The 44,367-nt window shown below is 53.6% G+C and carries 39 protein-coding genes and 2 pseudogenes; 24 read left to right on the top strand and 17 right to left on the bottom strand.

Annotated elements, in window-relative coordinates:
- Positions 1-519: 519 nt before the first annotated feature.
- Both PMI17_RS03415 and PMI17_RS03410 read right to left on the bottom strand, forming a co-directional pair.
- Entirely contained in the window at positions 520-1,209 is a 690-nt protein-coding gene (locus tag PMI17_RS03415; RefSeq protein ID WP_007886134.1) for an aspartate/glutamate racemase family protein, read from the bottom strand.
- A 15-nt stretch (positions 1,210-1,224) separates the two neighbouring features.
- Positions 1,225-3,282 (bottom strand): FUSC family protein, encoded by a 2,058-nt coding sequence (locus PMI17_RS03410; RefSeq protein WP_007886133.1) that lies wholly within the window; start codon positions 3,280-3,282, stop codon positions 1,225-1,227.
- 264 nt (positions 3,283-3,546) lie between these two features.
- Here PMI17_RS03410 and PMI17_RS03405 point away from each other — a divergent pair, with 264 nt between their 5' ends.
- Entirely contained in the window at positions 3,547-4,494 is a 948-nt protein-coding gene (locus tag PMI17_RS03405; protein WP_007886132.1) for a sulfonate ABC transporter substrate-binding protein, read from the top strand.
- 358 nt (positions 4,495-4,852) lie between these two features.
- Here the strand turns inward: PMI17_RS03405 and PMI17_RS03400 are convergent, their stop codons facing one another.
- The 6 genes and pseudogenes from PMI17_RS03400 to ssuD form a co-directional block, all read right to left on the bottom strand.
- On the bottom strand, positions 4,853-5,728 hold the full coding sequence (locus tag PMI17_RS03400) for a MetQ/NlpA family ABC transporter substrate-binding protein (protein WP_007886131.1): 876 nt from the start codon (positions 5,726-5,728) through the stop codon (positions 4,853-4,855).
- The gene (locus PMI17_RS03395; protein WP_007886130.1) at positions 5,725-6,423 is read right to left on the bottom strand and encodes a methionine ABC transporter permease; all 699 of its coding nucleotides are present in this window, start codon (positions 6,421-6,423) and stop codon (positions 5,725-5,727) included. Before PMI17_RS03395 ends, PMI17_RS03400 begins: the two co-directional genes overlap by 4 nt.
- A pseudogene (locus tag PMI17_RS03390) lies at positions 6,420-7,439 on the bottom strand (methionine ABC transporter ATP-binding protein). Before PMI17_RS03390 ends, PMI17_RS03395 begins: the two are co-directional and overlap by 4 nt.
- A pseudogene (locus tag PMI17_RS03385) lies at positions 7,436-8,830 on the bottom strand (LLM class flavin-dependent oxidoreductase). The pseudogenes PMI17_RS03390 and PMI17_RS03385 overlap by 4 nt, the downstream one beginning before the upstream one ends.
- Before the next feature lie 74 nt (positions 8,831-8,904).
- Complete coding sequence (locus PMI17_RS03380) at positions 8,905-10,311, bottom strand: FAD/NAD(P)-binding protein (protein WP_007886126.1); 1,407 nt, start codon at positions 10,309-10,311, stop codon at positions 8,905-8,907.
- 14 nt (positions 10,312-10,325) lie between these two features.
- Positions 10,326-11,498, bottom strand: coding sequence for an FMNH2-dependent alkanesulfonate monooxygenase (gene ssuD, locus PMI17_RS03375; RefSeq protein WP_007886124.1), 1,173 nt, complete (start codon positions 11,496-11,498; stop codon positions 10,326-10,328).
- A gap of 274 nt (positions 11,499-11,772) precedes the next feature.
- On the opposite strand from ssuD, the gene PMI17_RS03370 reads away from it, so the two are divergent.
- Positions 11,773-13,704, top strand: coding sequence for a sigma-54-dependent Fis family transcriptional regulator (locus tag PMI17_RS03370; protein WP_007886115.1), 1,932 nt, complete (start codon positions 11,773-11,775; stop codon positions 13,702-13,704).
- Positions 13,705-14,152: 448 nt separating this feature from the next.
- On the opposite strand, the gene PMI17_RS03365 is transcribed toward PMI17_RS03370, so the two are convergent.
- The 3 genes from PMI17_RS03365 to PMI17_RS03355 all read right to left on the bottom strand — a co-directional run bounded on the left by PMI17_RS03365 (position 14,153) and on the right by PMI17_RS03355 (position 18,891).
- Positions 14,153-15,124 (bottom strand): ParB family protein, encoded by a 972-nt coding sequence (locus tag PMI17_RS03365; protein ID WP_007886113.1) that lies wholly within the window; start codon positions 15,122-15,124, stop codon positions 14,153-14,155.
- Positions 15,125-15,131: 7 nt separating this feature from the next.
- The gene (locus PMI17_RS03360) at positions 15,132-16,331 is read right to left on the bottom strand and encodes an AAA family ATPase (protein ID WP_007886111.1); all 1,200 of its coding nucleotides are present in this window, start codon (positions 16,329-16,331) and stop codon (positions 15,132-15,134) included.
- Between the two features lie 1,630 nt (positions 16,332-17,961).
- The gene (locus PMI17_RS03355; RefSeq protein ID WP_007886110.1) at positions 17,962-18,891 is read right to left on the bottom strand and encodes a RepB family plasmid replication initiator protein; all 930 of its coding nucleotides are present in this window, start codon (positions 18,889-18,891) and stop codon (positions 17,962-17,964) included.
- Positions 18,892-19,371: 480 nt separating this feature from the next.
- Between PMI17_RS03355 and PMI17_RS03350 the strand changes: the two genes are divergently transcribed.
- The 4 genes from PMI17_RS03350 to PMI17_RS03335 all read left to right on the top strand — a co-directional run bounded on the left by PMI17_RS03350 (position 19,372) and on the right by PMI17_RS03335 (position 24,201).
- Entirely contained in the window at positions 19,372-20,748 is a 1,377-nt protein-coding gene (locus PMI17_RS03350) for an aldehyde dehydrogenase family protein (protein ID WP_007886109.1), read from the top strand.
- Between the two features lie 171 nt (positions 20,749-20,919).
- Positions 20,920-22,194 (top strand): nucleoside permease, encoded by a 1,275-nt coding sequence (locus PMI17_RS03345; RefSeq protein ID WP_007886108.1) that lies wholly within the window; start codon positions 20,920-20,922, stop codon positions 22,192-22,194.
- An 11-nt stretch (positions 22,195-22,205) separates the two neighbouring features.
- Positions 22,206-23,234 (top strand): ADP-ribosylglycohydrolase family protein, encoded by a 1,029-nt coding sequence (locus tag PMI17_RS03340; RefSeq protein ID WP_007886107.1) that lies wholly within the window; start codon positions 22,206-22,208, stop codon positions 23,232-23,234.
- Positions 23,221-24,201, top strand: a complete 981-nt coding sequence (locus PMI17_RS03335) for a PfkB family carbohydrate kinase (protein WP_007886106.1) — start codon at positions 23,221-23,223, stop codon at positions 24,199-24,201. The genes PMI17_RS03340 and PMI17_RS03335 overlap by 14 nt, the downstream gene beginning before the upstream one ends.
- On the opposite strand, the gene PMI17_RS03330 is transcribed toward PMI17_RS03335, so the two are convergent.
- Positions 24,188-24,928, bottom strand: a complete 741-nt coding sequence (locus PMI17_RS03330; RefSeq protein ID WP_007886105.1) for a GntR family transcriptional regulator — start codon at positions 24,926-24,928, stop codon at positions 24,188-24,190. The genes PMI17_RS03335 and PMI17_RS03330 overlap by 14 nt on opposite strands.
- A 202-nt stretch (positions 24,929-25,130) precedes the next feature.
- On the opposite strand from PMI17_RS03330, the gene PMI17_RS03325 reads away from it, so the two are divergent.
- Both PMI17_RS03325 and PMI17_RS03320 read left to right on the top strand, forming a co-directional pair.
- On the top strand, positions 25,131-25,520 hold the full coding sequence (locus PMI17_RS03325) for a type II toxin-antitoxin system RelE/ParE family toxin (RefSeq protein ID WP_007886103.1): 390 nt from the start codon (positions 25,131-25,133) through the stop codon (positions 25,518-25,520).
- Complete coding sequence (locus tag PMI17_RS03320) at positions 25,513-25,830, top strand: DNA-binding transcriptional regulator (protein WP_007886102.1); 318 nt, start codon at positions 25,513-25,515, stop codon at positions 25,828-25,830. Before PMI17_RS03325 ends, PMI17_RS03320 begins: the two co-directional genes overlap by 8 nt.
- 45 nt (positions 25,831-25,875) lie before the next feature.
- On the opposite strand, the gene PMI17_RS03315 is transcribed toward PMI17_RS03320, so the two are convergent.
- The gene (locus PMI17_RS03315) at positions 25,876-26,061 is read right to left on the bottom strand and encodes a tautomerase family protein (protein WP_007886101.1); all 186 of its coding nucleotides are present in this window, start codon (positions 26,059-26,061) and stop codon (positions 25,876-25,878) included.
- 200 nt (positions 26,062-26,261) lie between these two features.
- On the opposite strand from PMI17_RS03315, the gene PMI17_RS03310 reads away from it, so the two are divergent.
- Genes PMI17_RS03310 through PMI17_RS03295 form a run of 4 tightly spaced genes read left to right on the top strand, consistent with a single transcriptional unit; the run spans position 26,262 to position 30,905 of the window.
- Complete coding sequence (locus PMI17_RS03310) at positions 26,262-27,788, top strand: ABC transporter substrate-binding protein (RefSeq protein ID WP_007886096.1); 1,527 nt, start codon at positions 26,262-26,264, stop codon at positions 27,786-27,788.
- Positions 27,788-28,723: an ABC transporter permease gene (locus PMI17_RS03305; RefSeq protein ID WP_007886095.1), complete on the top strand. Its 936-nt coding sequence runs from the start codon at positions 27,788-27,790 to the stop codon at positions 28,721-28,723. Before PMI17_RS03310 ends, PMI17_RS03305 begins: the two co-directional genes overlap by 1 nt.
- Entirely contained in the window at positions 28,720-29,505 is a 786-nt protein-coding gene (locus PMI17_RS03300; protein ID WP_007886094.1) for an ABC transporter permease, read from the top strand. Before PMI17_RS03305 ends, PMI17_RS03300 begins: the two co-directional genes overlap by 4 nt.
- Positions 29,502-30,905, top strand: coding sequence for an ABC transporter ATP-binding protein (locus PMI17_RS03295; protein ID WP_007886092.1), 1,404 nt, complete (start codon positions 29,502-29,504; stop codon positions 30,903-30,905). Before PMI17_RS03300 ends, PMI17_RS03295 begins: the two co-directional genes overlap by 4 nt.
- Here PMI17_RS03295 and PMI17_RS03290 read toward each other — a convergent pair.
- Positions 30,902-31,423 (bottom strand): GNAT family N-acetyltransferase, encoded by a 522-nt coding sequence (locus tag PMI17_RS03290; RefSeq protein ID WP_007886090.1) that lies wholly within the window; start codon positions 31,421-31,423, stop codon positions 30,902-30,904. The genes PMI17_RS03295 and PMI17_RS03290 overlap by 4 nt on opposite strands.
- A 141-nt stretch (positions 31,424-31,564) precedes the next feature.
- Positions 31,565-32,113: a helix-turn-helix domain-containing protein gene (locus tag PMI17_RS03285; protein ID WP_007886084.1), complete on the bottom strand. Its 549-nt coding sequence runs from the start codon at positions 32,111-32,113 to the stop codon at positions 31,565-31,567.
- A 102-nt stretch (positions 32,114-32,215) separates the two neighbouring features.
- Here PMI17_RS03285 and PMI17_RS03280 point away from each other — a divergent pair, with 102 nt between their 5' ends.
- From PMI17_RS03280 to PMI17_RS03260, 5 genes are all read left to right on the top strand, one after another.
- Complete coding sequence (locus PMI17_RS03280) at positions 32,216-32,890, top strand: AzlC family ABC transporter permease (protein WP_007886082.1); 675 nt, start codon at positions 32,216-32,218, stop codon at positions 32,888-32,890.
- Entirely contained in the window at positions 32,880-33,200 is a 321-nt protein-coding gene (locus tag PMI17_RS03275; RefSeq protein ID WP_007886078.1) for an AzlD domain-containing protein, read from the top strand. Before PMI17_RS03280 ends, PMI17_RS03275 begins: the two co-directional genes overlap by 11 nt.
- Before the next feature lie 51 nt (positions 33,201-33,251).
- On the top strand, positions 33,252-33,722 hold the full coding sequence (locus PMI17_RS03270; protein WP_007886076.1) for a GNAT family N-acetyltransferase: 471 nt from the start codon (positions 33,252-33,254) through the stop codon (positions 33,720-33,722).
- Between the two features lie 43 nt (positions 33,723-33,765).
- A complete protein-coding gene (corA, locus tag PMI17_RS03265) occupies positions 33,766-34,734 on the top strand; it encodes a magnesium/cobalt transporter CorA (RefSeq protein WP_007886074.1) in 969 nt (322 codons plus the stop codon).
- 99 nt (positions 34,735-34,833) lie between these two features.
- Positions 34,834-35,526 carry a DJ-1/PfpI family protein gene (locus tag PMI17_RS03260; RefSeq protein WP_007886072.1) on the top strand — a complete coding sequence of 231 codons (693 nt, stop codon included), beginning with the start codon at positions 34,834-34,836 and terminating at the stop codon, positions 35,524-35,526.
- A 60-nt stretch (positions 35,527-35,586) separates the two neighbouring features.
- Here PMI17_RS03260 and PMI17_RS03255 read toward each other — a convergent pair whose 3' ends face one another.
- Positions 35,587-36,321: an SDR family oxidoreductase gene (locus tag PMI17_RS03255; RefSeq protein ID WP_007886070.1), complete on the bottom strand. Its 735-nt coding sequence runs from the start codon at positions 36,319-36,321 to the stop codon at positions 35,587-35,589.
- Between the two features lie 160 nt (positions 36,322-36,481).
- On the opposite strand from PMI17_RS03255, the gene PMI17_RS03250 reads away from it, so the two are divergent.
- A complete protein-coding gene (locus PMI17_RS03250) occupies positions 36,482-37,414 on the top strand; it encodes an AraC family transcriptional regulator (RefSeq protein ID WP_007886069.1) in 933 nt (310 codons plus the stop codon).
- A gap of 340 nt (positions 37,415-37,754) precedes the next feature.
- On the opposite strand, the gene PMI17_RS03245 is transcribed toward PMI17_RS03250, so the two are convergent.
- Positions 37,755-38,459 carry an SDR family oxidoreductase gene (locus tag PMI17_RS03245; protein WP_007886065.1) on the bottom strand — a complete coding sequence of 235 codons (705 nt, stop codon included), beginning with the start codon at positions 38,457-38,459 and terminating at the stop codon, positions 37,755-37,757.
- A 105-nt stretch (positions 38,460-38,564) separates the two neighbouring features.
- Between PMI17_RS03245 and PMI17_RS03240 the strand changes: the two genes are divergently transcribed.
- From PMI17_RS03240 to PMI17_RS03215, 6 genes are all read left to right on the top strand, one after another.
- Positions 38,565-39,455: a LysR substrate-binding domain-containing protein gene (locus PMI17_RS03240; RefSeq protein ID WP_007886063.1), complete on the top strand. Its 891-nt coding sequence runs from the start codon at positions 38,565-38,567 to the stop codon at positions 39,453-39,455.
- 251 nt (positions 39,456-39,706) lie between these two features.
- Entirely contained in the window at positions 39,707-40,894 is a 1,188-nt protein-coding gene (locus PMI17_RS03235) for a M20 family metallopeptidase (protein WP_007886060.1), read from the top strand.
- A gap of 22 nt (positions 40,895-40,916) precedes the next feature.
- Positions 40,917-41,765 carry a transporter substrate-binding domain-containing protein gene (locus PMI17_RS03230; protein ID WP_180824146.1) on the top strand — a complete coding sequence of 283 codons (849 nt, stop codon included), beginning with the start codon at positions 40,917-40,919 and terminating at the stop codon, positions 41,763-41,765.
- Between the two features lie 12 nt (positions 41,766-41,777).
- On the top strand, positions 41,778-42,497 hold the full coding sequence (locus PMI17_RS03225; RefSeq protein WP_007886056.1) for an ABC transporter permease: 720 nt from the start codon (positions 41,778-41,780) through the stop codon (positions 42,495-42,497).
- 9 nt (positions 42,498-42,506) lie between these two features.
- A complete protein-coding gene (locus PMI17_RS03220; protein WP_007886048.1) occupies positions 42,507-43,193 on the top strand; it encodes an ABC transporter permease in 687 nt (228 codons plus the stop codon).
- Positions 43,190-43,966: an ABC transporter ATP-binding protein gene (locus PMI17_RS03215; RefSeq protein ID WP_007886047.1), complete on the top strand. Its 777-nt coding sequence runs from the start codon at positions 43,190-43,192 to the stop codon at positions 43,964-43,966. Before PMI17_RS03220 ends, PMI17_RS03215 begins: the two co-directional genes overlap by 4 nt.
- The last annotated feature ends 401 nt before the right edge of the window (positions 43,967-44,367 follow it).

Genomic DNA, 44,367 nt, shown 5'->3' with positions numbered 1-44,367 from the left:
GGATAGGTGGCGGCGGCAGCCGCCGTTGAAGCCAGTAACCCCATTGCCAAAAGCAGGCGCGTTTTCATGCCAAAACTCCGTGTTAAGAAGAATAGTTATTATTATCAATTACCTTAACACAACCTTAAGTGACGGAAATAAACGCCACTTCAATCAGTTGTAACGGAGTTTTGCATTTGGCTGGCCAGGTGAAATCTGACAGCGTTTGGTCTGAGGCGATTGGGTAGGCTGCGGCATTTCGCATCCGTGCACCGCTTTTGACAAATGGCGCTATCTGCCGCTGGTGGATGATGATTATTCCGTCACATATTCACTGGAAACAGCATTTTGAGGAGATTGATCGGTAGTTAACCAGGTCGCCATGAATCGCCTGCTGCCGATCAGTGAAGCGCCGCATCAACACACCGCACATTGCGTAGCGGCGCGATTAATCGCGCAATGAATGGCGCCGCTACAATGTGTGCGCTCGATAGGGGTTTTCATCTCTAACTGACAAGCATTACGCCATGAATGACGACCCTACGATAGCGCCAGCTTTACCGCATCTTCAGCATGAATCAACGTGGTATCAAACAGCGGCACGCTGGCATCTTCGGGCTTTACCAACAGGGTGATTTCAGTGCATCCGAGAATGATGGCTTCGGCACCTTGCACCACCAGCCCAGCGATAATCTCGCGATAACGCGCCCGCGATTCGTTGCGGATCACGCCAAGACACAGCTCCTGATAGATGATGTCGTGCACCACCTTGCGTTCTGCTGCTTCAGGCACCAACACCTCAATTCCCGACCGATGAAGCCGACCTTTGTAGAATTCCTGCTCCATGGTGAACGCTGTCGCCAGCAAACCCACCTTTTTCACACCAGCCTGCCGAATACGCTGCGCCGTGGCATCAGCGATATGCAACAGCGGAATACTCACCGCATCTGTAATCTGCTGCGCCACTTTGTGCATGGTGTTAGTACAGAGCACAATGAAATCCGCCCCACCCTTCTCAAGGCTAATGGCGGCAGCTGCCAGAATTTCACCCGCCTTTTGCCATTCACCCGCGGCCTGCAACTTTTCGATCTCATGGAAATCGACGCTATACATCAGGCTGCGTGCAGAGTGCAAACCGCCCAACTGCTGTTTCACCTGTTCATTGATAATGCGGTAATAGAGCGCGGTAGATTCCCAGCTCATCCCGCCAATTAATCCGATCACTTTCATCTGCTTAACTCCGTTTTAAACATCCTGCTCAGCACTGTACGGGATTTCCGGCCAGCGCGCTGAGGGAAACAGCGATAGGCGGATATTGAATAGGTGGAACATCGGCGCAAACAGCGAATTCTCCTGCATTGCCGCCGCCTCCAGCCGCAGTAGCAGCGTATTCAATTCCGCCAGTAATTCTGGTTGTGGCACGCTTTGTAACGACTTCAGCCGACGTTTAAGAAACTGGCTTAATTCATGAAACATCGCCGCACTCTCAATGTGATGCGCAAGTAATAGCTCGCGATGACGTGTGTAATAGTCATAGCAATTCGCGCCCAACCAGGCTTCAGCAATCAGATTGCCACCAGAGACCAGCTCCGGTACTGGATCGACACGTTTACGCGGCAGGATAATGTTGACCTTATCCAGCGTGCGCGAGACAAACTGCTGGCGCGCCGTCAGCGTGACGCTATTCAGACGTACCGTGGCGATAAAGTGCAGCAGATCGCGTATACCTTTGCGCACCGCGCGTTTAGCGGTCCACGACGGACGCTTGTTGCGGATTAGCGCCGTAATCACCACCGCGAAAGCAATGCCCACCAGCGTCGAGAGAATAGCGTTCACTATAAGCTGTAGATCGGGTTTGAAATTGTGGCTCATGCCAATTAAGCTTGGAATCTGCGTGGCGACAATCAAACCAATCAGGTTGGTCGACGGATTGGCGATTACCAAGCCCAGCGCCAGCAACCCCGGCGCAAGGCAGATCACCAGCGCTTCGAAGGTGACCGCCTGCGGAATCAACAAGGTGATGTAGAGAAGGCTGATGACCACCGAGATCAACACGCCTTTAAGGAACAACTTCATCGGCGCAATCGGACTGTCCATTCCGGCAAAGAAGGAACAGAGCACGGCCGCCATCATCGGCGCGGTGGCACCATCAACCCAGCCGCTACCAATCCAGAATACGCAGGTCACAAACGTGGCGATAAAGGCGGTAAACGACGACAGCAACAGCAATCCTTTATCAACGTGCTTATGCGCGCGCGCCATTTTTCCGGCTTTCACCGCTGGCGTCCACTCACTCACGCGCTCGCTGACGCTTTGATAGGCATCGACAATGCGCACGAAATTGAGCAAGCGTTCCAGCAAACCCATCAGCAGAATGCTCTCCTCGCTGTTGAGCCTACTTTGTTGCCAGGCCTGCTTCAGCTGTTGTTGCGCGTCTGTGAGCTTATCGCGCACCGGCAGCTGATCTTCGCCGTTCAGCCACAGCAAGAACTGCTGGAACACCTCGGCGATGTAGTCAGGAAAGCGGATTTGCTGCTGCGCCAGTAGATTCAGGCGCGATTCAATCGCCGTCAGCGTGGGAATAAAATATGACAGGTGCTGATACTGCACGCTGACTAAACGCACCAGCCGCCGCGCCGCATCGCCTTCATAGACGCAATGGGTAATTAACGTTTCGACATTCAGCGGATAATTAGCCATCTGCACCAGAATATCTTCGCGCTCGACTGACTTATCGGCCGGCATCACCGTGACCAGTTCGCTGCACAGCTTGCGCGCGTTCTGATACCACAGGTTGACGCTCTGCTCTAACAGATTGCGCATCGAAACCGGCCAAAGCAGCCGATGCACCAGGCTGCTGCAAATGATCGCCACGGTAATCTCCTCAATACGGGAAATCACCGTGTAGGTGATGGCCGAGGGCGACACCACATCCGGAAAGCCCATGATCGCCGCGCTATAGCCTGCCAGCATAAACACATAGCTTTTCGGCGTGCGGTCGTGCAGTGAAAGATAGAGGCAAACCGCCACCCACAGCGAGATACACAGGCTAAACAGCAGCGGATCCTGCACCGTAGCGGGATAGATCAACAGGGTAAACAGCCCGCCCAGCACGGTGCCGAAGAAGCGGAAAATCGATTTCGATACTGTCGACCCCGAATAGAGCTGCGAGGCAACGTACACTGTAGTCAGTGACCAGGCCGGTTTATCGAGATTGAGTTCCAGAGCGATATAAAAAGCCAGAAAGGCAGCAAGACAGGTTTTAGCAGAGAACAGCACTGCGCTTCGTGAAAACCACTTCATAGAACAGGTAAGACCTTATGCAGGCAGCGGAATTACTTATCCTGACAGAAGCTTATCGCAATGGCATTTTGATTTGTTATACAAATTATTACCGTGCTAATTATATGGGCATCTATGGAAATATCTGCGCCTTGTTGCGTGGAATACTGATTACAGTGAATGATCTGGATCACATAAAAATCAGTTATAAGCGATCGAAATTAGTTATTTATTGGTTATATAAGGCCTTTGCTAAGGTGGCAAAAAAACCACGAGAGAATCATCATGAAAGTAAAACGTCCTGTCCTGAGCGCATTAGCCCTCAGCGTTGGCCTGCTCTCCGCACACGCCTTTGCCGCTAACCCAGAAACCGTCACTATTGGCTATCAAAAAGCCAATATCTTTGCCTTGCTGAAATATCGCGGCACGCTGGATGAAACCTTTAAAAAAGAAGGCATCAACATTCGTTGGGTAGAATTCCCGGCAGGTCCGCAGATGCTGGAAGGATTAAACGTTGGCAGCATTGATTTGGCCGCTACCGGCGATGCCCCACCCGCTTTCGCTCAGGCAGCCAAAGCCGATTTGATCTATCTCGGCCATTCACCCGCCAACCCTAAAACCGAAGCCATTGTGGTGCCAAAAGATTCATCGATTAAAACCGTTGCCGATTTAAAAGGTAAACGTGTTGGCCTGAATAAAGGCTCCGACGTGAACTATCTGCTCGTGAAAGCATTAGAAGATGCTGGACTGAATTATAAGGATGTCACGCCAGTGTATCTGCCGCCGGCCGATGCCCGCGCGGCGTTTCAGAAAGGTGCGATTGATGCATGGGTAATCTGGGATCCGTACCTTGCAGAAGTTGAAGCGAACGCCGATGCGCGTGAAATCCGCAACGCTGAAGGGTTAGTCCCACATTACACCTTCTATCTTGCCAGCCGTCCGTTTGCCGAAGGTCATCCTGATACCGCGAAGCAAGTGGTGGATGAGCTCAGCAAACTCAGCGATTGGGCGAATAAGAATCAGGACGAAGCCGCTGCCATTCTGTCGAAATCAACCGGCCTGGATAAAGCCATCTGGCAAACCACCATCAAACGTCTGCCCTACGGCGCATCACGCATGACACCGCAGGTGTTTGATGAGCAGCAGGCATTAGCCGATACCTTTACGCGTGTAGGCTTGTTGCCGGTAAAAGTGGATGTACGCAGCGCAACCTGGTCGCTGGATAAGAAGTAAGTCATCACAAACTAGCTGGTCGCCGTGCAGTTATTTGACGAGGGTTTCGTAGGGTGCGCATTTATGCGCACCTACTTATATGACGTGCAGCCACTGCCTGGCGCCAGCGCGCTACACGTCACTGACCGAACGCACCGGTTCAGAAACCGGAAAGGTGTTTTCTAAAGGAAGAGAACTCATAACGCCTCACGTTGTTGTTTTGTAGTGCAGGTGAGGTTGTTATAAGCGTTTAATTTGTAGAGCCAAAACAACATTTATTGATATTAAATTACATATATATCAATAACATAATTAAAGTCAGGCAATAGAAATACCCGGACGCGCATGCCGAGTCCGGGTGGTAGCAATAAGGAAAAAATTAGTCAGCAGAAACCGGCACCAGCACCCCTTTTACCAGCGGATCGTCGGTGGTTTTGAGCCATTGTTGAACACGCGGATCGGAGAAGGCTTTTTTCAGTTTCTCGATATTTTCCTGCTCCAGATACGGCGTACCAATCACCAGCTGCGAAGCGAAGGTGCGCGGCGCAGGCGGGAAGAGAATACCTTTCTCGCGCGGTACCTTACCAGCATCGAACTGCGACACGTAGCCAATCGCCGCATCTACCGAGTTCAGCGCGCGCGGCATGGTCAACAAATCCAGCTCCTTAAAGACGAAGCCGTGTGGATTGCCGACGATATTCTTCAGCCTGGCGGTGCGCGGCTCCACGTTGGGATCGAGCGTGATTAAGCCCTGACGCGCCAGCAGCCATAATGCCTGGCCCTGATTAGCACCGTCATCCGGCACCACAACTGTCGCACCCTGCGGCAAATCGGCCACTGATTTGTAGCGATCGGAATAAATGCCAAACGCCCACTGGAACAGCGGTAATGCCGAAGTCAGCGCAAAGCCGTTGGCATCCACCACTTTCTTCAGCCACCACTGATGCTGGTACACCGTGGCGGCATACTGCCCTTCCGCCACTGCACGGTCGGCCTGCACCGGATCCTGCACGCCAACGGCTTCAAGTTTTAGGCCGTAATCCGGCGCAATGTGCTCGCCAACGTATTCAATCAACTTCTGTTCGCCCGCCATTGCCGGCTCAAAATGCACTTTCAGCGTGCTGCCAAATACCACCGCCTGCGGCTGCTGGCTGCGCCAGAACCAACCGCCTGCCGCCAGTACAACGACCACTATAATCAGTAGCAGCCACGGCCAGCGCCGCGTTTTACGCAGTTCAAAATCTTGTGTTGTCATAATGAGGTCCCCTGAGGATGGCGTAATGCGGTAACCAGGCGGTCGCCGAGAAACTGGATGGTTTGAATTAAGGCGATCAGCACCACGATGGTGGCGAGCATGATGTGGTTATCGAAGCGCTGATAGCCGTACACCACCGCCAGATAGCCAATACCGCCCGCGCCGATGGTACCGGCAATGGCGGAGTACTCAATCATGGAGATCAAATTGAGCGTCACCGCCGCGACAATCGCTGGTAGCGCTTCGCTGAGCTGTGCCGAACGGATGATTTGCCAGCGCGAACCGCCACATACCAGGCCGACCGCAGTCACTTCGCCAGGCAATTCGCGCAGCGCGTTATCCACCAGACGACCAAAGAACGGAATGCCTGCGGCAATCATCGGCACCACCGCTGCCGGAATGCCGATGGTGGTTCCGGTCAGCCAGAAGGTGAACGGGATGATGGCGGCCATTAACACCAGAAAGGGCAGCGAGCGCCCCATGTTGACGATCCAACTGAGTACGCGATGAATACCGCGATGTGGAAACAGACCGCGCGGCGAGGTGTTAAACAGCACCACGCCCACTACGCCGCCAAACGTCACCACGAACAGCATCACAATGGTGACCATCAGCGCCGTTTCACCGAGTGCGGGCAGCATCAATGCCGGGATTTCTGGCCACGGCGTATCCTGACTTATGACTGATACGCTCATACCGCTTCCCTCAGTGGTAACACGCTGCCCGATACGCTGGCGATTAAGCCCAGTTGCTCTAATTGCGCCAGCAAACGCGCTACAGGAACACGCTCATGCTGGAAGTGAATGCCCACCTGCAAGCGTCCGGCCTGCAGACCATTGACCTGCTCGACGTGCGCGCCGAGCAGATCAATACGCAAACCCAACTGCTGGCTGAGGCGTGAGATCCAGTCACTGGCAACTGCCACATCGGTACGATAGCTAAGCTGTAGTATCAGCTCGGCGTCGCCCGCTTGCGGCGTCAGCGGGAACAGTCGCTGCCCCAGCACAGAATCCGGCTGTGCCAGCAGCTCTTTCACCACGCCATACTACACAATCTGGCCATCGCGAATTTCGGCGACCGCATCGGCTGCTTGTCTTACCGCGTCCATTTCATGGGTAATCAGGACAATCGCCAGCTTGTAGTCATCGCGCAGTCTTTTTAGCAGATCGAGGATGGTGACAGTGGCTTCAGGATCGAGGCCGGACGTGGCTTCATCGGCCAGCAACACCGAGGGACGCAACGCCAGCGCACGCGCAATGCCAATACGTTGACGTTGGCCGCCGGAGAGCTGATCGGGATAGGCTTTAGCTTTGTGGCTGAGGCCAACGCTCTCCAGCAGTTCACTCACGCGCGCGGTGATGTCGCGTTCCACCACGCCGAGATAGTGCAGCGGCAGCTCGATGTTCTCCCACGCCGTTTTGCGTTGAAGCAGTGCGGAAGACTGGAACACCGTGCCGATTGAACGACGCGCCTGGCGCAACGCTTCGCCATCCAGCCGGGAGAGATCGCTGCCGTTAACGCGAATGCTGCCAGAACTCGGTTGCTCCAGCAGGCTGATGCATTTCGCCAGCGTCGATTTCCCCGCGCCGCTCGGCCCCACCACCGCAGTGATATTGGCCTGCGGTACTTGCAGGCTGATAGCTTTCAGCACCTCGGTCACACGGCCGTCCGGCGCGCGGTAGTGCTTGCTGAGCTGATCTATCTCGATCATGAAACCTCCTGCGGCGTGGAAGTTTTGACGCGGTAACCCGCGCCCGGATGCGGTGCCTGCAACTGTGGACCGGCAGCAAATAACTTCTCGCGCAATGTGCCCTGCGCGTACTCTTTTTTGTATACGCCGCGCTTCTGCAGTTCCGGGATCAGCAGCTCAACCACATCTTCAAAGGTTTCGTGCGTTATGGCGTAGGCGAAGTTGAAGCCATCGACGTCGGTATCCTCTATTCAGCCCTGCAACTCATCGGCGACGGTTTCTGCGCTGCCAACAATCAATGGGCCAAAGCCGCCGATGCCCACCCAATCCGCCAGCGCTTGCACCGTCCACTGACGATCGGGATCGGCAGTGGAGAAGGTTTCAACCGCTGATTGGATGGCGTTGGTGTGGATGTATTTCAGTACCTGATCCGGCTGATACTGACTGAAGTCGATACCTGTCCAACCCGATACCAGCGCCAGCGCGCCTTCGTAGCTGACCCAGCTGGTATACTCCTTCCACTTGGCCTGCGCCGCTAAGTCGGTTTCACCAACAATCACGGTTTGCAGATTGAAGATTTTAATACTGTAGGGATCGCGGCCAGCTTCCACCGCACGACGGCGAATATCGGCGACGGTTTTCTTCAGCAACACTTTCGACGGGGAAGCGACAAATACACATTCAGCGTGTTCTGCGGCAAACTGCTTACCACGGCTGGATGCACCAGCCTGGTACAACACGGGCGTACGCTGCGGTGACGGTTCGCACAGATGAATGCCTGGCACGTTGAAGAAGGTACCCTGATGATTGATAGGATGGATTTTACGCGGGTCGCTGAAGATACGGCGTTCGCGGTCACGTAACACCGCATCCTGCTCCCAGCTGCCTTCGAGCAGCTTGTACACCACCTGCAGATACTCATCGGCATAATCGTAGCGGCTATCGTGATCGATCTGCGCTTTGTGGCCAATATTGCGCGCACCGCTCTCCAGATAAGAGGTCACGATGTTCCAGCCAATGCGCCCTTTGGTCAGGTGATCGAGCGTGGATAAGCGGCGGGCAAATGGATAAGGATGTTCAAACGACAATGACGCCGTGAGACCAAAGCCGAGATGTTCGGTGACCAACGCCATCGGGGTGATGAGCGCCAGCGGATCATTAACCGGCACTTGCGTCGCCTGGCGAATGGCCGCATCGCCGTTGCCGTTCAGCACGTCGTAAACGCCGAGCACGTCTGCAATAAACAGACCGTCAAATTTGCCGCGCTCGAGCAGGCGCGCCAAATCCACCCAATATTCCAGATCTTTATACTGCCAGGAACGGTCACGCGGATGCGCCCACAGGCCCGGCGACTGGTGTCCGACACAGTTCATATCAAATGCGTTCAAGCGAATTTCACGTTGCGATGGCATAGCAATCTCCATAGCGAGGCCGTGATCGTGTTACGACCCGGCGTTCGTCAGTTAATTTTTAGGATGTTGAGAGATTAAAGCGCTGAAGGGGGACATCGCTCGACCTGAGCGATTTGCAGTTCTTCTAAAATGTTTTTCGCCACATCGGCGGCGTGATCGGCGACCTGCGGCAAGCCCATCAGTTCACCGAAGCGCGCACGGGCCGCCGGACCCACGACCCACAGACGCGCGTTTATCTCGCCTGCGCGGTTGAGTGCCTGCGACTGACTGTCGACATCAATACCGAAGCCCAGCCGATCGGGGCGAATCAAACCCTGCTGGCTGAGCGACTGCAGTAAAGGTTGGCTGGCGGTTAAGGCTTCATGGCCGGGGCCGGTGGTGACGATCAGATGATCGAGAAGGTGCGTTTGGCGATCGCCCTTGCGTGTGCGGAGTGTAATCTCCAGCTGCTTACCGCGCGCGGCAATAGCGGCCAGGCGCGCAGCCTGCACGTTAAGGCTGCCTTGCTGCTGACGCTGGCGGATTACTGCGGAGACCTGCGGCGCGATACGATAGCGATGCACATCCCACCACGAGCGCAAATGGCGGACAAAACGCTGCTGCTCGCGTAACGGCAGCGATTGCCAGATGTCCTGACCTTGCACACGCACCTGATCCAACACGCGCTGCCACGGTAGTTGTTGTTGCGCTGCACGCGCAACTTCCGCGCGGATATGACGGAGCCAGTGACGTGCGCTGGGCACATCCTGCGGAGCTAACGTCCATTCTGGCCAGTCACCGCTCAGGTTGTCACGCGAGAGCTGTCCACGGCGCGAGAAGGCGATAAGCGGACCACGATGCTGACGCGTTCCCAACGATGCCACCACGTCAGCCATACTTAAGCCGGTGCCAATAATCGCTACCGATGCCGCCGGAACGATGGCATCTAACACGCCATGCTGCCACGGATTGGCTATCAACGCCGGGTGCGCCGAAAAAGGCTGCAACACACGCGGCAGCGACGGCGGCGGATGGCTGATTGCTAATGCCAGCACATCACCTCGCAGGGTTTCACCGTTGCTGAGCAACAACTGCTGCCCTTCCCAGGCAATCGCGCTGGCCTGAATGTGGCGCAGCGTGATGTGCGGATGCGCTTGCGCTGCTGCCGCAAACTGCTCTGCCAGATAGCGACCAAACATCCCACGCTGCGGATAGACCGCGCCATCAGCGCAATGCGCTACTGAATCCAGTGAACATTCAGGCTGAGCGCGATACCAGCGATCAAAGGCGCCCTGCTCTTCACCACTCAACTGCATGCGTGAAGCAGGCACATTGATGCGGTGCGCAGGCTCCTGCGTGGAATAGGCAACGCCGCCGCCGAGATGATCGCGCGGTTCGACCACTGTAATCAGTAATTCGGATGACGAATGACGTGCGAGATGAATCGCCAACGCAGTACCGCTGAAGCCGCCACCCACAATGATTACCTGTGCCGTTGCCATCGCCTTCTCCTGCATTAGCTGGCGCTTGTCTGTTTTGACGGACGTTTGTCACCACCAATGGTTTCACCAAACGGGCCGGTATTAATAGTGCGTTCACGCTGCTGCTGACCGTTAGCCAGTGGCAACAGCGGCAGCAGCAGTTCGGCGACGCGATGGGCCTCTTCCAGATGCGGATAACCCGACAGAATGAAATTAGTAACGCCTAAAGCCTGATATTCACGAATGCGCTCCGCCACCTGCTCTGGGCTGCCAACCAGTGCAGTTCCGGCACCACCGCGTACCAGCCCCACGCCCGCCCACAGATTGGGGGAGATGTAGAGATTATCGCGCGAGCCGTTGTGCAAGGCACTCATACGCGCCTGACCGGCGGAATCCATACGCGCAAAGATTTTCTGCGCCTGCGCGATGGTCTCCTCATCAAGATGCGCAATCAGTTTATCAGCCGCCGCCTGAGCCTCTTCTTCAGTCTCACGCACAATCACGTGTAAGCGGATGCCATATTCCAATTTTCTTCCACGCTGTTCAGCACGTGCACGCACCACTTCCAGCTTCTCAGCAACCTGGGCTGGCGGTTCGCCCCAGGTAAGATAGGTATCGATTTGCTCAGCCGCCACATCAATTGCCGCTTCAGAGGAGCCGCCGAAATAGAGCGGTGGGCCATTTTCCTGTACCGGCGGGAACAGCACTTCCGCCCCTTCCACATGAATATGTTTCCCTTCGTAGTCCACTTTCTCACCGCGCATCAGGCGACTGTAGACATCAAGGAACTCTTTGGTGACCTCATAGCGTTCACTGTGGTTGAGGAAAATGCCGTCACCTTTGTTCTCAATCGGATCGCCTCCGGTCACCACGTTTATCAGCAGGCGGCCTTCGGATAGACGATCGAGCGTGGTTGCCATGCGCGCGGCGAGCGTTGGCGGCTGTAAGCCAGGACGCACCGCCACCAGATAGCGTAAGCGGCGGGTGATAGGCGCTAAGGCCGACGCAACCAGCCACGAATCCTCGCAGCTTTTGCCGGTAGGAATTAACACGCCGTAGAAGCCGAGATTGTCGGCGGCCAGCGCCACTTGCTGTAAGTAGGGTAAATCAACCGGGCGTCCACCTTCAGTGGTGCCAAGATACCGTCCATCGCCGTGTGTCGGTAAAAACCAGAAGACATTGATTTTATCGTTCGCGGAATCGGCCATTATGCTTTTCCTATATAACTTTATTAATAAATGATTATTTTGAAGTGTTTATTTAGTTATATAGCTCTTAGCAGGAAGCGTGCCAGGTCACTTTTTCGTACGAATCGCCGTATATCAGACTGTTAGCACTTAGACCCGATGTACTCACAGTCGCGTTTGCAACTCAGGCACAACAGCAATTGCTGCATATGCAACTGCTTATGCTTTTTTCATGGTGTTCTTAGTCTGCGTGAGCATTTAGCGTGGTGCTACGCTCGCTCAAGGATTCACTGCCATGTTAACGCCTTACGCCAACCTTAATGATTCTCCTCGCCTTGTCGATCCCGCTTCTCTGGCGTTCCAGTCGCTGCTGGATAAATTCGCCCCAACTGATGCCACGGTGCTGATTGTCGGCGAGACGGGAACCGGCAAAGAAGTGGTCGCGCGCTATCTTCACCATCATAGTCAGCGACGTCATGGCCCTTTTCTGGCCGTCAACTGTGGAGCACTGACCGAAAGCCTGGCTGAAGCCGAACTGTTTGGCCATGAGAAAGGCGCGTTTACCGGCGCGACTCAATCACATCCTGGCTGGTTCGAATCAGCGCAAGGCGGCACCTTGTTGCTGGATGAGATTGGAGAGCTGAGTCCATCGCTGCAAGTTAAATTGCTGCGCGTTTTACAGGAGCGTGAGATTACGCGAGTGGGTTCGCGCAAACCGATTAAGGTGGATGTGCGCGTGATTGCTGCCACGCATGTGGATCTGGCTCAGGCGATACGCGAGCGACGCTTCCGCGAAGATCTGTTTTATCGGTTAAATATTGCCGTGGTTCCTTTGCCGCCTTTGCGCCAGCGGCGTGACGATATTCCGCTGCTGGCACAACATTTCCTCGCCCTCTACGCACGAAGGCTGGGACGTCCCGCACGTCGACTCTCGCCTGATGCACTTGAAGCGCTTCTTGAGTACAGCTGGCCGGGCAATATCCGTGAACTGGAAAATACGCTACACAATGCCGTATTGCTTAGCCGCGAAGAAACGCTGACGCCAGTGCAACTGCGACTTGCTGGTTACAGTGAACGCGGCTTCAACGACACCGCAGATTCCACACTCGACAACTTTCTCAAGCAGCAGCTAAGTAATCAACCACAGCAGCTGTTTGACCGGGTCATCAACAGCCTGATTAATAATGCGCTGGAGATGACCGAACAGAATCAAACGCAGGCCGCTACGCTGCTGGGTATTAGTCGGCATACGTTACGTACGCATCTGGCAAATCAGGGTGTGATTAAAGGACGCCGCAAGGTCACGCTATCACCAACTGTGTCTGTTCCGCAGGGCACGCAAGAGCGTGAACTACGTATTGGTTATCAGAAGTTCGGTAATCTTGGCGTGTTGAAAGCACGCCAGAGCCTTGAACACGGCTTTGCTCAGCAGGGCATTAATGTGGTGTGGAGTGAATTCCCGGCAGGGCCGCAACTGCTGTACGCGCTGCAAAATAATGAGATTGATTTTGGCACCACTGGCGAAGTGCCGCCGATCTTCGCACAGGCCAACGGTAGTGCCGTAACCTATATCGCCTGGGAACCCCCGGCGCCAAGCAGCGTAGGCATTGTGGTGCCACAGGATAGTGATATTCGCAGCGTCAGCGATTTACGCGGCAAACGCATTTCGGTTAATAAGGGTTCCAACGTTCACTGGTTACTGCTGCAATTACTGGAGGAAGCGGGAATCGGTCTTGAGGAACTCAAAGTAGTTTACACTCCGCCAAAGTATCCCTTAACGGCCAGTGATTATCTGTCAGTTGATGCGTGGATGATGTGGGATCCGCTGCTTAGCGCGGCCGAAAGCAATCCAGAACTGCGCATTTTAGTGAATGGTGAAGGGCGCGTGCGTAATCATCAGTTCTACCTGGCGCGACGTGATTACGTTGAGCAGCATGATGATATTCTCAGGCAGCTGGTTGAAACTTTGCAACAGACGGGATTATTTATTGATAGTCATCGTCACGAAGCTTCCGCTTTATTGGCGCTTGAACTAGGGATGGAAATCGCATCGGTTGAACGTGCACTGACGCGCCGCAGTCATAAAACCCGCGCCATGGCATTTGAAGTGATTAAAGAGCAGCAGATCATTGCTGACCGATTTTATGCGTTGGGGCTGATTAATAAACCTGTTCGCGTGCGTGATGCAATCTGGCAGTTTTCATCAGCGTTATCACTGGTTGAGTAATTCTCACGGTTAAAGTTATCCACGCTTTCTGTGGATAAAGCATTGAATATCATCTGGCTAAACGTAACTCGGAAACGAGATTTTAGGCTAAATAAGCGTTATAAGCTGGCGATTTCACCCTGAAATTATTTATAAAAACCCTTTATATTCATATTCATAACATTGAAATTAATTGGGCGAATAGCTGAAATTTCACCCTTCTTGCCGATAATTATCTCTTCTTAAACTAGCTGCTGCTGCTTAAGCATACAGCTGGTCAAATAGCCTGCAGTTAGTTAATAAGTACTGGTTAATTAGTTTGGGTAGCCAACATTGATTGGCTTGGAATAGCGGCGATTTCAGCCTGAAATTTCGTTGGCGACAACCTATTTTTCATACAGTTAGCGATGAAATCGGACTGGCGAAGGAAAGAGAAGGGCAAAAAAACCGCCCGAGGGCGGCATTGCGATTATTGATTTAAATATTTGTTGAGCGTCTCGTTGATTACCCTGTCCAGCTCTTCCTGTAGCTCTTTCGACTGACGATTAAACTCATAGCTAAACATACGTCCACGCGTTTTCTTCCGCGCAAAGCGATCTTTGTCTGCAAAACTCCACAGCGGGGTTGCGATGGTTTTGTCTTTGGTCGGCGATTGAATCAGCGTCTGGCTGCCATTGCGCACCAGACGCAGAATGCCATTCTTCACTTCATCTTCTGCCAATCCATCGCGAGCGCATACGGTATCGACATCCATACCAATGGTATCGATCAACGCATCAACCGTTTGGCCGGTTTCCTGCAGTTTTTCGTAGGCCTGCAGCAGCGTTTTGTAATCTGGATAGGTCAGTTCAGAGTGGTTGGGGAATAACGTTACCAGCTCCAGCGGTACGCTGGCGGCCTGCAAAGCACGCGTCACTTTAGCCTGCGAAAGACCTTCGCTCTGCGCTATTTCCTTTTGCGACAAGCCACCGTCTTTCAGTGCCAGTAGACGCATGCCCACTTCGCGCAGATTATGCTCTCGCGCGGTTTGAATATCCTGAGCCAATCGGCGCGCTTCATCAGCGGTAATAGCGACTTCGGTGACCAACACATCAAGCCCGGTTTTGCAGTGCAGCGCCGCAGCACGACGACGGGAGCCGTCAAGGATTTCAATGCGGTCATCGCGCTTCACGCCAATTGCCGGGAAAAATTGCTGCAGTTTGATGGTGCGGATAATGTCGCGCAATGATTCCGGCGTCAGCCCTGACTGATCACGACCATTGGTTTCCATCTTGACGAAGGTTTTCTCTTCTATTTCCTTCGCCGTGATGTGTTCAAGCGTGAACAGCGCGCGCTTGCCGGTTGAAAGGATGAAGGTCTGAGAATGGCTATCCGCGCTCTCCTCAGTTTGCAAAGGTGTCTGGCTGAAGGTTCGGCCAATAGTGATTCTTTTTGCGCTCATAATAACCTCAGTTCAGGCGAATGAATTCAATACGATCAAATACGGCTTTGGCGAAATCTTCCGCCGCTGAACGCGCATTTTTTAAGGCCTCGGTGCTGCCCACATAGGTTGAGGGATTGGCTGAGATTACCGTGTCAAACGACTCACCACAGCGCTCAAAGCCATCCAGACGCGGTAACGCAGCATCCAGCATATCGCCGCCAAAAATCTCTTTTGCCAGGCTGTGGCACAGTTTGTGGTCGGCTTTATTAGAGAGCTTTGACATAAAACCGATATTGCCCTGTAAGCGGCAGGCTGCGCCTGACTCTTCAATGATGCCAATCAGCTCCGGCAAACGCGTCAGATACTTTAACGTGGAGTGGAAATCCACCTGCGCGGGGGGCACTGGCGTCATCAGCAGGTCTGAAGCGGCAATAGCGTTCTTCAGGAAGGCATCCAGATGTGGGCCGCTGTCGATAAAGATGAAGTCATAATCTTTCTTCAGCTTGGCCACCACATTTTCATACAGGACCGCGTGAATATTCTGCTCCGGCAAGTGGGCAGCACAAAGCTCTTCCCAGCGTGAGGCAATAAAGGCGTCATCAATCGAAGCCGGCAGCACATCGACGCCGGGAATAATCGACGAAACGATAAACTCATTGAGCAATTCTTCACGGCTGACGTTTTGCAGCATAGCCTGGGCGGCTGTCGCTTCCACTAATCCCACTGAACGCTGATGATTCAGGAACATGGTGGCTGAAGATTGCGGGTCAAGATCGATGACCAGAATACGCAAATCTTCAAACAGCAAATGAGGATGCGCACGCAAAGCATGGGCAAGCGAGACAGTGGATACCGTTTTCGACACGCCGCCTTTCAGGTTACCCACAAACATTGTGAACGCTTCGGCGTGACGATCGCGATATTTGGGTACGCCGCGATGATGATAGATGTCGATGATGTTTTGAATCGACATCGCATACTTGGTAGAGCTTCCCGCCGCGCGTTTATCGAATGGATAGCCGTTTTCTTCCATTTCATTCACCGCATAATCAACGCTCGCACGCGTCAATTTAGGCAGTTTGGCTAACGCCGCTTTCGCGTAAACCTGATAAAACGTGTTTTCACGCAACTCTTCTTTTTGTGCCTGAATCTGTTCGGTCAGGCTCATTAGCATGCGCTCTGAACGTTGTGCGACTTTCAGAACCTGCTTCTCATCGTTAGCCATACTTGCTCCACACATGTAGGATTTATGACTTTATACATAAATCCTGCACATGAGGCAAATATATCTCTTCTGCACAGGAACAATAAGTTCTGCGAAATCACCTTGATTAAGATGGGCTTATCGCAAACGTTCACTGTAATCAGTGATCACGTTTTAATCTTTCAGGTTATTTCGCTCAGAAATGAATCGCTCGTTCTTTCTTCGTTAGGTAAAGATTCACTGTAATCAGCAACTGGGTTCGTACTTTTGCTGCTTTAAAGAAAAGGCAGAGGAGGGCGATTACGACTGAAATAGGCCAATCATTCACTGTAATCAGTAGAGGTTATCAGCTGAAAGCTAACGTTCACTGCAATCAGTAAAAGGTTCACTGTAATCAGTAATTCTCCGATAAAGATTCACTGTAATCAGGAGATCTCATTTGTTCTTCCGTTCTGGAACATACGCTACGGTTTAACCTTGACCAACCGAGCGTTCACTGTAATCAGTACATTAGGATGGTAACGACCTAACGCCAGTAAACATTCACTGTAATCAGCAAAATGGCTTGAGCGCCATTCCAGCAAACATTCACTGTAATCAGTGGATAACCTCGTGGCTTGGTTTAACGTTCACTGTAATCAGTAACTCAAATCTGAAAGATGAGCTGGGCATTCACTGTAATCAGTAAATGTTATGACGCGAAGAAGAACATTCACTGTAATCAGTAGAAGTGAATTTGCTTCTTATGAGGAGTGTTCACTGTAATCAGTAGAGCATCTTCTGGCAGTCTACATCAGAGAATGTAATGCCCGGAAAAAGGATGCTGACACTGTGCGTGCGTTGAGTGAAACATTCACTGTAATCAGTACGCACTTCACTTTCATTCGGTCAGATTAACTCGGGGTTTTGGTATTGGTGTTCACTGTAATCAGTAAACTTACCACGAGAAACTCAGCCTGGAACGTTCACTGTATTCAGTAAAACGGATGCATTTCCGATGATGGTTATTTTGCTTCAAATCCGGATAGGGCAGGGCAGGAGAAACAAACATTCACTGTAATCAGTGGCAGCGTGACGTTGTTTTAAAATGACACTTTAGTCCTTAATAGAGTGCTTCAACTACGTTCACTGTAATAAGCAGACGAGCCCAACGTTCACAGTAATCAGTGTTGTGACCAACCCTGTCACTTTTACTGTTCGTATCAACAGGATAAATGCTGATTACAATGAACGCTGACAACAAAAGCAATAAAACCGTATTTTTTTCAAAAAGTTACACCTAAATATTCACTGTAATCAGGAATACTTTAAGTCTACGTCATTCACTGCAATCAGCAGAGCTACTCGTGGTATTTGACGTTCACTGTGAACAGTAGAATAGGGATATAAGTCTATATGACGTGATGCAGAACCGCCCTTGTAAGTACTCACTATCAATAATTATCAATGAAAACGTGGATTCGTTGAAATGATACTCTTACGATGAGTGGGATTTGGCAATGAGTTGCTGATTACAGTGAATACTACTGATTACATTGAATGCCGGTAGGATTGCTGATTACAGTGAACGAAGGGGAAAAAGCAGGTGTCACTTTTGCTCAAAAAGTGACACCGCTGATAGGCGATTACTGATTACAGTGAACAGAACGCATCACTCTTCAAACTCGATATCTTCCAGCGAATCGATACTTTCAAGATTGCTAATGCCATCAAGTTTTGGTGTTCTGCTATGAATGATAAAAAACACCGAGCGGCCACGTTTCACTTCCGAGTAGTCGAGATAGCCAATCTCTTTCAGCTGCTCCATTGCACGTCGAACCACGTGATTCTGCGTTGTAGTCTTTGAACCAAGATTGAGTCGCATACGTAAACGAGCAAGTGAAATCGGCGCGGGGTTCGTCGGCAGACTTTCAAGATAGGTGTATAACGCTTGCGCCGACTCTTTACGTTTGAGGCGTGAAATCGCACGCAGCTGTAACAACACCTTGTGGTCAAAATTATACAGTTCAAATAACTTTGGATCGGCCTGGATTCGCACCAGATCCTTTTCACGATCGTAATACGCCGATTGCACAAGGTGAGTGTGATAGGCTTTGCCATTACCTTCAAAGGACAACGTGTTGGTTGCGATGCGTCGCAAAGAAGCATCTAAACGCTTACGTAGCGCTGCTGACGAGTTCGCTGACGGGATCCCGCACATCTTAACGAAATCGATGAACGGCAGCGTCACGGTATCGCCCTTTGAGGGATAACGCGAGAAAGACTGAATGATGCCAGCCCAGGTTTTGAAATCATTATCCATATCCAGCCTTGCGCCGGTAATGGTAATCTTTTCATAGCCTTCAGACTTCACCAGTGAAAGGTTCTTCAACTCTTTTGTCGCATCTGTCGATGCCATCGCACCGGACTTACCGCGCGCAGTTGATTTCAATGTAGGAACAAACAGACCCAGGCGCATCAAAGCGACCGGTTGTACGGTGTTATTTTTATTTGGGTGCAGTTGAATAACTTCACCACTGTTTTTTGTCACCGACAGAAAAGGCTCGAGTAACGCCTTGTTTTCACTCTCTTTATCTGCCATAGCCTGAGATCTTCATTCTGTGGATGAAAAGGGTCGTCTTCTGATTACAGTGAACATTAACACTGTTTATAGTGAACATTCTACTCTCTATAGTGAATAAACTACTGACTACAGTGGACACTTTACTCATTATAGTGAACGCGATCACCTTCTGAGGCCTTGTGGGGTGCGGCCTGCGACGATCGGGGATCTCTTAGGATCTCTTTAAGATCTCTATATGATCTTTCTTTAAGATCTATTCACTGTATAACTGAATAACATCAGTTCTGAAGCGGCTTGCACCCCTTAAAACACCTAAAACACCTTCATCGCGTCAACATACCTTTCGATCCCTTAAAACCATCAGTTCCTGGCAAGGAAGATCCTTCCACTTCTCCTGATGTGAACAACTTCCTCATTATTATTCATTTTAAAGAAACTTCTGCCGAGCGTAAGGTAAACACCATTGAGCATCACTTCACTAAGGCAGAGGACATTTCCATGACTGACAACGTTATTTCTCGCAATCCGACCAACGGCGAAATCATTGCGACCTATCGGCTGCAAAGCCCAGCTCAGCTTCAGTCTGCACTGCAAGAAAGCGCAAATGCATTCGCTGAATGGCGTTACACCGCAATGCCACAACGTGTAAAAGTATTGCGTCAGCTGTCAGAGCAAATTCGTCAGCGTCAGGATGAGCTGGCAACAATGGCCACACTGGAAATGGGCAAGCCCATCGCTCAGGCGCGTGCTGAAGTTCTTAAGTGCGCCAATCTTTGTGACTGGTACGCAGAGCATGGTCCCGCGATCCTCGCCGACAAACCGACGCTGGTAGAAAATCAGCAGGCATGGCAGTCATTTCGACCGCTAGGTGTGATCCTCGCAGTCATGCCGTGGAACTTCCCTTATTGGCAAGTGCTGCGTGGCGCAGTGAGCATGCTGCTGGCCGGTAATACCTATGTGCTAAAACATGCGCCAAGCGTCATGGGATCAGCGAATCTGATGACTTCACTGTTTGATGCGACCGATCTGCCAAAAGGTGGATTCACCGTAATTAACGTCGACAACGATGGCGTCTCAGCCGCGATTAAGGATCCGCGCATTGCCGCGGTAGCGGTCACCGGCAGCGTACGTGCTGGTGGCGCAATTGCAGCACAAGCCGGTGCGGTACTAAAGAAAACGGTATTAGAGTTGGGCGGCGCGGATCCTTTCATTGTACTGGCAGATGCAGACCTCGATGCTGCAGTGGCCTCAGCGGTCACAGGACGCTACCAGAACACCGGACAGGTCTGCATGGCAGCCAAGCGCTTCATCATTGAAGAAAGCGTCGCAGAAGCGTTTGAAGCGCGTTTCAGCGCAGCGGTTCGGGCATTGAAGATCGGCGATCCTTTGGATGAAGAAACCTACATCGGCCCAATGGCGCGTTACGATCTACGCGATGAACTCGATAATCAGGTTCAGCAAACCATCAGAGAAGGTGCGCGTTTAGTGTTAGGTGGTCATAAGATCGATGGCGTTGGTAACTATTACGCTCCAACGATCCTTGCAGATGTCACGCCAGCCATGACCGCTTTCCAGCAGGAAATTTTTGGCCCAGTTGCCGCGATTACCGTAGCGCGAGATGCGCAGCACGCGCTTGAACTGGCCAACGACAGCGAATTCGGTCTGAGCGCCACGGTGTGGAGTGGTAATGAAGCTGTTGCCAATGAACTGGCAGAAAAGCTGGAAACTGGCGCGGTCTTCATCAACGGCAATGGCGCATCGGATCCGCGTGTCGCTATTGGTGGCGTGAAGAAAAGCGGCTATGGCCGTGAGCTCTCAAGTTTTGGTGTCCATGAGTTCTGTAACATTCAAACCGTGTGGAAAAACCGCCGTTAATTCTCCAGGGGCGCGTTAACCGCGCCCTTACTCCTGCCTGCATCCCCGCCTAAAACCGTTACACACCCGTTAAAATGTTGTGGACCAGTTCAAAAAATCCACCAGTGGTATTATAAAGGTATTACATCTGGTGTTAGATTTTCCCCACCTACACCGGGGAGTCCAATTTAAATGAAAACAACAATCCCAAAACTGTCATTCATGATGTTTTTAGAATGGTTTATCTGGGGCGCATGGTTTGTACCACTCTGGGCATTTCTCAGCAAAAACGGCTTCTCGCCGGTTGAGATCGCCTGGTGCTATGCCTGCACCTCGATAGCCGCCATCCTGTCACCGATCCTGGTAGGATCGCTGGCCGATCGCTTCTTCCAGGCACAGAAAGTACTGTCGCTGCTGACCATCGTCGGATCGATTCTGATGTTTCTTGCCGCCCAGCAAACGCATTTCAGCGGCTTCTTCCCTTTGCTGTTGCTGTATGCACTCACTTATATGCCAACCATTGCGCTCACCAACAGCATCGCTTTTTCGCATGTCGCTGATGTGGAGCGTGATTATCCGCGCATTCGTGTTATGGGGACGATTGGCTGGATCGCGTCTGGCATCGTTTGCGGTTTTCTGCCGCCGCTGCTGGGATATGGCGATATCTCCGCAAGTAATGTGCCGCTATTGATCACCGCCGCCAGCTCACTGTTACTGGGCATTTTCGCGCTGACACTGCCCGCAACGGAGCCAAAAAGTAGCGGTAAATTCAGCCTGCGCGTAGCGCTTGGCCTGGATGCGTTGCATTTGCTCAAAGATCGTAGCTTCCTCGTCTTCTTCATCTGTTCGTTCCTGTTCAGCATGCCGCTGGCGTTCTACTACATCTTTGCTGAAGGCTATCTGACTGAAGTCGGCTTGCCGCATGCAACCGGCTGGATGACGCTTGGACAGGTATCGGAAATCTTCTTCCTGCTGGCGCTGCCCTTCTTCATTAAGCGCTTTGGCATCGGCAAAGTGCTGCTGCTGGGGTTAACCACCGCTGCACTGCGCTATGTGTTCTTTGTGTTCGGCGGTGATCAAAACATGCTGACTTACGGTTTGCTGTTTATGGGCATTCTGCTGCATGGCGTCAGCTACGATTTCTACTTCATTACTGCCTATATCTACGTTGATAAGAAAGCGCCCGTGGCGATGCGCAATGCCGCGCAAGGTTTGATAACGCTCGCCTGCCAGGGCATCGGCAGCCTGCTCGGTTATCGTCTTGGCGGCTATCTGATGCAGGAAATGTTCGCCTATGACCAGCCGCGCAATGGCCAGACGTTCAACTGGGCGGGCATGTGGATGTTTGGCAGCGTGATGATTGTGATAATCACCATCGCCTTTATTGTGCTGTTCCGCGACGGCAAAAAACGCAGCGATGAACTGACCGCTTTTGATAACTCAGCAACTGCTGAAAGCCATAAATAAGAGATTTCACCATGACGATGACACTGCAAGAAAAACGGATTTTAGGCGCGTTTTATGGCCAGGCGCTGGGCGATGCGATGGGCATGCCATCAGAATTATGGCCGCGATCGCGCGTGAAACAACATTTTGGCTGGATCGATCGTTTCCTGCCCGGTCCGGCAGAAAATAACGCCGCCTGTTACTTTGGACGCGCATCTTACACTGACGATACGTCGATGGCGCTGGCATTAGCTGATGCGATCGTGACTCATCATGGCGAGATCAATGCGGAAACCATTGGCGCGAATATTTTGCACTGGGCGGAGTCGTTTGATGCCTTCAATAAAAACGTACTGGGGCCAACCTCAAAAATCGCGCTCAATGCCATGAAAGCCGGCACGCCGGTGTCGCAGCTGGAAAATAATGGTATGACCAACGGCGCGGCAATGCGCGTCTCGCCGCTCGGTTGCCTGGTGCCTGCTCGCGATCTCTCCACCTTTATCGAGGCCGTCGCGCTGGCATCGAGCCCAACGCATAAATCAGATGTTGCGATTTCCGGTGCTACGGTGATTGCCTGGGCGGTGTCGCGCGCTATTGATGGCGCTAGCTGGGCAACCATCTGCGATGAACTACCAACCGTCGCGCGTACGGCGCAGGAAAAGCGCGTGACTACCTTTAGCGCGTCAATGGCGGCGCGTCTGGAGCTGGCGTTGGGCGTGGTTAAGCAGGGCAGGGGCGTGGAATCCAGCATGCAGCAGATTTACGATCTGGTCGGCACCGGCACCAGCACTATTGAATCGGTACCGGCAGCGATTGCCATGGTGGAACTGGCAGAAACCGATCCTAATCGCTGTGCGATTCTCTGCGCTAACCTCGGCGGCGATACCGACACGATTGGCGCGATGGCGGTGGCTATTTGCGGCGCGCTGCACGGTATCGATAGCATTGATACTGAGCTGAAAGCCGAACTTGATGCCGCTAACGCACAGGATTTCACGCGCTACAGCCAAGCCTTTCTCGTTTTCCGCCAGCAGCGCGAGGCCGCTTATGCTGACGCCTGACGATCTGCAGCGACTTGAAGCGCACCTGCCGGTGTGTGTAATTGGTGCGGCAGTGGTGGATGTGATTGCCGATGCGTACTCGTTGCCGCATCGCGGCAGCGATATCGAGCTCCACCAGCAGGGCGTCAACGTAGGTGGCTGTGCACTGAATGTAGCGATTGCACTGCATCGACTCGCTATTCCATCAACCAACGCGCTGCCGCTCGGCAATGGCATCTGGGCGAGCATCGTGCGGCAGAAGCTAGCGGAATACGGGATTCACAGCGTACTGGAAACAGCGAAAGGCGATAACGGTTGGTGCCTGGCATTAGTTGAACCGGATGGCGAGCGCACCTTTCTTTCAGTAAGCGGCGTGGAAAACCAGTGGGATGCTGCACTGCTCAGCTCGCTGCCGCAGCCGGCTAATCGCTGGATCTACCTTTCAGGTTATCAACTCACCAGCAAAAGCGGTGAAGTGCTGATCGATTGGCTGGAGCAGCAAACTCAGCCCTATCAACTGCTGGTGGATTTTGGACCACGGCTGGCTGATATCGCTAATACACATTTTGATCGCATTATGGCCTGCCATCCACTGATTACAGTGAACAGACAGGAAGCAGAACTGCTGTGGCATGAACGTCTCGGTGAGCATCAACCCTTTGATGTGCAGCAATTAATGACGCGCTGGCAGCAGCGTTTTAACGCTGCGCTGGTGGTGCGGCTTGATAGCGAAGGTGCAGGTTTCGTTGACGCTGACGCTCAGGGCTGGATACCGGCGCTGCCGACTCAGGTCGTTGACACCATTGGTGCAGGCGACAGCCACGCTGGTGGTCTATTGGCGGGATTGGCTTCAGGTTGGTCGCTGGCGGAGAGCGTCGCGCTGGGCAACATCGTCGCGTCTTATGTGGTTTCACAACGCGGCGGCGACTGCGCGCCCGATCGCGCCACGTTAAGCACCTATTGGCAGCAGCGCCTTACTCAGCAATAAACACATACATGTCGCTACGACAGTAGCTAATGCTGTACTCCAGCGGATTGCCCTGCGCATCTAACGCCAGCTGCTTAATAACCAAAATGGGTACGTTGTCGGGCAGGGCGATCTGCTGCTGGAGCGCCTCATCAGGCATGCGAGCACTCACTCTACTTTGCGATTTCACCGGCAGGATTTGCTGCTGGTGGAAATAGTCGTAAAGCGAAATACCAATCTCATCTACATCAGCGATCAAGCGCGCCGGCACCCAGGATTCTTCAACGGACACCGCCAGTTGATCGACATAGCGAATTCGCTTCAGCAGAAAAACCTCACTGCCTATAATCACGCCCAGCTTCCCGGCAATTTCGGCGCTACAGTGGATTTTACTTTTGTTAATCCACACCGTATCCGGCTTCTTACCGCGTAATACCGCTTGTTGCGACAAACCTTTCGGCTCTTTCAGTGAATACTCAAACTGACTGCAAATCTGCGTGCCGTAACCGCGTGAGCGCAGCACCACCCCCTCTTTTTCCAGTGCATCCATGGCTTTACGGACCGTAATACGCGAAATACTCAGCGATTGGCTGAATTCACGTTCACTCGGCAGGATCTCTTCATGCACCAGCACGCCATCGCGCACCGCATCTTTAATCGCGCTAGCGAAACGTTTGTACAGCGGCGTGCGGCTCTCATCGGCAAGGGTAGAAGTAAGCCGCGAAAATAGTGCTGTTGGGTCGGTCATAGCAGGTTGGTTCACTCAATCCGGTAAGCGGCAGAACGCTATGATACTGACTTTTTGCGGCGGGCGAAGCATCTTTGGCGGTTACTGTTAGCGTCGCCGTTTTTAAGGTTGATGGAATGTCTGATGGTAAAGGAGATTTGATCTTACCCGTAAGCAAGACTATAGTCGTGCTTACGGATGTAATAACGGCAAGGAAGGGAAAATGGGAATTTACCTGACGCCAGAATTTCAGGACGGACGTTCAAAAGCACGAATTACAGATACAGTGTTATGCAAGGCGGCAAGGTCGATTTTCGCCGGGCTTTATGGTGATCACCTGGGGCGATTCACTTATAAGAAGCGATTGGGCTTACCCGGCGTTGGTGCTTCTGATGGGGCGCGCTGCATCGTGTTTTTTAATGACGGAAAGAATATTTATTTCTTTGATATGTATTTAAAAAGCCAGCTTTCAAAGAAGAAAGGCAAAGAGTTAGAAGACGATGAAATCGATGCGTATTGTAAAATTGCCCGAGATTTCATTGCGATGCCTGACGAGCTCATTGAGACGTTAGTGAAAGCTAAAGAGTTGATTGAGGTAACCTGTAATGACTGATCGTTTGAAAAAAATCCAGAACATGGCGCAACGCTACAACCAATTGGGTGCAGTGAAAGATGAAACGCTTGCTGAAATCAATGCAGCGATTGAAGCGCGTAACATTCCACCCGTGCGCACAATGAGCGGTTTAGAAATCAAAGCCGTACGCTTGCGCTGGAATATGTCACAAGCGGCATTGGCATTAACCACCGGAATGTCGGTAGAAAGCGTGTCAAAGTGGGAGCGCAACGAAAGCAAGCCAAACAATGCCGCCCTACGTATTCTCAATACCATTGATGATAAAGGGCCAGCTGTCTTTATCCTCTAAACAATAAAAGCCCCTTTGGGGCTTTTCATAATGCGAAACTCAAAATCAACGCTCATCAAACGGCACGCCGCCTTTGGACTTATGGTGTTTTGGCGTTTCGATGATGGAAACCGTCACCGAATTGGCATCGATCTCGAACGAGTCCGCCACCGCTGCAGTGACGGCCCTTAATAACTTTTTCTTCTGCTCCACGGTGCGACCTTCTGCCGCATAAACAACGATTTCTGGCATATCTGCTTCTCCTTGACAATGAATATCAATTTTCAGCATACCTCAGGCAAAGGCAATCCGGCAGCGTGAATCTCAGCGCAACGCAGCCTGGCGCAAATCCGTTCAGCGTTCCATAAATGCAATCTGTGTTGAAATGTGAATTGTTATGTTATAACGTAATTATAGCGTTCTTTTTGTCGCGATATTTTACGGAAAACATAATGAAATCAATTAAAAATTTGCTTATCGCCTCGGCGCTAGGCCTGGCTTCTTGCGCCTCATTGGCGGCGGAACATCAGGATAAACCGGTGCGTATTGCGGCACCGTTCGAAATCAAAGGTGCCGATCCCGCGCTCTCCGGTGACATTCTGCTACGCATGGATGTGGTCGAAACGCTGGTGGAAGTTAACGAACGCGCCGAGCCTATCCCGGCGCTAGCCGCAAGCTGGCAAGTCTCTGCTGATGGTTTGCGCTGGCAATTACAGCTGCGCGATAACGTCCGTTTCCATGATGGATCGCCGCTGGATGCCGCCGCTGTGGTGAAATCACTGAACACCGCGCGGACTAAAGCGGGTCTACTGGATAAAACGCCGATTACCGAAATCAGCGGAGAAGGGCAACAGGTCACCATCACTTTACGCGAACCCTTCGTCCCCTTGCTTTCGGTGCTGGCAGACAGTCGTTCGCAGATTCTTGCTTTAGCCAGCTGGGATGCGCAGGACAAGATCACTCGCATCATCGGTAGCGGTCCGTTCATGCTGACATCGTTTCAGCCACCACAGTCGCTGACGGTGAAACGCTTCGATGATTACTGGGGCGAAAAGCCTGCCATTGCAGCTGGCAGTTATCTCTCCTCTGGACGTGCTGAAACTCGCGCGTTGCTGGCGGAAAGCGGTGATGCAGATTACGTTTTCAATCTTGATGCCGCCAGCCGTCAGCGCTTAGCCCGTAAGCCATCGCTGCAACTGCCGGCCATTCCGGTGCCGCGCACCCTAATGCTAAAGCTGAACCTGGGCGATCCGCTGTTAGCCGAACAGCCGGTGCGAGAAGCGATCAGCATGGCGATTGATCGTAACGCGCTGGCGATGGCTGTGCTGCGTTATCCGGGCGCGGCCAGCCAACTGTTTCCACCCAATATGGGCGGCTGGCATAACAGCAACCTGCAACCGCTGCAGTTCAACCTGCAACAGGCAGCACAACTGCTGCAGGCGGCGGGGTGGAAAGTGGGGACCGATGGCGTCTTAGTGCGCAACGGTCAGCGCTTCAGCCTGACGCTGCTGACGTTCCCGGATCGTCCCGAACTGCCGCTAATGGCGATGGTGATCCAGCAGCAACTGCGCAAAGTGGGCATTGAAGTGAAGATCAACGCCACCAACGCCAGCGAAATTCCTGCACAGCATCACAGTAATCGTCTGCAGCTGGCGCTGTTCTCCCGCAACTTTGCCCTAACGCCCGATCCAACCGGCACGTTACTGCAGGATTACGCCACCCACGGCGGCGACTGGGGGGCGATGAACTGGCATCCGGCGGGGTTTAACGCGGCGTTACATACGCTCACCCAGTCCACCGATGAAGCTGCACGTGCGCAGGCCCGTCATCTGATCACCACCTCACTGCAGCAGGATTTGCCGGTGATCCCTATCGCCTGGTATCAGCAATCCGCCGCGATTAACAGCAAGCTGAAAAACGTCACGCTCGATGCGTTTGAACGTCACTTTGGGCTGCGTCAGATGCAGTGGGAGCAATGATGATAAAGCTTCTTGGCTGGCGCCTTGGACAAGCGGTTTTTGTAATGCTGGCGGTCGGTTTACTCACCTGGTTTTTGGTGCAGGCGCTACCGGGCGACATGGCCTGGCGTATTGCCAGCGGTCGCTATGGCTACGATCGCGTGGATGCCCACGCAGTCGCGCGGGTACAGCAGGAGTTGAGTGGATCATTACAGCAGGGCAGCGCGTTGCTGCACTGGTTGTTCGATCTGCTGCAGTTCAATTTTGGCCGTTCGCTGGTATCGGGCGAGCCGGTAATGGATGAGCTGCGCTGGCAGCTTAGCCAGACGCTGGCGCTCGCTGGCACATCGCTTGTTCTGACCCTATTGCTCACCTTGCCGTTAGGTATTTGGGCGGGATGCCACGCCAACGGTAAGCTCGATCATGCGTTGTTCTGGCTGAGCGCGCTGCTGAAATCGGTACCGCATTTCGCGCTGGGTATGCTGCTTATTGTGCTGCTGGCACTTCAGCTTGATTGGCTACCCAGCGCCGGTCACGGCGAGCTGCGTCATTTCCTGTTACCGGCGTTGACGCTGGCGTTATCGTTAACCGCCGTTGGCGTCCGCGTGGTGCGTGAAGCCACTTTTCAGGTTGTCACGTCCGGCTATTACCGCTGGGGCGCGCAAAAAGGTTTAGCACCCGCCACGTTGTTGCGCCGTCATGGGTTACGAAATCTGGCATCGCCGGTAATGACCTGGTTCGGCATGCAGTTCGTCTGGCTGGTGGAAGGGGTCGTCGTGGTAGAAACGCTGTTCGCCTGGCCGGGCATTGGCCACGCGCTGGTGCATGCCATTTTTGCGCGCGATGTGCCGGTGATTCAGGCGAGCGCCATGACGCTCGGCCTGCTGTTTGTCTTGCTCAACATGCTGGTGGATGCGGGTTGTCATCTGCTTGATCCAAGAGGGAGACGCGCATGATGCTTTCGCCTGTACGTCTGATTGGCTGGCTGATGTTGTGCTCACTGCTCGGCTTCGCCTTCTTGCTGCCACTGGTTCATCACGGCGATCCGCTGGAACAGGATCTATTGCAGATCCTGCATGCGCCCAGCAGCGGCAACCTTCTCGGGTTTGATCATCTTGGTCGCGACATGATGTCGCGCCTCAGTGCGGCATTGCGTCTGTCCCTCGGCCTCGCGGCGCTGTGCGTAATAAGCGCCATGCTGGTCGGTGTATTAGCTGGCGTAATAAGCGCGCTCTATGGCGGCTGGCTCGATCGCGCACTCAGCATGCTCGGCGACATGTGCCTCGCGCTGCCGGGTTTGCTGCTGGTATTACTTTTAGCCGCGATTGCGCCCGATTCCCCAGGCATGCTGTGGCTGGGCATTTCATTGGTGCTGTGGGTAGAATTTTTCCGCGTGACGCGTGCCACCTTACGTCCAGTGGTGCATGCGCCCGGTATGCAGGCGGCAATGCTGCTTGGCTTCTCGGCGTTCTACCGTTTCCGCCGACATCTGTTGCCAGCCTTAGCGCCAGTGTTAACGACGTTGACGTTGTTCTCTTTCAGTAGCGCCATCATGGCGGTGTCGGCACTCGGTTTTATCAGCGTTGGCGTGCGCCCACCCACGCCGGAACTGGGATTGATGATGACTGAGCTACTGCCATTTGCCTGGGAAGCGCCGTGGTTGCTGATGCAGCCGGTGATTGCGCTATTTCTGCTGCTCATTAGCCTGAATCTCTTAATCAAAAAGGAGCGTCGATGAAAGGGTTACACGCCATCGGCATCAGCGTTACCGCCGCCAGCCAGACGCTGGTGGAACCGGTAGATCTCACCTTGCTGCCAGGTCAGCCACTCACGTTACTGGGCGAAACGGGTTCGGGTAAAAGCCTGTTGGCGCAGGCCATCATGGGCATTTTGCCAGACGATCTGCAGGCGAGCGGCACGCTTATCATCAACGATCGATGCTTCACTCTGCCGCAGGATGTCGCGCTATTACGCACTTTGTGGGGCCACACCTTAGCTTCGTTGCCGCAGGAACCCTGGTTATCGCTCGATCCCACCATGTCAGTGCTACAGCAGGTGGCGGAAGGCTATCGTTTTGTGCGCGGACAAACAAAAGCAGACAGCGAAAACGCTGCCAGCAGTGATTTACAGCAGCTGGGCCTGGCGCAATCGACATCCCGTTATCCGTGGCAACTCTCCGGCGGTATGGCGCAGCGCGCCGCCTTTGCAGCCGCTCGCGCAGGCGGTGCGCAGATATTGCTAGCCGATGAGCCAACCAAAGGACTGGATGTGGCGCGTCGTGATGAGGTAGCGGCCTTGCTGCGCAGAGAAGTGGCTGAGGGCGGCACGCTACTCACCATCACGCACGATATCGCCCTGGCCCGACAGCTGGGCGGCGAGGTGATCGTGATGCACAAAGGGAAAGTCATTGAACAGGGCAGGGCGGAGCAGGTAATGCATTCACCGCAGCAAAGCTACACGCGCAAATTGCTCGCCGCCGATCCGGCCGCATGGCCCGCGCGGCAGCAAACTTTCATTGCAAGTAAACCAGTAGTCAGTGCCGAGGGGATTCAGCTGCAGCGCGGAGGGAAAATGCTCGGGGTGCCGGAAAACTTCACGCTGCACGCGGGTGAAGTCGTTGGGCTATACGGTGCCAGCGGTAGCGGGAAAAGTAGCTTTGGCGATGTACTGCTCGGATTATTAACGCCGCAGCAAGGCCGCATTACGCGCCATGTTGCGGTGGATACGCTGAAATATCAGAAGATTTATCAGGATCCATCCGCGTTATTTCCACCAACCCGCACGCTAGGGCAGAGCCTGAACGATCTGTTGCGGCGTCATCGCATTGCTTCCACAAGGCGAGATGCGTTGATGGAACAGTTGGCGCTGGCACGGGATCTGTTGAAACGTCGGCCCGATGCGCTCTCGGGCGGCGAGCTACAGCGCTTCTCGTTGCTACGCGTAATGCTGCTGGAACCGGTGTTTCTCTTCGCCGATGAACCCACATCGCGGCTTGATCCGCTGGTGCAACAGCAAACCATTCAACTCATCACCTCACTGGCAAGCGAGCAGCAATGCGCGGTGCTGCTGGTGAGCCACGATCGCGATCTGCTGGAAAAAGGCACGCATCGGGTAATCGCGATGGAAACCCGGAATTAGCGCTCTGGCGGCTGGCTATCACCGAGACCGAGGGAACGCTGCATCACCACGGTATCGAGCCAGCGGCCATGTTTGAAACCCACCGACTTCATTACGCCGGTGTGCTCAAAACCGAGCGCCCGGTGTAACCCCAGCGATCCTGCGTTGGCGCTATCGCCAACGATAGCAATGATTTGGCGAAATCCTGCCGCTTCCGCCAGCGCAATGGCCTTTTGCAGCAGCGCGCGTCCAATGCCTCTACCCGTTTGCTGCTGATCGAGGTAAATCGAATCCTCCAGCGTGAAGCGATAAGCGTAACGCGGGCGGTACGGTGCCAGATAGCAATAACCCAGCACCTGTTCATTCTCTTGTGCCACCAGCCAGAAACCGCCGCGCTGCTGCACATCCTGCACGCGATTGAGCATTTCGCTCGCAGAAGGCGGTTCGGTTTCAAAAGTTGCGGTGCCGTGCAGCACATGCCAGGCGTAGATCTTCTGAATGGCCGCTGCGTGATGCGGTCTGGCGGGAATAATGTCCATATGTTCCTGATTATTAGCGTAGAAAATCACAGCATGCCACCACGCCGCACGCTAATCACCGGATTTAATAATAGGAAATTGTGATGGCTGATATCCTGCATCGCCGGGCTGCCATTCATGGCGACCTGGAACAATCAGCAATTAATTTTGCTCAGAAAGCTGCACCGCCATGGTATCTGGTTCTAAGGCTTCGAACACGTGCGGTTCGTCGGCGGGGTAACAAATATAGTCACCTGGATGCAATTCAACCGGTGCATCGCTGGGGCCAACCAGCGCCCGGCCGCGGGCAATGATGATATGTTCAACTGAACCCGGCGGATGGGGTTCGGAAGCGCGCGGCGCGCCAGGTTGACTGGTTACCAGATAAAGATCGCGTCGCCCGCCGGGTGGGCAACTGGCCAGGAATGCCGCCTGATAATCTGCCATCTCCGCCGACACAATCATTCCTTCGCCACGGCGAATGATCTGTAAGCGCTTCACTTCCGGCTCCATCAGACGCGCAAAAGGTATATTCAGCGCCACGCACAGCGCCCACAAGGTTTCGAGGCTAGGATTGCCGTTACCTGCTTCAAGCTGCGAAAGTGTTGATTTAGCAATCCCGGCGCGGCGCGCCACTTCTGTCAGCGACAGCCCCGCACGCTGGCGTTCACGTAATAACCCGGCAGCAATAATATCAATTGGCGTGGTCAAACCTACTCCTGTTCTTTATATCGAACGATTTGTTCGTCTTGTAAAACAATCACACTGCGTTCATTATAACGGCTTTCCTGTTCGATATGAGATCAAATTGTGATGCGTCTGGGTGCAGTGCCGCTTGATCGCGGAGTAATAAAAGCCATTTTCCTGGTGTGTCTGGCCGACGGTATTGTCGGGCTTTCGTATGGTTCGCTGGCAGCAGCAGAAGGTTTTCCGCTGTGGGTGCCGATTGCCCTCTCGACGTTGGTGCTGGCAGGCGCATCGGAATTTCTGTTTATCGGCATTGTGGCCGGTGGCGGCAGTCCGCTGACGGCGGCAGCGACCGGTTTGCTGGTCAATGCGCGTCATCTGCCGTTTGGTATTGCGGTGAAAGATCTGGTCGGCAAGGGCAGTCGCAGCCTTTTGGGCTGCCACATCATGAATGATGAAAGCGTGGTGTTCGGCATTTCTCAACCCAAACTGGCACAGCGGCGGGCGGCGTTCTGGATCTGTGGCTTAGGCATTTTCACCATCTGGCCATTGTCAGTGATTGGCGGTGCGGTGATCGGACGTTTTATTCCTGACGTTTCCTCTATTGGCCTTGATGCGGTGTTTCCGGCGATCCTGATTGCCTTGATTTTCCCCGCGCTGCGCCAGCGTCGTACGCTGATTCCGGCGACGCTTGGCACGGCATTGTCGGTACTGGCGACACCGTTTGTTCCGGCGGGGATGCCGGTGCTGTTTTCACTACTCGGATTATTGAGCTGGCGGGAGCGTAAGAATGCAAAATAATCTGATCATCGCGGGCATAGCGCTGCTGGCGGTGGGCACCTATGCCATCCGCTTTGCGGGTTACCGCCTTGGCAGCCGCATGCAGATGTCGGAACGGGTACGCAGCATGTTATCTGATGCCGCCACCGTTTTGCTGTTGGCGGTGGCGGTCACCACCGCACTGTTTGAAGGTACCCACTTCGCCGGCGTGGCGCGTATCGCCGGCGTGCTGTTTGCGGTGTTTCTCGCGTGGCGTCGCACCCCGTTGATTTTAGTCATCATTGGCGCTGCGCTGATGACGGCATTGCTGCGTTATTTAGGCGTGCCTTAAACCTTTTTGCTACTGTGTGATATCCCGGAACAACAGCAAACAGGAACCTATATGAAACCGCGTTTAGCCCGCTGCGATGAAACTGCCGCGTTGTGGCGCATTCGCAATCTCGCCATACGCCACGGTTGTCAGGGTGTTTATCCGGCAGAAGTCATCAGCGCATGGACGCCCGATGCGTTACCTGCTGGTTACTTTGCGGCGGTAAAACGTAATCCGTTCTTTGTCATAGACGATCCTGAACACGGCGTGGCCGCTACCGGATTTCTCGATCTCCATAACGGCAGCGTAGAGGCTATTTTCACGCTGCCCGCCTGTAATGGCAAAGGCTATGCCAGCGCGATCATGCAGGCGATCATTGATGAAGCACGGCAGCGCGGTTTTAAACAATTGACGCTCGCCGCCACGCCCAACGCCAGCAGTTTCTATCAACGCCACGGTTTTCACGTGGTGCGTGACGCGTTATACCCCTCGGCGCTGGCGCAAGCCGATCTCGCCTGTGTTGAAATGGTCCGCGAGCTTTAAGGCTAAAATGATAAACAGTGCAAACAACAAGGATCGCGCGAATATGGTAATTAACTGCGTTGCGTATCGCCACGGTAAGCGTGAAGAGCATGTTGATGTTGCGGACATCAGCGAAGTGCTGAAAGAGGAGAAATCCTTTGTCTGGATGGGATTGTATCAACCTGAACCGGCCTTTATGCAGACGCTGCAACAGGAGTTCAGCCTGCACGAGCTGGCGATAGAAGATGCGCTAGTGGCACATCAGCGACCGAAGATTGAGCAATATGGCGATTCAGTATTTATCGTGGTGAAAACCGCACATATGGACGATCTGCAGCGCATCACTTTTGGTGAAACGCACTTCTTCCTTGGCAAAAACTTCTTGATCACCGTGCGTCATGGATCGTCAGAAGGCTATGCTGCGATTCGAACTAAAGCGGAAAAAAATCAATCGATGTTGTGTGAAGGTCCGGGCTATGCGCTTTATTGCATCCTCGATTTCATCGTGGATAACTACAGCAAAATCACCGCATCCCTTAACGATCGAATTGGTGGGCTGGAAGAGGGCATGTTTACCACTCGCTTCGACAGCGATGCGTTGCAAAACGTTTACCACCTGCGTCGCGAACTGTTAGCGCTGCGCAATGCGGCGCTGCCGGTGACAGAAATTTGTCAGCAGCTGGTGCGTTTTCATGAAGATATCATCCCGAAAAATCTGCGCGCCTATCTGCGTGATGTGCAGGATCATGCGCATCACGTGATGATTGATGCAGAAGATATGCGTGAGATGCTCACCAGCGCGATGCAGGTCAATCTGGCGCTGGTGTCGGTGCAGCAGAGCGAAGTGAATAAAAAGCTCGCCGGCTGGGGTGCGATCCTGATTGTACCAACGATTATTTTCAGTATGTATGGCATGAACTTTCCCGATATGCCGGAATTGCACACGCACTTTGGTTATCCGGCGGTGGTGGGCGTGACAATCGTCATCTGCTGCGTGATGTGGTGGCGGTTGAAAAAGGCTGGCTGGCTGTAACGTGGCCGTATTGGTCGTGTGCAGTTTGCTGAATTAATCCATTGCGTTCACTTTAAAAGCAAGGCCATGATAACGCTCTGATTGCTCAAGGAGATTGTCATGGCTTCTTCGCCTTTCACTATCGGTCTGCTGCTGTTTCCCAACCTCACGCAACTCGATCTCACCGGCCCGTGGGAAGTGTTTGCTCGCATGCCCAACGTCAAAAATTATCTGATTTGGAAAGACCGCCAGCCGGTGATGTCCGATCGTGGCATGGCGATTGTGCCAACCGCGACCTTTGCCGACTGTCCGCAACTTGATCTAATTTGCATTCCCGGCGGTCCCGGACAAATCGCGCTGATGGACGACGACGAAACGCTGGATTTTGTGCGGCGCATGGCGCAAAACGCGCAATGGGTGACATCAGTGTGCACTGGCTCGCTGGTGTTGGGCGCAGCGGGATTACTGCAAGGATATCGGGCAACTTCGCACTGGGGATCCATGGATCAGCTCAGCCTTTTAGGTGCCACGCCGGTAGCGGAACGCGTGGTGCGTGACCGCAACCGCATCACCGGCGCGGGCGTCACCTCAGGCATTGATTTTGCCTTAACGGTGGCGCAGGAGTTGTTTGGGCGCGAGGTTGCGGAGAATATTCAGTTGCAGATGGAGTACGATCCGGCGCCGCCATTCCACTCTGGCTCTCCGCGCAGCGCCTCACCAGCGCGACTGGCCGAGGCGAAAAATCAGATGCAGGATTTTATTGCCCAACGCCGTTTGGCAACCGAGCAGGCAGCGGCAAGGCTAAAGCGCTAATACGACAGATGAGTATGAAATCTGGCGATTTCAGCCTGAAATCGCCACGGATTTTTACCCTCAATGTGCGCTGGCAGTAGGGCGCACGGTGATTTCACTGGTATCAACCTCGCCAGGTTGTTCGATGGCCCAACTCACCGCTTTAGCAATCGCTTCCGGCTGCAGTGCAATCTGGCGATAACGCTTCATCGCCTCACGCGCAACACGGTCGCTGATGCTATCGGCGAGTTCAGACTCCACCACGCCCGGATTGATCACCGTAACGCGCAGATGCTGTGATTCCTGGCGCAGACCATCGGAAATGGCACGCACCGCGAATTTAGTGGCGCAGTACACCGCCGCGGTGGGGGAAACCGTCAGGGCGCCAACCGATGCGATGTTGATGATGTGGCCAAACTGCTGGGTCTGCAGGATAGGAAGCACTGCCGCGATACCATACAGCACGCCGCGAATGTTGACGTCCAGCATCAAATCCCATTCTTCGACCTTCATTGAACTCATCGGCGACAGCGGCATGACACCTGCATTGTTAATCATCACATCAATGCGGCCATATTTCTCCAGCGCAAAATCGGCCAGCCGCTGTGTATCGGCACGCCGAGTGACGTCGGTAAGCAAATAATCCACGCTTGCGCCCGCTAAACGCAGCTCATCGCAAAGCGCCGTCAGGCGATCGGCGCGACGAGCACCGAGAATCAGTTTGTGACCATGCTGCGCCAGATGACGTGCAATGCCTTCGCCTATGCCGCTACTGGCGCCGGTTAAAATAATCACTTTTGGATTTGAGTGGGTCATGACGTACTCCTCGTTAAGTTGACGAGGCTATTGTTGATAAATCATACGTTAGACGACAGACCCGATCGTGGCGTATGTTTGCCTGATTCTCTCGCTACCATTGTGTATTTATCACCTTGATGGCTATGCTTTGCCTGAAGCTCTCTGCGGAACATCATTTATGGCGCTCTCAGTTCAACAACGTACCTGCGCATTGCTCAGTCAGCTGGCACGTCAGGAAGGCTATACCGAATCGCTGCTGGATAGCGTGCGCTTTATGCGTGCCGATCGGCAGTGGGCGCGCACGCCGGTGCTGTATGAACCCAGCATCATTATTATTTGCCAGGGTTCGAAACGCGCGTTTCTGGCAGACAAAATGTATCGCTACGATGCACAGCATTTTCTGGTGCTGTCGGTACCGTTGCCATTCTCTGCTGAGACTGAGGCAACCTCCGAAGAGCCGTTGCTGGGCATCGCCGTTCGCCTGGATGTTGCCATGGTGGCGCGGCTGGTGGCGCAACTGGCCAGCGTTGAAACGGGCATGAGTGCGGCACCAGCGGGCATTATCTCGACGCCCATTGATCAGGCATTAGCGGAAAGTACCTTACGCTTGCTGGAAGCGCTGAGCGATCCACTCGAAGCCAAAGTATTGGCGCCAGCGCGGGTTGAAGAGATCTGTTTTCGCGTGCTGATGGGCGAGCAGGGCGGCGCGGTGCGCGCGGCGTTAACCTATCAAGGCCATTTTGGCCGCATCGCCCGTGCTCTGCAGCGTATTCATCAGGACTGGCGTCAGCCGCTAAATGTGCCGCATCTGGCAAACGAAGCCGGAATGAGCGTGCCGCGTTTTCATCTGCATTTCAAAACTGTCACGCAAACCTCGCCGATTCAATATGTTAAATCGCTGCGTTTACATCAGGCGCGTTTGATGATGATCCGCGATAATCTCACCGCCGCTGGCGCGGCAGCGCGCGTAGGTTATGAGAGCGACTCGCAGTTTAATCGTGAGTTCAAAAGGATGTTTGGTCGAAGCCCCGCAGAAGAGGCGCGGATAATGAAGCGGGCGTTTGAGTTGTTACCGCCGGAGCAGTTGTCCGGCCGTTTACTGGCACATTAACTTAACGAATCGCCATGACGGCGACGACAGCCAAAATCCAGAACAGCGCGCAACCGGACAATACCAGTTGCCAAACACGGTGACGTTCGACGTTAAAAATAGTAGAAAAATGAGCGCGTAAAAGGGTTTGCATAGTGACCTCAGTTCCGAAAATTAAATGATTAACTCGCAAGCTGCAGTAAGAAGATGCTGTCAGCGAATGAGAACATTCTGACTGCTTTTAAGGAATGAGATCGACAAGACCAGTCTTGGTTTTGTGCGCAAATGATGAACAGCTAATCAAGATAAAGCCGCGAATGGACCTGATCCATCCGCGGAATTTCGGTAAGGAATTGTCTGGTTATACGTTGCGTGTTACGCCACCATCTACGCGAATATTCTGAGCGGTAATGTAGGCCGCGCCCGGCGAGGCGAGGAAAGCAATGGTCGCCGCCACTTCTGCAGACGTACCGTAGCGCTGCAATGGCACGCTATCGCGGCGCTCATCGGTTTTCGGCAGGCTGTCGATCCAGCCAGGCAGCACGTTGTTGATGCGAATGTTATCGGCCGCGTAGGTATCAGCGAAGATTTTAGTGAACGAGGCTAAACCAGCGCGGAACACCGCAGAGGTTGGGAACATATCGGTGGGCTCAAAGGTCCATGCTGATGAGATATTGATGATGCTGCCGCCGCCTTGTTTCTGCATGATTGGCGTCACCAGCCGCGTGGCGCGCACCACATTTAAAAAATAGGTTTCCATGCCGAGCTGCCACTGCTCATCGGTTAGTTCCAGAATGGGGGCGCGGGGACCGTGACCGGCGCTATTCACCAGCACGTCAATACGGCCCCAGCGTGCCAGCGTGTGATCCACCAGCTTCTGCAGATCGTCTACCGATTGGTTGGAGCCGGTTAGGCCCAATCCCCCCAGCCGTTCTGCCAGCGCTTCGCCTTTACCTGACGAAGAGAGAATCGCCACTTTATAGCCGTCGCTTGCCAGCTTTTCAGCAGCTGCCGCACCCATACCGCTGCCGCCAGCAACAATCACTGCAACTTTTTCTACTGTCATAATCCGCTATCCTTTCAATTAAAAATCGATTTAAGCCAGTATAAAAGGTAATTTCAGCCACAGAGAGTCAGTTTTATTGTCACTTGACGATAGGAAAACTACAGGATGAGCCACGGATTTAGCCAGCTTCCGCCGTTGAATGCGTTAAAGGTATTCGAAGCCGTCACGCGCCATCTTAATTTCCGTCTGGCGGCGGAAGAGCTAGGCGTGACACAAGGCGCGGTCGCGCAGCAAATTCGTGGGCTGGAAGCCAGCCTGGGCCTAAAACTGTTTGAACGACTGCCGCGCAGTCTGGCGTTGACGGGAGCGGGTGCAGGTTATGCGGTCAGTATTCGCCAGGCGTTTGAGCTGATTGATGAGGCCACGCGGACGTTACGTCCGGAGCCAAATCGCTTAACCCTGAGCGTGACACCCACCTTTGCCAGCCGCTGGATGCTGCCGCGCCTGCCGGGTTTTACCACCGCCTGGCCTGATATCGATTTGCGCGTGCTGGCCTCCGAACGCCTGGTTCAGTTTCACCATGAAGGCGTTGATTTAGCGGTACGCTATGGCCGCCCACCGTTCGGCGCCGGCCTCGACGCCACATTGCTGTTTAGCCAAACGGTGCTGGCGGTGGTAAGCCCTACCTTACTGGCCGAGCTGGGCGATCCGGGCGAGAGTCGGAACTTTCAGCGCTACGCCCTGGTGCATGACGGCCATCACCTGTGGCCGGCATTTCTTGCGTTTATCTTTCCCAGCCAGTCGCTGCATCACGCCCATCATCTCCGTTTCAATCAAACCGCACTGGCGCTTGAGGCGGCAATCGGCGGGCAAGGTATAGCGCTCACTAGCCCGCATTTTGTTCAGAACGACCTGACGAGTGGGCGACTGGTGGCGGCGTTTAGCAGGCAAATGACCCTGGATGCGGGTTGGTATCTGGTATGGCCAAAGCGTCCGCGTGAGCAAACGACGGTAAAAGCGGTGCGCGACTGGCTATTAGCTCAGGTTAACGGCTGATATTTGTTCAATAACGAAATCAGTAAAACTGATGATCCGCCGTGGATCATGAATGTTATAACTGCTTAATGATGCAGATATGGGCTTTTATCCTGCTCGCGCAGTGGATTAGCAAAATATCACGCAAATTCAGCAAGTAACCAAAAACATTGCGCGTTGCATTCTGCTGGATGCTGTGAATAAATACGGAATCAATATTCATAAAAATGCCATAAAGGCCAGGCTTTCGCCTGAGAAAGATCTTCGCAAATATGACCGATCATAAAGATGTTTTAGCCAGGGACATCAGCGCCAAAAGCGAAAGCATGCAAGCGCATCTCATCGCCATTCGCCGTGACATTCACGCGCACCCAGAGCTGGGTTTCGATACCGTGCGCACCGCCCACATCGTTGAGCAGGAGCTGTTACGCCTGGGACTGACGCCAAAAACCGGCGTCGGCAGAACCGGCGTTATGGTGGATATTGTTGGCGCGCATCCCGGCAAAACTGTGTTGTTACGCGCCGATATGGATGCCTTGCCGATTCACGAACAAACTGGCCTGCCCTTCAGCAGCCAATATCCCGGCAAAATGCACGCCTGCGGCCACGATATTCACACCGCCACCATGCTGGGTGTCGCGGCGATTGTGCCGCACTACCGCGAGCAGCTGCATGGCACCTTACGTTTGATTTTCCAGCCTGCGGAAGAGACGCCCGATAGCGGTGCTGAAGCGATGATCGCCGACGGCGCGGCAGAAGGTGTTGACCTTGCCATCACGCTACACAACAAACCGGAACTGGCCGCCGGTGAAATTGGTCTGACGCGCGGTGCCAGCACCGCTTCCAGCGACGAGTTTGATGTGGTGGTGCACGGTAAATCCACCCACGCCGCCCGGCCGCACATGGGCACCGATCCCATCATTGCGGCGGTGAATCTGGTCAGCCAGCTGCAAACCATTATTTCGCGCGAACTTGATCCCGCTAATTCGGCGGTGCTGACCATTGGTCACATTCATGGTGGCACCACCCACAACATCATTTCTGACAGCTGCCTGCTTCAGGGCACAGTGCGCGCTAAATCTCCTGCCGCACGTGCGCATATTGAAAAAGCGTTTAAACGTATCTGCGCCGGCGTGGCGCTGTCGCTGAACGTGCGCGTTGAGGTCAATTATCAGCGTGGTGTGCCGCCGTTGATGAATGATGATGCGTTGATTGATGCACTGGAACCGATTTTGTCGCACCAGTTTGGTAAAGCCATTGTTGCTAAACCGAGCGCCAGCTTTGGGGCCGAAGATTTCTCCCTGTTTACCGAGCGTGCGCCAGGCTGCCAGATCCACATTGGATCCGGCGCTCCGGGACGCGACGACCATCTGCACAACTCGGATTATCAACCCGACGAGCGCAGTATCCATGCCGGCACGCAGGCGCTAGCCCGTTTAGCCATTGATTTACTCTCTTAAAAATAACCAACTCTGAGGTCTTATGATGATGCGTAAAGGACTGTTTACCGCTTCTGTTGGCATGCTGCTGCTTGCCTCTTCCGCTCTGGTACAGGCTAAAGATTTTGGTACGCTGAAATTTGCTACTGAAGCGGCTTATCCCCCGTTTAACCAATCGACGCCAAGCGGCAAAATCGTTGGTTATGAACCGGATATGGTGGCTGAAATCGCCAAACGTGCCGGTTTCAAATATGAAATCGTGGCGCAGAAATGGTCCGGTATGATTCCAGGTTTGGTTGACGGTAAATATGACGCGGTGATAGATGCGGTGACCGTAACGCCAAAGCGTGAAGAAGTGGTGGATTTCTCGCGCCAATACACCGTGAGTATTTCGGGGTTCGTCACTCTGAAGGGCAGCGCGGTGGATACGCTGCCGGGCAATGGCGAAGTGGTGCTGGCGGATGACGAAGCCGGCATGACCAAATCTATTGATGCGCTGAAAGCGAAATTCAAAGGCAAAACCATCGCGGTGCAGGTTGCCACCATTCAGGCTGACTTCCTGAATAAATACCTGGCCGACGTGGCGACGATTCGCACCTATCAGGCCGGTCCGGAAACCTTCGCTGACCTGCTGAACGGGCGCGTTGATGCGGTCATGGCGTCTCGTACTAACCTCAACGCTTACGTGAAAAAACATGCGGATACCGTGAACAGCACCGGCTATGGTTTCTCGGGCGGCGTGCTCGGCCAGGGCTCGGCGATTGCGATTCAGAAAAACAATCCTGAGCTGAAAGCGGCGCTGGATAGCGCGTTAAATTCGATGATCAAAGATGGCACGCTGAAGCAGCTGTCTGAAAAATGGTTCGGCGAAAACGTCGCACCTAAAGAGTAATTCCAGGCGCTTATGGCTATTGATTGGCAAATTTTAGGTTTTGGTGACGAAGGTTGGGGCGGCGTGTTGCTTAACGCCGCCACGGTGACCGTCACCGTTTCGTTATGTGCGTGGCTGCTCGGGGCAATCCTCGGCAGCCTATTGTGCTGGATGCAGATTGGCGGTGCGCGCTGGCAACAGCGTCTCGCCAACGGCTACATCACGCTATTTCGTGGCGTGCCGGAGCTGCTGGTGATCTATCTGTTCTATTTTGGTGGTCGTCAGGTGGTGTCGTTTGTGGGAGAAAGCCTTGGCCTGCAAGGCCCGTTCGATGTGAACGGCTTTGTCGCCGGCGCGATCGCCATCGGCCTGATCTCTGGCGCCTATCAAAGTAGCGTGTTCCGCGGGGCATTTTACGCGATTCCGAAAGGGACGCTGGAAGCCGCCACGGTGACCGGAATGGGACGTCTGATGCTGTTCCGCCGCATGATTGTGCCGCAGGCGTTGAAAACCGCGCTGCCGGGCATGGGCAATCAGTGGCAATCGGTGATCAAGGAGTCGGCGCTGGTTTCAGTGACCGGTTTGGTGGAAACCATGAACCAGATCTCCACTGCTTCGAACTCCACGCAGATGCCGTTCTTCTTCTACAGCGTTGGCGCGGTGATCTATCTGATCATCACCACCTGTTCCGATTTTGTTTTCCGCTATGTGGAAAAAGTGGCCATGCGCGGGCAACAACGCGCGCGGTTGTAAGGAGCCACGATGGATGTCACTTTCCTGCAGCACACCTTAGCTGCTTTACTGCGCGGCCTGCCGCTGACGCTCAACCTGGCGCTACTGTCGCTATTGGGCGGTGGCGTATTGGCGCTGCTGCTGAATTTGCTGCGGCAGCATCGGCTTGGCAGTTACGTCACGCGTTTCTACGTTTGGGTATTTCGCGGCACGCCGCTGCTGATACAGATCTTCATGATCTATTACGGCCTTGGCAGCTTGCCGGCGGTACGCGAAAGCGTGCTGTGGCCGCTGCTGCGCGATCCGTACTGGTGCGGTTTGATTGCGCTGGTGCTTAACGATGCGGCCTACACCTCGGAGATATTGCGCGGCGGCCTCAATGCGGTGAGCGTGCAGTCGCTGGAAGCGGCCAAAGTGAGCGGCATGTCGCGCTTTACTCTACTCCGGCGCATCACGCTGCCGCTGGCGGTGCGTCAGGCGCTGCCGGCTTACAGCAATGAAATTATCTCGATGATCAAATCGACCTCGCTGGTCAGCACCATCAGCCTGATGGAGATGACCGGCATTGCCGACTCGATCGTCTCTGAGACGTTCCGCGCGCTGGAGGTGTTTATCAGCGCGGCAATTATCTATCTGCTACTGACCGTGCTGGTGAGTAAAGCGGTGGCGCTGCTGGAGCGCCGTTTGTCCCCTTATCACGTTGGAGCACGTCCATGAGTAAACCCACTATTGCCCTGAGCCATCTCAGAAAAAGTTATAGCGGGCACGAAGTGCTGCACGACATCAGCCTGACGGCGCAGGATGGCGACGTGATTTCGCTGATTGGTGCCAGCGGTTCAGGCAAAAGTACCCTGTTGCGCTGCATTCCGTTTTTGGAAGTACCGCAGGGCGGCGAAATTGCGGTGGGCGACGAAGTGGTCACTATCGATAATCCCGATGAGAAGCTCAGCCGCGAGCAGCAGCGACGCATCAAGTTGATGCGCATGCAGCTGGGTTTTGTCTTCCAGAGCTTCAACCTGTGGCCACACAAAACGGTATTGCAGAACATCATCGAAGCGCCAGTACATGTGCAAAAGCGCAGCAGTAAAGAGGCGATAGAAGAGGCTGAGGCGCTGCTGCATAAGGTAGGTTTGTACGAAAAGCGCAATGCCTGGCCGTCGCAACTTTCTGGTGGCCAGCAGCAACGCGTCGCGATTGCTCGAGCGCTGGCGCAACAGCCGAAAGCGATTCTGTTCGATGAGCCAACGTCGGCGCTGGATCCTGAGCTGGTAGGTGAAGTGCTGCGCGTGATTCGTAGCCTGGCCGAAGAAGGGCGCACCATGATTATCGTGACGCATGAAATGGGCTTCGCGCGCGATGTGTCGAACAAAGCGGTGTTCCTGCATCAGGGCAAGATTGAGGAAGCCGGTTCGCCGCAGCAGGTATTTAGCGATCCCATCTCCCCGCGCTGCCGCGCATTTGTAAGCAGTCACTTACAGCGCAACAGTTAACCTGCCGATAACTCCCCTTTGCACCAGCTTTCAACTGAGCTGGTGCTCTTTTCCGCAACTGACAAGCCTCACCCCTCTCAATTCATTAATAATTAGCAAAATTGAATTATTTATTCGCGTAAAAGTATCGCTTGTAGTAAATCAACGTGATTTAAAAAAACTTACATTGAGATTCATCTTAGGTGTACTTCCAGCGCCAATCAATGATTTAACCTAGGGAGCAAGAATTTTCCTATAAAAATCAGATGAAAATCATCGCTCCGCTTTATTGCCTTCCAAATTATTCAGTTATATATTCACGCGGTAACACACAGGGGAAGTGTGCCTACGCGTGCTTTCCACGCCATTTTTACAAGGAGTTAACATGAGCAACTCTTATCAGAATGAAATCCCTAAGGCAC

The sequence above is a fragment of the Pantoea sp. GM01 genome, assembly GCF_000282675.1.
Taxonomy (GTDB): domain Bacteria; phylum Pseudomonadota; class Gammaproteobacteria; order Enterobacterales; family Enterobacteriaceae; genus Pantoea; species Pantoea nemavictus.
Note: the sequence above shows the minus strand (reverse complement) of the source record. Positions and strands in the feature narration are given on the sequence as shown.

Excerpts from the sequence above, each read along its gene's own strand:
- PMI17_RS03415 (WP_007886134.1), bottom strand. The coding sequence starts at position 1,209 with ATGAAAGTGATCGGATTAATTGGCGGGATGAGCTGGGAATCTACCGCG.
- PMI17_RS03410 (WP_007886133.1), bottom strand. The coding sequence starts at position 3,282 with ATGAAGTGGTTTTCACGAAGCGCAGTGCTGTTCTCTGCTAAAACCTGT.
- PMI17_RS03405 (WP_007886132.1), top strand. The coding sequence starts at position 3,547 with ATGAAAGTAAAACGTCCTGTCCTGAGCGCATTAGCCCTCAGCGTTGGC.
- PMI17_RS03400 (WP_007886131.1), bottom strand. The coding sequence starts at position 5,728 with ATGACAACACAAGATTTTGAACTGCGTAAAACGCGGCGCTGGCCGTGG.
- PMI17_RS03395 (WP_007886130.1), bottom strand. The coding sequence starts at position 6,423 with ATGAGCGTATCAGTCATAAGTCAGGATACGCCGTGGCCAGAAATCCCG.
- PMI17_RS03380 (WP_007886126.1), bottom strand. The coding sequence starts at position 10,311 with ATGGCAACGGCACAGGTAATCATTGTGGGTGGCGGCTTCAGCGGTACT.
- ssuD (WP_007886124.1), bottom strand. The coding sequence starts at position 11,498 with ATGGCCGATTCCGCGAACGATAAAATCAATGTCTTCTGGTTTTTACCG.
- PMI17_RS03370 (WP_007886115.1), top strand. The coding sequence starts at position 11,773 with ATGTTAACGCCTTACGCCAACCTTAATGATTCTCCTCGCCTTGTCGAT.
- PMI17_RS03365 (WP_007886113.1), bottom strand. The coding sequence starts at position 15,124 with ATGAGCGCAAAAAGAATCACTATTGGCCGAACCTTCAGCCAGACACCT.
- PMI17_RS03360 (WP_007886111.1), bottom strand. The coding sequence starts at position 16,331 with ATGGCTAACGATGAGAAGCAGGTTCTGAAAGTCGCACAACGTTCAGAG.
- PMI17_RS03355 (WP_007886110.1), bottom strand. The coding sequence starts at position 18,891 with ATGGCAGATAAAGAGAGTGAAAACAAGGCGTTACTCGAGCCTTTTCTG.
- PMI17_RS03350 (WP_007886109.1), top strand. The coding sequence starts at position 19,372 with ATGACTGACAACGTTATTTCTCGCAATCCGACCAACGGCGAAATCATT.
- PMI17_RS03345 (WP_007886108.1), top strand. The coding sequence starts at position 20,920 with ATGAAAACAACAATCCCAAAACTGTCATTCATGATGTTTTTAGAATGG.
- PMI17_RS03340 (WP_007886107.1), top strand. The coding sequence starts at position 22,206 with ATGACGATGACACTGCAAGAAAAACGGATTTTAGGCGCGTTTTATGGC.
- PMI17_RS03335 (WP_007886106.1), top strand. The coding sequence starts at position 23,221 with ATGCTGACGCCTGACGATCTGCAGCGACTTGAAGCGCACCTGCCGGTG.
- PMI17_RS03330 (WP_007886105.1), bottom strand. The coding sequence starts at position 24,928 with ATGACCGACCCAACAGCACTATTTTCGCGGCTTACTTCTACCCTTGCC.
- PMI17_RS03325 (WP_007886103.1), top strand. The coding sequence starts at position 25,131 with ATGGGAATTTACCTGACGCCAGAATTTCAGGACGGACGTTCAAAAGCA.
- PMI17_RS03320 (WP_007886102.1), top strand. The coding sequence starts at position 25,513 with ATGACTGATCGTTTGAAAAAAATCCAGAACATGGCGCAACGCTACAAC.
- PMI17_RS03315 (WP_007886101.1), bottom strand. The coding sequence starts at position 26,061 with ATGCCAGAAATCGTTGTTTATGCGGCAGAAGGTCGCACCGTGGAGCAG.
- PMI17_RS03310 (WP_007886096.1), top strand. The coding sequence starts at position 26,262 with ATGAAATCAATTAAAAATTTGCTTATCGCCTCGGCGCTAGGCCTGGCT.
- PMI17_RS03305 (WP_007886095.1), top strand. The coding sequence starts at position 27,788 with ATGATAAAGCTTCTTGGCTGGCGCCTTGGACAAGCGGTTTTTGTAATG.
- PMI17_RS03300 (WP_007886094.1), top strand. The coding sequence starts at position 28,720 with ATGATGCTTTCGCCTGTACGTCTGATTGGCTGGCTGATGTTGTGCTCA.
- PMI17_RS03295 (WP_007886092.1), top strand. The coding sequence starts at position 29,502 with ATGAAAGGGTTACACGCCATCGGCATCAGCGTTACCGCCGCCAGCCAG.
- PMI17_RS03290 (WP_007886090.1), bottom strand. The coding sequence starts at position 31,423 with ATGGACATTATTCCCGCCAGACCGCATCACGCAGCGGCCATTCAGAAG.
- PMI17_RS03280 (WP_007886082.1), top strand. The coding sequence starts at position 32,216 with ATGCGTCTGGGTGCAGTGCCGCTTGATCGCGGAGTAATAAAAGCCATT.
- PMI17_RS03275 (WP_007886078.1), top strand. The coding sequence starts at position 32,880 with ATGCAAAATAATCTGATCATCGCGGGCATAGCGCTGCTGGCGGTGGGC.
- PMI17_RS03270 (WP_007886076.1), top strand. The coding sequence starts at position 33,252 with ATGAAACCGCGTTTAGCCCGCTGCGATGAAACTGCCGCGTTGTGGCGC.
- corA (WP_007886074.1), top strand. The coding sequence starts at position 33,766 with ATGGTAATTAACTGCGTTGCGTATCGCCACGGTAAGCGTGAAGAGCAT.
- PMI17_RS03260 (WP_007886072.1), top strand. The coding sequence starts at position 34,834 with ATGGCTTCTTCGCCTTTCACTATCGGTCTGCTGCTGTTTCCCAACCTC.
- PMI17_RS03255 (WP_007886070.1), bottom strand. The coding sequence starts at position 36,321 with ATGACCCACTCAAATCCAAAAGTGATTATTTTAACCGGCGCCAGTAGC.
- PMI17_RS03250 (WP_007886069.1), top strand. The coding sequence starts at position 36,482 with ATGGCGCTCTCAGTTCAACAACGTACCTGCGCATTGCTCAGTCAGCTG.
- PMI17_RS03245 (WP_007886065.1), bottom strand. The coding sequence starts at position 38,459 with ATGACAGTAGAAAAAGTTGCAGTGATTGTTGCTGGCGGCAGCGGTATG.
- PMI17_RS03240 (WP_007886063.1), top strand. The coding sequence starts at position 38,565 with ATGAGCCACGGATTTAGCCAGCTTCCGCCGTTGAATGCGTTAAAGGTA.
- PMI17_RS03235 (WP_007886060.1), top strand. The coding sequence starts at position 39,707 with ATGACCGATCATAAAGATGTTTTAGCCAGGGACATCAGCGCCAAAAGC.
- PMI17_RS03230 (WP_180824146.1), top strand. The coding sequence starts at position 40,917 with ATGATGATGCGTAAAGGACTGTTTACCGCTTCTGTTGGCATGCTGCTG.
- PMI17_RS03225 (WP_007886056.1), top strand. The coding sequence starts at position 41,778 with ATGGCTATTGATTGGCAAATTTTAGGTTTTGGTGACGAAGGTTGGGGC.
- PMI17_RS03220 (WP_007886048.1), top strand. The coding sequence starts at position 42,507 with ATGGATGTCACTTTCCTGCAGCACACCTTAGCTGCTTTACTGCGCGGC.
- PMI17_RS03215 (WP_007886047.1), top strand. The coding sequence starts at position 43,190 with ATGAGTAAACCCACTATTGCCCTGAGCCATCTCAGAAAAAGTTATAGC.